Here is a 57,671-nt window from a genome sequence, read left to right as displayed (position 1 = left end):
CTGTGGATCGGGGAGCGGACGCGCGAGATCGACGGGGCGCACGTGGACTTCCTGTCGCGTGTCAGGAACCCGATCGGCGTAAAGCTCGGTCCGTCCACATCGGCCGACGACGCCCTCGCGCTGATCGACAAGCTCGATCCGAACCGCGAACCGGGACGCCTGACCTTCATCACCCGCATGGGGGCCACGAACATCCGCGAGAAACTGCCGAAGCTCGTCGAGCGCGTGACGGCCTCCGGCGCTCAGGTCCTGTGGGTCACCGATCCCATGCACGGGAATACGGTGACGTCTCCCAACGGGTACAAGACCCGTAACTTCGACGACGTCATCGACGAGGTACGCGGATTCTTCGAAGTCCACAATGCGCTGGGTACCTTCCCGGGCGGCATGCATGTGGAGATGACGGGCGACGACGTCGCCGAGTGCCTCGGCGGAGCCGACCCCATCGACCAGGACGCGTTCCTGGAGCGCTATGAGTCGGTGTGCGACCCACGCCTGAACCACATGCAGTCACTCGAGATGGCGTTCCTCGTCGCGGGCGCTCTCTCCAAGAGCTGACCGGAGCACCTACGTGACGGTGATGCGTACCGTCGTCCCTTCGGGCTGATCACCCGTCGGGCTCTGTCTGGCCACGAGGCCGAGGACGGCGCTGCCGAAGGTGTAGTCGACCTGCACCACGAAACCGGCCGCCTCCAGGGCAGCGACGGCCCGGTCCTCGGGCAGTGAGAAGACGTTGGGCACCTTCACCGAGCGCGGTCCCCGGGACAGTGTCAGCGTGACTGGTGTACCCCGCTGCACCTCGACGGCCGTCGGAGCCTGGCTGATGACAGAGCCCGCCGGAACGGTCCTGCTGTACTCCTTGACCTCGACGACCACGGCCTCCAGCCCCGCCTGCTCGAGAGCGGACACCGCTTCCTGCTCGGTGAGCCCGGCGACGTCGGGAACGGCGATCGGTGCCGGCCCGAGTGACACGACGACGTCCACCGTGGAATCGCGGCGCCGTTCGGCGCCCTTCTCTGGTGTCTGCCGGAAGACGTCTCCTGCAGTCACCTCCTCGTTGTATTCCTCCTCCACGCCTCCGAGAGCGAGCCCGGCCGAACCGAGTTCGACGGCGGCCTCGACCGCCGTCCTGCCGAGGAGGTCAGGGACGTCGAAGAGTTCGGGTCCCTTGGACACGATGAGTTCGACCGGCTCGAACCGACGGACCTCGGACGACGCGACCGGATCGGTCGCAATCACGAGTCCCGCAAGGACCTGCTCGTTGAAGACCTCCTCCGTGGTGAGGGACGCGAGGCCCTGCTCGTCAAGCGCTGCGCGCGCTTGCTCGAGCGGCACGTCGGCGACATCGGGAAGGGACACGACTCCCGCAGGTCCCGCGCCGAAGAACCAGCTCGCAATGGCGACGAGCGCTGCCAGCATGATCAGCAGGGCGACGAGTACGCGCACCCAGCGGCGGGCCGCTCGGCCGTGGAGGGACTTCTGCGGGCGCTGCGCCTGACGGGACTGCTGCCGTTTGGACAGGGGGCGTGCCGTGCTACCCGCGGTGCGCGCGCCGCCCGGCCGCTCGCCGCCATCGCGTCCGGTGTTGTCACGCCCGGCCTCGGGTGCGTCCTGTTCGGTGTGCCCGTCGTACCAGCCGACGTCGCCGTCGGTCCAGGAGGCGCTTTCGTGGCTCCCGGGGCGTCCGATTCTGGTGGTGTCGGTCGGCGAGGAGACAGCCTGGCTGGAGGCTGCTGCCGCAGGCGTACCGTGCGGCCGGCCGAAGGACGGCGGAGCCGCGGGCATGGTTCCGATCACGCGAGTCGCGTTGTGGTCCCTTCCGATCACGCTGGTGGAGTTGTCGTCCTGCATCGTCCGTGGGAAGGCCTCCGTGGCTCCGCCCGGCGCCGGGGCTTCCACGCGTGCGTCGTCGGCGAACCCTGTGCGCGGCAGTGCCTCCGTGCGGTAGCCGTCGTCGTCGGGTTCATCGACGGAAATGCGCGGGACGACGGCGGAGGTGAGGGTGTTCTGGACCGGGCGGGGTCCGGGCGCATCCGCGGGAGCGAAATCCAGTTCCTCATCGGTCAGGACGGCACTGATGTGCCGGAGTTCGCCGAGCAGCGCCGCTCCGTTGACGGGCCGATCCTCAGGATCCCGGGATGTGCACCACTGGACGAGTTCATCGATGTCCTCGGGTAATCCCGGCAGGAGGACGGAGGGTGCGGGTACATCGGACTGGGCGTGCTGGATAGCGACCTGGATGGGCGTCTCGCCGGTGAAGGGCTGCTTGCCGGTCAGGAGTTCGAAGAGCATGATGCCCGTCGAGTAGATATCGCTCTGTGCCTCGGCGGGTTTGCCGAGGACGAGCTCGGGGGAGAGGTAGGCGACCGTGCCGACGAGGGTGGCCGTACCGGTGGTTGCCGAGACTGCCCGCGCAAGGCCGAAATCGGCGATCTTCACCTGCCCGGTATCCGACAGGAGCACATTCTCGGGCTTCACGTCACGGTGGACGAGGCCGGCGTCATGTGCGGCCGCGAGCCCTTCGACGACGGCGTCGAGGAGCACCAGGGCATGGCGCGGAGTGAGCCGGCCGTGTTCGCGAAGCAGGTCCCGAAGGGTACGGCCCTGCACGAATTCCATGACGAGGTAGGCCACGGCCTGCCCGTTGATCTCGTCGACCCCCTGATCGAGGACACCCACGACGTGGGGATGGGACAGGCGGGCCGCCGACTTCGCTTCCTGCTCGAAGCGGTCGATGAAGCCGGGTTGGTCGGCGAGGTGCGGGTAGAGGACCTTGAGCGCAACCCGACGATCCAGCCGACGGTCGGTGGCGAGGTACACCGTGGACATGCCCCCGCGGGCCAACCGCGACTGGACGACGTAGCGTCCGTCGACAGTAGCGCCCTCGAGGGGGTCCTTCCGTTGCTGGTGCACCATCCGATACTAAACGGGCGCAGCAGGAGGGGGCGGGACCACCACGCGAGCCCGCCCCCTCCTCGGCCTTGCTCCGGGAGTTCTGCGCGAACTCCGGTCCGGACCTACCGGAAGTTCTTCTGGTGGGACTTGATCGCGGCGACGTACTGCTTGGTGTCCTCGTACATGCCCCGGGACTGCACCGAGTACTGCCCCTGGTAGTAGGAGGCGATTGCAATATCCAGCGACGGGCTCGTGCGAACGAGCGAGCGGATGATCGCGACACCGGCCGTAGCGTTGTCGTGGGGATCCATGAGGTTGAGCTTGCGACCTACGAGGTCGCTTGCCCACTGGCCGGACGAGGGGATGACCTGCATGGTGCCGATGGCGTTCGCAGGAGACACCGACCGCTGGTTGAAGCCGGACTCCTGGTAGGCGAAGGCGAGTGCGAGGCTGGGATCGACGCCCATGGAGCGCGCCGTGTCGGCAACGATCTGCTTCATCTCAGCCTGCGACGGCGCAGGCAGGGAGTTCAGCAGCGCCTTGTTGGCGTTGGCGTCCGCCACCACCCTGTCCGGATATGTGTAGCCGAGGAACGTCGACGGGACGAGGTCGGTGGCAGTGGGGGCCGGAGCAGGTGCCGGGGTGCCGCTCTTGCCGGGGATCGTGAGCTTCTGCCCGGGGTAGATGACAGTGGACGTCGTCATCTTGTTCGCGCTCAGCAGTGCCGGCAGCGCCACCCCGTTCCGGGAGGCGATGGCACCGAGGGTGTCTCCGCCCTTCACGGTGTAGGAGCCGGACTGGGGGGCCGGCGCCGGGGCGGGCTGGTTCGCCTTCGGCGGGGTGGACTGGGTAGTGACCGACCCTGTCAGCTTCAGCTTCTGGCCCGGGTAGATGATCGACGTCATGGAGAGGCCGTTCTCCTTCAGCAGCGAGTCGAGGCCCACTCCGTTCCGGGAGGCGATGGCACCGAGGGTGTCTCCGCCCTTCACGGTGTAGGAGCCGCCGTCGACCGGTGCGGGTGCGGGCTTGCCCGGAGCCGGGGCGGGAGCAGCCGAGGGAGCCTTGCCTCCGAGGCCGAGCTTCTGGCCCGGGTAGATGATCGAGTTCATCGACAGGTTGTTGCCTGAGAGGAGGCTCTGGAGGCTCACGCCGTTACGGGTAGCGATGGCACCGAGGGTGTCACCAGGCTTCACGACGTAGGTGGATCCGGGCTTCTCGCCGGCTGGAGCCGCGGGTGCGGGCGATGGCTTCCCACCGGGCGCGGTGCCGGTCAGCTTGATCTTCCGGCCCGGGTAGATGATCGTCCGTGCGTCCATGCTGTTGAGGGTGAGGACGGCGTTCGTGGCCAGCCCGTACCTCTTGGCGATCGCACCGATGGTGTCCCCGGGCTTGATGGTGTACTCGCTCGGAATCGTCTGCGTCACAACTGCGATCTTCTGCGCGGGTACCTGTACGGCGACCAGAGCGGCCGGCACGATCGCCCTCGAGGGAAGAGTGATTGCCGTTCCGCCGAGGTGGTGGGCGGTCGAAGCGACCTGAGCGGGCGCTGCCGCTGCCGGTTGGGCGAGGGCCACGGAAGAGAGGATCACCGCGGGCAGCGCGGCAGTGGTGACGGCGATGTTCAAGCGGCGCGGGCTCGCGCCGACGGCCTTCTTGCGGGCGCCGTGCAGCGGTGCGTTCGATCGCTGGGCAGTCATGTTTCGTTCCTCGTCTGTTGGCGGCTGAGTCCGCGCGGACGCATGAGCCCGGTGGAGAACTTCCTGTCCGGGCACATGCACGTGCTGATGCTGTTGTGTCACGTGTTGTTAGTGTTGCTTGTGTGACTCCTGTGAACTTACACGATAAAGGCATTAGCACAAGTGGTCCCGAAAGCGCGGAAGGCTCCGCTGCGGCGTGTCGTCCCCTGTCGGCCTGCGTGTCGCCTGGACGTCGAGCGGTACAGGATGTATGCCCGGTGGGTATGGGTCGGTGATGACGTCGACCCGAGTGGAGATGGGGAGTGCGGGCGTGGCACCCTTGAACGGTGAATGAACTAGAACTCCTCGTCCCGTCCTGGCTGAACCTTCCCGATGTGGCCAGGGCACTCGACCTCCCGATCACGAGAGTGCACTCGCTCATCAGCGAGAAGTCTCTCGTCAGCGTGCGGATCGGTGATCGGAACATCCGCAGCGTCCCCGCCGAGTTCCTGGTGGAAGGTGCCGTCCTCGACAGCCTGAAGGGCACCATCGTCGTCCTGGCCGATTCGGGCTACGGGGACGAGGACATCATCCGATGGCTCTACACAGAGGATGAGTCGCTGCCGGGTCGTCCGATCGACGCCCTGCGCGAGGGCCGGAAGACCGAGATCCGGCGTCGTGCCCAGGCAGCCGCCTGGTAGCAGTTCCCGGGTTGCCCTGCCCTTGGCGGGTGTTCGTCCTGATCGCCGACCGAAAGTCGCCGACGTGATCGCCGATTGAGGATCGCCGACGTGATCGCCGACCGAGGCTCGCCGACGGCCGGGATCCATCAGGCGCTCCTGGTCACCGCCGCTTCGGCGAGGAGGCGGAGGGCCTCCATCGGCACCGCGTCGATGTCGAGCTCTTCGAGCGCACTGAAGGCCTGTTCCGACTTCGAAGCGATGAGTTGCTCGGTATGGGCCAGCGCTCCGCTCGCGATGATGAGTTCGCGCAGGGTGTGGACGGAAGCCGCGTCGAGGGAGGTATCTCCCAGCATCCCGTTGATCCTTGCCCGGGCATCGCTCCCGCTGGATCCAAGGGCCCGTGCAATGAGGAAGGTGCGCTTGCCCTCCCGCAGATCGTCGCCTGCAGGCTTCCCGGTCACGTCCGGGTCCCCGAAGACGCCGAGCACGTCATCGCGAAGCTGGAATGCCTCGCCCAGGGGGAGCGCGAACGCGGAATAGGCCGACAGCAGTGCCTCGTCGGCGCCGGCGAGCGCGCCCCCGAGCATCAGTGGACGTTCCATCGAGTACTTGGCGGACTTGAACCGCAGGATGTTCAGCGCCCTTTCCTCGGCTACCTCCGGCGTCTGGTCCGGCCCGACCGCCTCCTCCAGGAGATCGAGGTACTGTCCCGCCATCACCTCGGTGCGCATCCGGTTGAAGATGATCCGGGCAGCACCGCCCGCTTCGGAGGAGCACGACGACGTGAAGAGCTCCTCGCTGAAGGCAAGGCAGAGGTCTCCCGCAAGGATTGCGGCCGACACACCGAAACGCTCGGGATCCAGATGCCAACCCGCATCCGTATGACTGGCCGTGAACTGCCGGTGCACGCTCGGACGCCCGCGCCTGGTGTCCGAGCGGTCGATGATGTCGTCGTGGATCAGGGCGGCGGCCTGGAAGAACTCGAGTGCCGTCCCGGCCGTAACGGGTGCGGACGCCCCTGCTGATCCTCCCGCGGCCCGCCACCCCCAGTAGCACAGGAGCGCACGCATCCTCTTGCCGCCTCCGGTCAGCGTTGCGATGCTCGAGATGAGGGGCAACGATTCCTCGGAGATGGCGGCCAACACGTCCCGCTGCTCGGCCAGGAAGCCGTCGATGGTGCGCGTCAGGGAACCGCGGAAAAGATCCTGCTCAGCGGTGACATCGTGAGCGGGGCTGCCCTGGTAGGGGGTGGCAGGTGCGGACAGCATGGATCTCCCGGGCAGGTCGGCTGGTCTGGAGCTTCCACTCTATCTGTCGGTCCCGTCGCTCCCGAAGGCCTTGAGGGCGTTCGCCGTACGGGACGGTGGCTTGTCAGTAGTACTGCGTACGATGTGTGCGTGGTGAAGGACGAGGGGCAGAAGCCGGCCGAGTACGCGGAGTGTCACATCCTCCATATCGACATGGATGCTTTCTTCGTCGCCGTCGAGCTGCTCGACCATCCGCACCTGCACGGGGTACCCGTCGTCGTCGGCTCGCCCTCCGGGCGATCAGTCGTCCTGTCGGCCTCCTACGAGGCCCGGGCTTTCGGCGTCCGCTCGGCCATGCCCATGTCGGTTGCGATGCGCCAATGCCCTACAGCCGTGATCCTGCCGCCACATCACCAGAGGTACTCGGAGGTATCCAGCCAGGTGATGCGCATCTTCCGCTCCGTCACTCCACATGTGGAGCAACTGAGCGTCGACGAGGCCTTCCTCGACGTTGCCGGTTCCATGCGTCGGCTGGGCGGCCCGCGCGAGATCGGCGAGCAGGTGCGGGCGGAGATCCGGTCCACTCTCGGCATCACCGCGAGCGTCGGCGCTGCGACGACGAAGTTCGTCGCCAAGATCGCCTCGACAAGGGCCAAACCGGACGGGCTCCTGCTCATCCCTGGTGATCAGACCGTCGCCTACCTGCATACCCTTCCCGTGTCCGCCCTGTGGGGCGTGGGAGCGAAAACCCAGGAGGTCCTCGCCCGAATAGGCATCCGCACCGTGGAGGACGTCGCGCACACACCGGTGTCCGCGCTGAGGCAGTTGCTCGGCAGCTCCGGGGAGCACGTCCACCAGCTGGCGTGGGGCAGGGATCCGCGACGTGTCGTGGTCTCGCGGGCGGAGAAGAGCATCGGCGCGGAGGAGACGTTCTCGAGGGACGTCGAGGATTCCGACGTCCTGCGGCGGGAGCTGTTGAGACTCGCGCATCGAACGGCGACAAGGCTCCGCGCCTCCGGTAACCGCGCCGGGGGAGTCGCGCTGAAACTCCGGTACGCGGACTTCTCGACCCTGACGCGGTCGAAGAAGCTCGATGAGCCGGTAGACAGCGCCAACGCACTGTACGCGGCTGCGACTGCCCTGCTTGCTGCCCTGGGCGATAGACCTATGGCAGTTCGACTGATCGGCCTGCGTGCGGAAGCCCTCGAGAGCGGCGGGGACGGATCCACCCAACTGACGATCGATCGTCGGGACGACAACTGGAGGCTTGCCGAGCGCGTCCTCGATGATGTGAACAGGAAGTTCGGTGGTGCAGGCGTCATGCCTGCGGGCCTCCTCACCCCGAAGCGGAACGACGACCCGCGCAGCGGACACTCCGGAGGATCATCCTCGTCCCCTGGTGGCGTGTAGCCGGACAGCTACGAAGGAGGCGCTCGACCCGGGCCATCCGGAGTGCCCGGAACGGGCTCCGGAGGACCACCGCGGGGCGCCCGGGATCCGCGCCCTTGAGCGGTATAAGGGTCGCAGGGCCTCCAACGGAAGCCCCCGTGGAATCCGCATTGTGACTTTGCGCCCACCCCGTAGCAAACTAGTCTTTAACGAGGCAGCCCAGCTGTCGTCAAGTACACATTTCCGTCGTCCGGAGCCCGCAGTTCCAGGCCCCTCCGCCGGGAACCTGGTCAGCGTCCGGGACGTTGGTTGGTTGGTTGAGGAACGTTGGTACCCACATCAAGGAGGCGGTCATGGCACTCTCGGAACACGAGCAGAGGTTGCTTGATCAGCTTGAACAGCAGTTGCACGCCGACGATCCCAAGTTTGCGCATTCGATGGCTTCTGACACGCGGAAGTCGATGTCGACCAGGCGTCTTGTCATCGGTTCGCTCATCACGATCGCCGGCATCCTCGTCCTGCTTGCAGGCATCGTCTATCAGAACATCTTCATCGGAGTGGCAGGCTTCCTGATCATGGGTGGAGGAGTGTACTTCGCCACCACCAAGTCGAAGCAGGTCGATGGGGGTGAGACGGCCGGTAGGCCGTCGAAGACACCGACCGGCGGTAAGGGTGGTTTCATGACCAGCCTCGAGGACAAGTGGGACGAGCGGAAGCGCGACCAGAGCTGATTCCCGTAACCACCGCCCACATCAACAGGAAAGACCCGCTACGGCGGGTCTTTCCTGTTTAACCGTGATCTTCAGTGGAATGAGCGGACGCGAACTCCTCCTTCTACTCGTTCTCCCCGCCGTTCGTCCTCCCTCCCCGCAACTCCCCTCCACTTAGCTCCCCGCACGTCCGGATCCGCTTGTCTTGGCGCTTTCAGCGGCTATCGATCCCGATCAGGGGAGCGGGTAGGAGGGCGCGCCGCGCCCCGGTTGCGTTGACCGGGGAGAGTTGTGGAGTAAAGTGGGGAACATAGGAGCAAGGCAGCAACAAGCTGGGCTTGGCGGACTCAGAACAGGCGGTCAGGGATGTTCCTCGGAACTCATACTCCCCGCCTCGACGAGAAGGGCAGGCTCATCCTTCCAGCGAAGTTCCGGGAGGAACTGAGCGAGGGGCTGGTCCTCACAAGGGGCCAGGAACGTTGCATCTACGTCTTCAGCGCGAGTGAGTTCGAAAGGGTTCACGAGCAGATGCGGGCCGCACCGATCTCGTCACGCCAGGCGAGGGACTACAACCGTATCTTCCTGTCCGGAGCCTCCGACGAGGTCCCGGACAAGCAGGGCAGGATCACCATTCCACCGGCGCTGAGGACATACGCAGGGTTGGACCGTGATCTCGCGGTCATCGGAGCGGGTAGTCGTGCGGAGATCTGGGCGGCTGACGCATGGGACTCCTACCTGACAGAGAAGGAGACAGCTTTCTCCGAGACGGACGAGGATGGCTTCCCGGGCATCATCTGATCCGACTCGATCCAAGCAGTACCAGCACTACCAGCAGCGGACGGAAGACATCTCTTGGATGAGATCTCCAGCCGCCGGATACGGTCCGCACCTGGCTTCACTTCCCCGAAGCCAGGCGAGGACCGTCCGGCCGGATGGGGGTCTGATCCCAGAGAGCGCACCTCCTCCGCCAGCCTGCGAAGTTACAGAGACGATGAACAACGGACTGCAGGAGGGAGGGGACGGATGCGCGATGACCGGCCGACGGGTGAGCGACACGTCCCCGTCCTCCGGGATCGCTGCGTCTCCCTCCTCGCACCATCCGTCCAAGCCGCCGAAGCGGCGGGGCGCCGTGCCGTCGTCGTCGATGCGACGCTGGGCATGGGCGGTCACTCCGAGAGCATGCTGGAGCGTTTTCCCGATGCCCATCTCGTCGGTATAGATCGCGACACCGAGGCGTTGGCGCTGGCAGGGGAGCGCCTCGCCCCCTTCGCCGGGCGCACGGATCTGGTCCACGCCGTGTACGACGAGCTACCTGAGGTCCTGGAGGATCTGGGGATCGACGGCGTGGACGGCATCCTCTTCGACCTGGGTGTGTCCTCCCTGCAACTCGACGAGCGCGACCGAGGCTTCGCATACTCCTACGACGCACCCCTCGACATGCGCATGGACACCACTCAGGGCATCACGGCCGCCGAGGTCGTCAACACATACGCCGAGGCGGACCTCCTCCGCATCATCCGGACCTGGGGCGAGGAGAAGTTCGCCGGCCGGATCGCGACGGCAATCGTCCGGGCCAGGACCGAACGATCTCTCCGAACCACATCCGAGCTCGTCGAGGTCATCCGCGGCGTGGTGCCGGCCGCTGCGGCGCGGACCGGAGGACACCCCGCCAAGAGGACATTCCAGGCCCTGCGGATTGAGGTCAACGAGGAGCTGTCCGTTCTCGAGCGTGCGATCCCGGCCGCCGTCGATTCGATCAGGATCGGCGGTCGCGTGGTCGCAATGTCCTACCACTCCCTCGAGGATCGCATCGTGAAGAGTGCCTTCACGGCCGGCACGAAGTCCTCGGCACCCGTCGGGTTCCCGGTGGAACTCGAAGAGCACAAGGCCTACCTCCGCTCCCTCACGCGCGGCACGGAAGCGCCCACGCCGGCGGAGGTCGAAGAGAACCCCAGGGCGGCCTCGGCCAGACTGCGCGCCGTAGAACGAATCAAAGCAGGACCCATCGACAGGAAGACAACATGAGCCAGACACTGACTGTTGAGAAGCGGCATAGCGCACAGGCGTTCTCCGGGAACGGCGCCCTCGCCGTCGCTCCCAGGCGGCTGAGCGCTCCCTCCCACAACACGCCGGCGGGTACGCTCGCGGGAGTTGCGCAGAAGCCTCGGACGCCGTTGTCCGTCGTGCCCGCGCGGCCCGCACGGCGACGGCTCCCCTTCGCCGTCCTCAGTCTCCTCGTGCTCGGCGCTGCTCTGGCTGCAGTTCTCATGCTCAACATCTCCGTGTCAGGGACGCAGTACGAACTGGTCCAGCTCCGTAACCAGCAGGTGGCACTCAGCCAGCAGAACGAAGCCCTCGTCCTCGAGATCGAGGGCAGGGAAGCACCGCAGAACCTCGCCACGGCCGCGACAAAACTCGGCATGGTGTCCTCCCCGACCTTCGGAACCATTGAGCTAGATTCGAAGAAGGTAACCGGCACGCCCGAACCTGCGAAGGAGGGTCCCAAGCCCGAGGTCCTGATCGCCGCACCGAACCTCGTCACGGAGCAACCGGCACCGGTAGCTGTCGAGGCCCCGCCGGTGGAGGTCGTCGAGGACGCAGCTTCCACGGATGCCGGTTCGCCGGACTATGCAGGGTCGAGCAGTGACACGGGCAGCATGGCGTCGGGCACCATCCCCGGCCCCGAGCAGGCTGGGTCCGACCGCTAGCAGGCGTCACGCCCGCGTTGCCTCCACCCGCTCCTCCCGTACCGCATGTACTGATCGACAAGGATCCCTCCGTGACCCCTGCACGCACCGGCAGCCCTGACAGCCTCCGCCTGGTTCTCGGGTCGACACGGCTCCGCGTAGGGCTCGCCTTCGTCCTCGTCCTCCTCATGGTCCTCGGAGTGCGGCTCTTCCAGTTGCAGGCACTGGACCTCAACGGCATGGCGCAGGTGGGCCTGTCCAAGCGATTGACCAACACCACGGTGGCGCCCGTCAGGGGCTCGATCGTCGATATGAACGGCAAATATTTCGCGCGGAGCGTCGAGCGCTATGACGTGGTGGTGGACCAGAGACTGAGCGCCGTCGAGGAGTTCGACCGCACGGTGGATGATCCCGAGGAGGAGGGCGGCGTCAGGCGGGAGACCGGCATCCCGATCGACCAGGGCCTCACCGAGCTCTCCACGGTCCTGGACATCGACGTCGAGACGCTGAGGGCCGCGGTCCTGGGGGAAAAATCGTTCAACTACGTTGCCACCTCCGTGACCCCCGAGATCAAGAATCGTGCCCTGGCCGTCGGTATTCCGGGCGTGTACGCCGACGAGACGAGCGTGCGTACCTACCCGGCCGGGCCCGTTGCGGGATCGATCATCGGCCACGTCTCGAAGGACGGGAAGCCCCAGGAGGGTTTGGAGTACTCACTGAACGACGCATTGCAGGGGGAAGCGGGCAGCCGGACCTTCGAGATCGGCGGAGACGGAATCCGCATCCCCTACGCCACCAACGAGGACATTCCCGCGGTGAACGGCCAGAGCGTCCGCCTCACCATCGACCAGGACCTGCAGTGGTTCGCCCAGCAGACCATCGCCTCGCAGGTGAAGGACTACAACGCGGAGTGGGGCAACATCGTCGTCGTCGAGGCCGAGACGGGTGCCATCCGCGCGATGGCCGAATCGACGACGCCGGATCCGAATGATCCCGGCGCCACCCCGGCCGACAAGCGCACCCCCAACTCGGTCAGCGCGTCCTTCGAACCCGGCTCGACGACGAAGGTGATCACGCTCGCAGGGGCACTCGAGGAGGGACTGATCGAGCCCACGTCAAAATTCACGCTCGACAACCGCTACACGGTCGGAGACCAGACGTTCAAGGATGCCTGGGAGCACGGTAAGGAAAAGCGGACGGCCGCCGGGGTCCTCGCGAAATCGATGAACACAGGGACCGTGCAGATCGGCGAGAAGCTGACGAAGCAGGAGCGCTACGACTGGCTCAAGAAGTTCGGGATCGGCGAGCCCCTGGGTACCGGGCTGAACGAGGAGAACCAGGGGCTCCTGACGACGCCGGACAAATGGGACGACCGCCAGCAGTACACGGTGCTCTTCGGGCAGGGCCTGACGCAGACCGCCCTCCATACCGCAATGGTGTATCAGACCATCGCGAACGACGGCGTGCGCCTCACGCCCCGTCTGGTGGAGGCCTACATCGATCCGGATGGAACGGAGCACAAGGTGCCGGAGGCGGAGGGCACGAAAGTAGTCTCCGAGGAGACCGCGGCGGAGATGCGGAAGATGCTCGAGACGGTGACGGAGAAGGGGTCGGGCAAGTCCGGCGAGCTCGAGCAGTACCGCGTGGGATCGAAGACCGGTACGGCGGAAGCGCCCAGCGCCAGTGGCGGATACGACGGCTACACTCTGTCCTATGCCGGGATCGCCCCCATCGAGGATCCCAAGTACGTCGTCGTCATCACGCTTCAGCGGCCCCAGGGGGACCTGTACTACCTCATTCCCGGTGAGTCCTTCCAGAAGGTCATGAAGCAGGTCCTCAACTCCAACAACGTCCCTGCCTCGACGAAGAAGCCGGACATCTACCCGGTCGAATACTGACCCGGAGGCCAGAGCACCGTGCAACCGAATAACCCGCGGGGGAGCAGCGCTTCCCTGATGCGTCCTCGCATGCCCCACCCGATCGACCTGTTCGCCGCCCTCGCCGACATCGGCCCGCTGGCCGGTCCGGCGCCGCACGGGAACCATCCCACGGTCACGGTCACCGTCACCGGCATCACGCTGGACTCACGATCCGTCCTCCCGGGCGACGTCTACGCCGCCCTGCCCGGGGCGGCGCGCCACGGAGCCGAATTCGCACCGCAGGCAGCCCGCTCCGGCGCAGTCGCCATCCTCACGGACGAGGCCGGAGCGGCCATCCTTCGGGAGCGCGTCCACCCCGGTGACTCCGTGGTCCCGCCGGTCGTCGTCGTGCCCGATCCGAGGCGCGCGGTAGGACCGTTGGCCCGCGTGATCTACGGCAACCGGCAGGACGACGGCGAGGCGGGGCCGACCCTCTTCGGCATCACGGGGACGAACGGGAAGACGACGTCGACCTACTTCCTGAACGCCCTCCTGGAGGCTCTCGGCCGTTCCACCGGCCTTATCGGCACCATCGAGATCCGCGCGGGGGAGGACGCCATCCCGAGCGCGCTCACGACGCCCGAGTCACCGCAGGTGCATTCGCTCCTCGCCCTGATGCGTGAGCGCGGTCTCGACGCCGCATCGATGGAGGTCTCGTCCCACGCCCTCGAGTTCGGACGCGTCGACGGGGTACGTTTCGACGTCGCCGGTTTCACGAACCTCACGCAGGACCACCTCGACCTGCACGGCACCATGGAGGACTACTTCGCGGTCAAGGCGTCGCTGTTCACGCCCGAGCGGAGCCGAAGCGCCGTCGTGCTCGTGGACGACCCCTGGGGAAGCAGGCTGGCCGCGACCGCGGACGTGCCCGTCCTGACGGTGCGCACCGAAGCAGGACAGGACGCAGGGCAGGACGCAGCGCCGCCGGCGGACTGGACCGTCACTTCGGTGGAACGCAGCGGGCTGGGCCACTCCTTCGTGCTGCAGGGAAGGACGGGGCATCGGCTTCGCGTGCGCTGCGGCCTCCCGGGTACCTTCAACATCTCCAACGCGGCCCTGGCGACGATCATGGTCCTGGCCTCCGGGGTGCCGGCAGAGGACCTGCAGCGCGCGCTCGACGCCCACGATCCCTTCACGACCGAGGTCCCCGGTCGCATGCAACTCATCGGCGAGGAGCCGGCGGCCATCGTGGACTTCGCCCACAACCCGGACGCGCTCCAGCGCACCCTTGCGTCGGTGCGCCGCCCTGGCGGCCGCGTAATCTCGGTGTTCGGTGCAACCGGCCAGCGAGACGAATCGAAGCGCCCGATCATGGGAGCGGTCGGTGCCCGCCTGTCGGACATCCTGATCGTCACCGACGACGACCCGCACGACGAGGACGAAGCCGTCATCCGCCGCGCCGTGCGCGCGGGCGCCGACGACGCCGTCAGGAACGAAGGGCTCGGGTGCGAGGTGCTGGAGGTCTTCCCCCGGGCAGAGGCGATCGATCGCGCCGTAGCTCTGGCCGGCGCCTCGGACACCATCATCATCGCCGGTCGCGGCCACGAGGTGTGGCAGGAAGTGAAGGGTATCAACCTGTCCCTGGATGATCGCGTCGAACTGCGGTCCGCGTTGACAAGGCACGGATTCTCTGTGCTTTCCGCGGCCGGGATAGAGTCCTGAACCGTCATGATTGAATTCAGCGCAGCCGAGATCGCGGCACTCACGGGCGGAGTCCTGGTCGGCACGGATCCCGCCGGCCCCACCATCACCGTCACCTCCGCGGCCACCGATTCGCGCGAGAGTACGCCCGGGTCCCTCTTCGTGGCCAAGCCCGGCGAGGAGTCGGACGGGCACCTGTTCATCGGCTCCGCGTTCGAGCGCGGAGCGGTGCTCGCTCTCGCCGAACGCGATGTCACTGCACCCGACGGCGTGTCCTTCCCCTCTGTCGTCGTGGCGGATGCGGTGCTCGCGATGGGCGTCCTGGCCGCGGAGATCGTACGGCGCCTGCGTGCCGCCGGCGACCTCACCGTCGTCGGGATCACCGGCTCCGCAGGCAAGACGACCACCAAGGACCTGCTTGCGGGAATACTCGCAACCCACGGACCGACGGTCGCCCCCCGCGGCTCCTACAACGGGGAGGTCGGCGTGCCGCTGACCGTCTTCGAGGCGGACTGGGACACGCGGTACCTCGTGATCGAGATGGGAGCCACAAAACCCGGCCACATCGCGTACCTCGCGTCCCTCGTGCAGCCCGACATCGGCGTCGTCCTCGGCGTTGGTTCCGCGCACGCCGGCGAGTTCGGCGGCGTCGAGAACATCGCCCAGGCGAAGGGCGAGCTTTTCGAGGCGCTTCCGGCCACCGGCACCGCGGTCATCAATGCCGACGACGAGCGCGTCCTGGCCATGCAGTCCCGCACCCGGGCACGGCGGACCTTCTTCACATCCTCGGCCGACTTCGCAGCCGACGGCGGCGATCCGGTGGTGCGGGCGCGCAACAGCACGACGACGGCGGAGGGTAATCCCTCCTTCACGCTCCTTTTTCCCGACGGCAGCGAGCACGAGGTCGTGTCCCCGCTCCTCGGACTGCACCACACCACCAATCTGCTGGCCGCGGCGACGGTCGCGTACACGATCGGCTGTGCACCGGACGACATCGTGGCAAGTCTTCGCACCCAGGCTGCGGCGAGCCGCTGGCGCATGGAGCGCACCGAGCGGGTCGACGGCGTGACGGTCATCAATGATGCCTACAACGCGAACCCTGAGTCGATGCGCGCAGCCCTCCGCACCCTCGCCGAGTTGGGTAGTGGGCGCCGCCGTACCTGGGCGGTGCTCGGTGAGATGCTCGAACTGGGTGACCGCTCCATCGAGGAGCACGACCTCCTCGGACGCGTCGTCGTCCGCCTCAACATCTCCAAGCTCATCTGCGTCGGTCCGAACACGCGGGCGCTGTTCAACGGGGCCGTCCTCGAGGGCTCCTGGGGGAGCGAGGCGGTCCACGTCGACGACCCCGAGGCAGCGGAACGCATCCTCGCCGCGGAGCTCGAACCACGCGATATCGTTCTCTTCAAATCCTCCAACGGGGCCGGACTGCGTTTCCTCGGCGATCGCGTCGCGCACGCCGTGCCGAACGCCTCGGTCTCCGCCGGTCAGGCGGACACGGCTGACCGCCTGGCCGCAGACTCCGAAGCGGACAGTGGACCTGACGGATCCGGAAAGGCCCACCAGCCGTGATAGCACTTCTCATCAGCTCGGCCTCCGCCCTGTTCTTCGCCCTCGTGGGCACGCCGCTGTTCATCCGGCTCCTCGTCAACAAGGGTTACGGCCAGTTCATTCGCGACGACGGTCCGACGTCGCACCACACCAAGCGCGGCACGCCCACCATGGGCGGCGCGGTGATCGTCGGGTCCGTCCTGCTGGCCTACTTCCTGACCCACCTGATCATGATGGCGGCCGATTCCCCGGTCGGCGGGCCCAGTGCTTCCGGCCTGCTGCTGCTGTTCCTCGCCGCAGGAATGGGACTGGTGGGCTTCGCCGACGACTACATCAAGATCTCGAAGCAGCGCAGCCTCGGCCTGAGCGCGCCGGCCAAGATCATCGGGCAGACCGCGGTGGGCATCATCTTCGGTGTCCTGGCGCTCATGTTCCCCAACGAGCAGGGCCGTACCCCGGCGTCGACGGCGATCTCGTTCATCCGTGACCTCCCCATCGACCTCGCGTTCGCCGGCACGGTCGTCGGGGCCATCCTCTTCGTCATCTGGTCCAACCTCATCATCACGGGTGCCAGCAACGGCGTGAACCTCGCCGACGGCCTGGACGGCCTGGCTGCCGGCGCCTCCATTCTCGTCTTCGGTGCCTACATGCTGATCGGCATCTGGCAGAGCAACCAGAGCTGTGGTTCGCCCGGTGCAGGCAGCGTCTGCTACGAGGTACGTGATCCGCTCGACCTGGCGCTGATCGCCGGCTCGATGTGCGGTGCGCTCGTCGGCTTCCTCTGGTGGAACACCTCGCCCGCGAAGATCTTCATGGGTGACACCGGTTCACTGGCCATCGGCGGAGCCATCGCCGGCTTCGCGATCCTCTCGCGCACCGAACTGCTCCTGGTGATCCTGGCAGGACTGTTCGTGATGATCACGCTGTCCGTCATCATCCAGGTCGGCTACTTCAAGATGTCGGGCGGGAAGCGGGTGTTCAAGATGGCGCCCCTCCAGCACCACTTCGAGCTCCAGGGCTGGGCGGAGGTCACCGTGGTGGTCCGCTTCTGGATCCTCGCCGGACTGTTCGTCGCCGTGGCGCTCGGTATCTTCTATGCGGAATGGGTCGTCGGATGAGCGGGGCCGAGGAAACCGGGCTGCCCCGTTGGGAGACCCCACGGTTGAAGAACCTGACCAGCTGGGACTCGGACTGGGCGGGCCTGCGGGTCGTCGTCGCTGGTATCGGTGCGTCCGGCTTTTCGGCAGCCGACACCCTGATCGAACTCGGAGCCATCGTCGTCGTCGTCGACGCCGGCGCGACCGAGGAGAACGAGGCCAAGGCCGACACGCTCCGGATCGTCGGCGCCCGGCAGGTCCTGCTCGGGGCGGACCATGCCGAAAGCCTCCCGCTCGTCGACGGTGAGCAGGCCGACCTCGTCGTCACGTCGCCCGGCTGGCGCCCGAGCCAACCGCTCCTCGCACAGGCTGCGGCCGCGGGCGTACCGATCTGGGGTGATGTCGAGCTGGCCTGGCGCGTTCGGGTGCGCGAAGGACGCCCGACGGCGGAATGGCTGACGATCACCGGGACGAACGGCAAGACCACCACCGTCGGCCTCACCGAAGCCATGCTCATCGCGGGCGGCAAGCGCGCCGTCGCAGCGGGCAACGTCGGCACACCGATCCTCGACGTCATCCGGGACCCCCAGGGCTACGATTTCCTCGCCGTGGAGCTTTCCAGTTTCCAGCTGCACTGGGCGCACTCCATCTCGCCGCTGGCGAGCGTCTGCCTCAACGTCGCCGAAGACCACGTGGACTGGCACGGCAGCTACGAGGCCTATGTCGCAGCCAAGGCATCGATCTACGAGCGGACCCGCATCGCCTGCATCTACAACGTCGAGCAGCGCGACACCGAGACCATGGTCGAGGAGGCCGACGTCATCGAGGGCTGCAGGGCCGTCGGTTTCACCACGGGGATGCCGTCCATCAGCATGCTGGGAGTCGTGGAGGACCTGCTCGTCGACCGAGCCTTCATCCAGCAGCGCAAGGACTCGGCCGCCGAGTTGGCGTCCATCAGCGAGCTCGGTGACGTGGTTCCCCGGCACCTGGTCGCGAATGCCCTGGCGGCGGCAGCCCTGGTCCGTGCTGCGGGACTCCCGGTGGCCGCCGTGCGGGACGGCATCCGCGCCTTCCAGCCCGGTGATCACCGCATACAGGTGGTGGCGAACGAGGACGGAGTGCTCTGGATCAACGACTCCAAGGCCACGAATCCGCACGCCGCGTCCGCCTCCCTCTCCTCCTTCCCATCCGTCGTGTGGGTGGCCGGCGGCCTGTCGAAGGGCGTCTCCTACGACGACCTCGTGAAGGACAATGCGAAGCGACTCCGCGCCGTCGTCCTGATCGGGCAGGATCCGACGCCGCTCCAGGGCGCCCTCGCCCGACACGCTCCCGATGTTCCGGTGTCCTCCTATCCAAGCCTTCACACTGGATTCGGGCACGACGGCAGCGGGTCACCCGACCCCGTGTCCGGCGACGCCCTGATGCAGTGGGTGGTCGCCGAAGCAGCCCGTGTCGCCCGGGATGGTGACACCGTGCTCATGGCACCGGCCGCCGCATCGATGGACCAGTTCTCCTCCTACGCGCACCGGGGGGCCGCCTTCATGGCGGCCGTCCGTGCGCGTGGTGGCCAGGGGACAATCGCGAAGGAGTTCTAGATGGCGACCACGCCGACCCGCCCAGGAGGACGTAAGCCCTCCGTCCGGCCAGCCCGGACCAAGGAGACGGGCAGGCCGGTCACCGGCGCCGGTACGAGGACGCCCGGCGGATCCGGAGCGGCCGCGAGCACGACGTCTCAGCCACGGACCCGAGCCACGACAGCAGCCCCGGCGGTGCAGGCAGCCGACGTCCAGGACCGGGGCATCAGGGCACGGGCCCGGCGCGGCTGGCAACTCCTCGAGGGTGCTGACCGTGCGCCCTCCCGTTCCAGCTACTACCTGATCCTCGGCTCCGCCCTGGCATTGACCGCCATCGGCCTCCTCATGGTTCTTTCCGCGTCGTCGGTCGAGGCGATCTCCGAGGGGAAGGACACCTTCGACCTCTTCCTCAAGCAGGCCGTCTGGGCCAGCGCCGGGCTCATGCTGATGCTGGTTCTCTCGCGCCTGGGCCCCCGCGCCTACAAGGCCCTCGCCTGGCCGAGCCTGGCCATCGCCATCGTGCTGCTGATCCTCGTGCTCGTCATCGGCGTCGAGATCAACGGCAACAAGAACTGGATCCAGATCGGCAGCCAGACCTTCCAGCCATCCGAACCCACCAAGCTCGCACTGGCCCTCTGGTTTGCTGCCGTGCTCGAGCGCAAGAAAGCGCTGATCCGGGACTGGAAGCACGCGATGATCCCGGCGTTGCCGTTCGGCGGCCTGCCGATCGGTCTCGTACTGATCGGTGGTGACCTCGGCACCGGCCTCGTGCTGATGATGATCGCCGGAGCCGCGCTGTTCTTCGCCGGGGCACCCCTCAAGCTCTTCACGCTGGCGGGAGCCGCAGCCCTGGCGGGCTCCCTCCTAATGGTGGCGACGAGCTCGAACCGCGGTGGCCGCATCAGCGCCTGGCTGAGGCTGAACTGCGACGACGGCGCGGACCTCTGCCTGCAGGCCGACAACGGGCTGTTCGCCATGGCCTCGGGCGGCTGGTTCGGCGTCGGCATCGGCCAGAGCCGGCAGAAGTGGAACTGGATCCCCGAAGCGCACAACGACTTCATCTTCGCCATCATCGGCGAGGAGTTCGGGCTCCTCGGAACCCTCGTCGTCATCCTGCTGTTCGGGATCCTCGCCGTGGCGACCATCCGGGTGGCGCTGCGCTACACCGATCCGTTCGTGCGGATCCTGATGGGATCTATCCTCGTCTGGCTCATCGGGCAGGCCTTCGTCAACATCGGCATGGTGACCGGGCTGCTGCCCGTGATCGGCGTGCCGCTGCCCTTCATCTCCTACGGTGGGTCCGCGCTCACGTTCACGCTCGCCGCCGTCGGCGTGCTGCTCTCGTTCGCGCGGAAGACCCCTCACCCTCCGACTCCTGCGGCCGCCGACCGGAGGCCCGCCGTGCCCACCTCCGGAAGAGGCCACTCACTTTCATGACACACCCCTCCATGCCCGACCGCGCGCTCTCCGTCGTCCTCGCGGGCGGCGGGACGGCCGGACACATCAGCCCCCTGCTGGCGATCGCCGGGTCGATCGTCGATCAGCGACCGGGCACGCGCATCACCGCCGTCGGTACCGAGGCGGGCATGGAGACGCGCCTCGTCCCCGCGGCCGGGTTCGAACTCCGCACCATCGACCGCGTACCCATGCCGCGCAGGCCCTCCATCGACCTCGTCAAACTGCCGGTCCGTCTCGTGCGAGCCGTTCGCCAGGCCCGCGCCATCGTGGCCGAGGCCGGGGCTGACGTCGTTGTCGGCGTGGGTGGCTACGTGTCCACTCCTGTCTACCTCGCAGCCTGGACCCGACGCGTGCCCGTCGTCATCCACGAGGCGAACGCGCGACCCGGGATGGCCAACCGTGTAGGCGCGCGGATCGCGGCGCGCGTCGCGGTCGCCTTCGACGGCACAGGCCTCCCCGGCGCGGTCCTCGTGGGCATGCCCATGCGCAGGACCATCGCCGACCTCGACCGTGCAGCGGAACGGAGCAGCGCCCGCGCTGCCCTCGGACTGGACGCCGACCGCCCGACCCTCATCGTGACGGGCGGGTCGTCAGGAGCCGCGAGCCTCAACCGCGCGGTCGCCGCTGCAGTCCCGCTCCTCACCGCCGCCGGGGTCCAGATCCTCCACATCACCGGACGGGGCAAGCAGGTACTCGGGACCGACCGGGATCCCCTGGCCGCCCACGGGTACCACCAGGTCGAGTTCGTCGATCGCATGGAACAGGTGTACGCGGCGGCCGATCTGCTCGTCGCACGCGCCGGTGCCGCCACTGTCAGCGAGGTCAGCGCCGTGGGACTCCCCGCCGTGCTGGTTCCGCTGCCCCACGGCAATGGCGAGCAGCGGTTCAACGCCGCGGCGCTCGTCGACGCCGGAGGAGCCGTCCTGGTCGACGATGCCGCCTTCACCCCGGAATGGATCGGCACGACCGTGCTGCCGCTCCTCACCGATCCCCGACGACTGTCCGCGATGTCCACTGCGTCCTACGCCCAGGGCGTGCGCGACGCGGACCGGCGGATGGCCGACCTCGTCCTCGCCGCAGCGGCAGGCGGACAGTGATCGCCATGCCCGCTGACAGAGGAACGACGGCGTCGCCCACCGACGACGGCCGCACGCAGCCCGCACAGGGCGCATCGGAAGGACCCAGCATCACGACGGACGGCATGACCCCGGACAGCACAACCCCGGCCACCGCTGGAACGGCTGTTCCAGCAACGGCCGACCCCGGCCCCTCCCTTCCAGCGCCCGGCGGGCGCAGCGGTCTGCAGGAGCCCGTGCACTTCATCGGGTTGGGAGGTGCGGGAATGTCCGCCGTCGCGCGGGTGCTGCTCGGCCAGGGGATGCGCGTGTCCGGATCGGATGCAGCCGAATCGAAGGGACTTCGCGCCCTGGCTGCTCTGGGCGCCGTCGTCCACGTGGGCCATGAATCCGCAGCAGTCCCTGACACCGGGACGGTGGTCGTGTCATCGGCGATCCGCGAGACGAACCCCGAGCTCGCCGAGGCTCGCCGTCGGGGGCTGCCCGTCCTCCACCGGTCCGAGGCACTCGCGGCCGCGATGTCCGGCCAGCGGGCCATTGCGGTTGCCGGGACGCACGGCAAGACGACGACGACGGCGATGATCACGGTCCTCCTCCAGCAGGCAGGTCGCAATCCGTCGTTCGCCATCGGGGGAGAGGTGGCGGCCCTGGGGGTGAACGCGGAGTGGACCGGCGGGGACGTCTTCGTCGCCGAGGCCGACGAGTCGGACGGTTCCTTCCTCAACTACTCGCCGAGCATCGCCGTCGTCACCAATGCCGAGGCCGACCACCTCGACCATTACGGCACCGCCGACGCCGTCCACGCAGCGTTCCGGCAGTTCGCGGAGGGACTGCCCGATGACGGGCTCCTCGTGGCCTGCGCGGATGACCCGGGGTCGGCAGAGCTGGCCTCGGCAATCCCGTCGACGCGCCGCGTCCGGACCTATGGGTACGCAGAGACCGCAGACATCAGGATCAGCGGGACAAGGGCCCTCGGAAGCACCACGAACAGCGTGCTCTCGTTCAGCGTCGACGGACTCGACGCCCAGCAGGAGCTGCAGCTGAGTGTGCCCGGACGGCACAACATCCTGAACGCGGTAGCCGCCTTCGCCGTTGCACTCGAACTCGGCGTGGACCCGGCCATGGCGGCGACGGGACTGTCCCTCTTCTCAGGTGCCGCGCGCCGCTTCGAGGCACGCGGTGAAGGCGACGGCGTGCGCGTGTTCGACGACTACGCACATCATCCGACGGAGGTCCGGGCCGCGCTGACCGCGGCGCGCACGGTCGCGGGCGAGCACCGCGTGCATGTGCTCTTCCAGCCGCACCTCTTCTCCCGGACGCGCGAGTTCGCAAACGGTTTCGCCGATGCGCTGTCCCTGGCGGACACGGCGACGGTCCTGCCGGTCTTCGCAGCACGCGAGGACCCGGTCGACGACGTGGGTGGCTGGACCATCACCGACCTCATGCCCGCTGCGGAAGCGACCTTCATCGAGGACCCCTCCGAAGCCCTTCGCGCCGTTGTCGGTCACGCCGGGCGCGGCGACCTCGTCCTGACCATCGGAGCCGGGGACGTCACGCAGTACGGCGTCCGGCTCGTCGGACTGCTCCGGGACCGCGCAGCGGGCACATCGTCGGCAGGAGTGAGCGGATGACGCCGCGGAAGCCGCCCGTCATCCGGTCCGGGGGATCAGCGCCCGGGAAGGTCTCCCTGCTCGAGCGTTCGGATGGAGCCCTGCCGCCGGGAAAGGTGCTTGACTTCCCCGCGCCCCGGCGCTCCCACCGGCTCCGCAACCTCCTCCTCGCGATCACGGCCGTCGTGCTCGTCCTGGGAGGGGTTGTGGCGTACGTCATCTTCTCGCCCGCGCTCGCGCTTCGTGCCGTCGTCGTCGAGGGCAATGCGCTGGTGGCCACAGCCGAGATCGAGTCCGCCCTCGCCCCGCTGACCGGGACGCCGCTCACGCGCATCTCGACGGGCGAGGTCCGCGCACTGCTCGTTGACCAGGCGCCCATCGAGGACGTGGAGATCGCCGCCGAGCCTCCGTCGACGCTGGTCGTCACGGTGCATGAACGCGTGCCCGTCGCCGTCCTGCAGGAGGGTGGGGACTTCGTGCTCATCGACTCCGAGGGACGGCAGCTGACGAGCGTGGCCGAGCGGGACCAGGTCAAGCTACCCCTGATCGACGGCGGCACGAATGCTGTGAACTCCGAGGTCTTCTCCTCGATCACCGCGGTCCTTGCCGAACTGCCGGTCTCGATCCTCTCGAGGCTCAACAACGCGTCGGCGGTAAGTGTCGACTCGATCCGACTGTCCCTCACAGGGGACCAGAGAATATTCTGGGGTAGCTCGGAGCGCAGCGCGGAGAAGGCGAAGGTCCTCGAGGCGATGCTGGCGATACCGGAGTCCGATCCGCCGGTCAGGGAGTTCGATGTCAGCACCCCCGACCGGCCGGTCACGAGGTGATCGGGCGTCGTTCGTCCAACTGCCCGGGCGCCGTTCACGCAGCTGCCCGGACAGTGGGACACGTCGACACGCCCGACACACGGCGCTCGGTCATTGCAACGCGGAAGACATACACCTAGCGTCGAACATAGAAGTTACTTGACATAACGTTAACTCTCAACCTGAACGTTAACGTTTTCTCGAGTGAAGATCGAATGCCGGACCATCGGCAGACCCCGTACAGCACACAGATTCGAACAAGGGACACAGGACGTGGCAGCACCTCAGAATTACTTGGCCGTCATCAAGGTCGTCGGCATCGGCGGCGGCGGCGTCAACGCCGTCAACCGCATGATCGAGGTCGGGCTCCGTGGCGTGGAATTCATCGCCATCAACACGGACGCACAGGCGCTGCTGATGAGTGACGCGGACGTCAAGCTCGACGTCGGCCGCGAACTGACGCGCGGCCTCGGCGCGGGAGCGGATCCGGAAGTGGGTCGGCGGGCCGCGGAGGATCACTCCGAGGAGATCGAGGAAGTCATCCGCGGCGCCGACATGGTCTTCGTCACAGCAGGAGAGGGTGGAGGCACCGGTACCGGTGGTGCTCCCGTCGTGGCCCGCATCGCTCGATCGCTCGGCGCCCTCACCATCGGCGTGGTCACACGCCCCTTCACCTTCGAGGGCCGCCGGCGCTCCAACCAGGCCGAGAGCGGCATCGACACCCTCCGCGAGGAGGTCGACACCCTCATCGTCATCCCGAACGACCGGTTGCTGTCCATCAGCGACCGGAACGTCTCGATGCTCGATGCCTTCCGCTCCGCCGACCAGGTGCTGCTCTCGGGTGTCCAGGGCATCACCGACCTCATCACGACGCCGGGCCTGATCAACCTCGACTTCGCAGATGTGAAGTCGGTCATGCAGGGTGCCGGTTCGGCGCTCATGGGTATCGGCTCCGCTCGCGGTGAGGACCGCGCCGTCAAGGCCGCGGAGCTGGCCATCGCCTCGCCGTTGCTCGAAGCCTCCATCGATGGCGCCCACGGCGTCCTGCTGTCGATCCAGGGCGGCTCCGACCTCGGACTCTTCGAAATCAACGAGGCCGCCCGCCTCGTGCAGGAGGTCGCTCACCCGGAAGCGAACATCATCTTCGGTGCGGTCATCGACGACGCCCTCGGTGACGAGGCACGCGTGACGGTCATCGCGGCCGGTTTCGACCAGGTGGATGCCACGTCGCAGCCCGCGCCCACGTCGGCGCCTGCTTCGCGGCCGGTAGTCGCCCCGAGTGTCGGAGGCGAGCAGCAGCGCATGGCCGGTGCCGCTACCGCCGGACTCGGCGCATGGTCGCAGCAGCGCGCGCAGAACGTGCAGGCCGTCCCGGCCGACTCGGGCTTCGACGTCGACCTGCCCGCGATCGTGGAGCCCGACCTGTCCGCCGGCCGGTCGGACGACCTCGACGTCCCCGACTTCCTCAAGTAGTCGGTGGACGCAGCCGTCGGTCCCGGGAGTTCTTCCCCGTTCTACGCGAACGAGGAGGTCCGCCCGGGGCTGCGGGTAGCCTTCACGGCAGCATCGGCGGGGAACCTCGCCCTACACGTCGGGGACGAGCCGGAGGGCGTGCGGGACAACCGCCGTCGCCTCGAAAGGGCAATGGGCATCACGGCGTCATCACTCCGCTTCATGAGCCAGACCCACTCGGACCGGATAGCCGTGGTCGGATCGGGAGGCGTCACGGCCGCGCCGGACGCCGACGGCATGGTCTCACCAAGGGGAGCCGACCCACTCGCCGTCCTCGTCGCCGACTGCGTGCCGATCGTCCTGGCGGATGCCGGAATCGCCGAGGGCGGAACAGGAGCGACGGCGGTCGTCCACGCCGGTCGCGCCGGTGTCTCCAACGGTGTCGTCGCGAATGCGGTGCGTGTCCTGCAGAGCCAGGGTGCAACGGACCTCGCGGCGTGGATCGGTCCCTCGGTCTGCGGATCCTGCTACGAGGTGCCCGAGGCGATGATGCTCGGAATTGCGCGGGACATCCCCGCCGCGGCGTCCCGCACTCCTTCGGGAACGACGGCGCTCGATCTTCCCGCCGCAGTCCGCCGGCAGCTCGCCCTCTCCGGGGTGATGGCCGGTGAGGTACACGGTGCTGGCTCGCTCTGCACCCTGGAGAACCCCGCACTGTTCTCCCATCGGCGTGAACCAGGAGCCGGACGCATCGCCGGACTCGTATGGCGCACCTGATGCCGGATGGGGCTGGAAGCGCCCGCGAACAGGACCTCGAGGCACGCCTCCGCGCCGTGAGGTCGCGCATCTCCGCTGCAGCAACCGCAGCAGATCGCCCCGAGCCGCACCTGATCGTCGTCACCAAGTACTTCCCGGCGTCCGATGTGCGCATCCTCGCCGGCCTCGGCGTCACCGACGTCGGAGAGAACCGCGACCAGGAAGCGGCCCTCAAGGCAGGGGAGCTCGAGGCGCTTCCGCTGTCGTGGCACTTCATCGGTCAGTTGCAGACCAACAAGGCCAAGTCGGTGGTCCGCTACGCACACAGCGTTCACTCCGTCGATCGCTCATCCCTCGTCGCCGCCCTGGGAAAGGCGGTCGGAGCGGAGAACGGACGCCGGGCGGAGGCGGGTATGGAGCTACGCGGTGAACTGGACTGCTATCTCCAGTTCACCCTCGAAACCGCCCCGGGTAGCAGGGGAGGGGCGCAACCCGTGGATGCCGAGTCGCTTGCTGAGGCGGTCCTCGCGACCGAGGGCCTTCGTCTGGCCGGGGTCATGGCCGTGGCCCCGCTCGGTGCGTCTCCTGCTGAAGCCTTCGAACGTCTGCTGGAGATATCCGCGTCGGTGCGGGCCGTCGAGCCGTCCGCGACCGCCGTTTCGGCCGGTATGAGCGGGGACCTCGAGGAGGCGATCGCCGCAGGAGCGACACACCTGAGGATTGGTTCTGATGTCCTCGGTCCGCGTCCGGCCGTGGGGTAGCGTTCCAGCTAGAACGGCGGCACACCAAGGCCTCCGAGTCGGATCCTGAAAGCCCAGGCGCCGACCCCTCATCCACTCTCTTATGACAGGAGCTACCATGGCTGGCGCACTGCGCAAGACAATGATCTACCTTGGGCTCGCCGATGGTGACGAGCACTACGAGCCCGAATCGAAAAGCGCGCAGAGCAGGAACGAGGACTACACAGTGGACTACGACCGTGACGAACGACGCCTGGAGCCGGCTCCTACCGTCAGCCGGGTAGCTCCCGCCGAGGAATACCGAGCCCCCGTGACCCCGATCAAGCGCGCACCGTCGTCCCGCGAGGACTCCGCCGCGCTCCGCCAGATCACCACGATCCACCCGCGCTCCTACAATGACGCCAAGCTCATCGGTGAGAGCTTCCGCGACGGCATTCCCGTGATCATGAACGTCACAGATATGGGCGAGTCGGACGCCAAGCGCCTGGTCGACTTCTCCGCAGGACTCGTCTTCGGGCTGCACGGCAGCATCGAGCGGGTCACCAATAAGGTGTTCCTCCTGTCGCCGTCGTATATTGAAGTCCTCGGCGAGGACCTCAAGGCAAGCGAAGCTCAGACCAGCTTCTTCAACCAGAGCTGAGCCCGGCGGCCTCGACGGTCGCGTTAGACCACCTAAGGCCCGAAGGACTGGAACAGCTCTGTGAGTTTGGTATTCGCCCTGATCTACCTGGTACTGATGCTGTTCCAGCTCGCGCTGATCCTTCGCATCATCTTCGACGCCGTGCAGGGCTTTGCCCGTGACTGGCGCCCACAGAAGCTGGCACTCGTGCTCGCCTCAGGGGTGTACTCCATCACGGACCCGCCCATCAAGGCACTGCGCCGCCTCATCCCTCCGCTTCGACTGGGCGGGGTGCAACTAGACCTCGCATTCCTGGTTCTCTTCATCGTCGTGCTGATCCTGATGTCGGTCTCGAGCAGCCTCGCGAGGTAGCGTACAGGCCCGTTTCGTGATGAGTTCCCGACCATATACGCTGATCCACAGTTCGATGTGAGTCCAGCGGCTCGTGTCCATAATTCGGTACCGCAGCCTCACCCGCCGTCCGGCGGGTGGGCTCCTATCAGTATGAGGTGACCACATGGCTCTAACGCCAGAAGACGTTGTCAACAAGAGGTTCCAGCCGACGAAGTTCCGCGAGGGCTACGACCAGGACGAGGTGGATGATTTCCTTGACGAGATCGTCGTCGAACTCCGCCGCCTGAACCAGGAGAACGAGGACCTGCGCCGCAAGGTGACGGGCAGCTCGTCGGACACCTCACAGGCCACCGCAGTCCCCGCCCCTGTCGCGGCGAGGTCGCATACCGAGGAGGTCGGCTCCGAGGACGAGTCCGCTCCCGCCGTAGCGGTGGCCGAGGTCGAAGAGCCGACGCCCGCACCGGCACCCGCCGCGCCGGCAGCAACCGGTGGGACCGCCGAGTCCGCTGCAGGTGTCCTCGCAATGGCGCAGCGCCTGCACGACGAATACGTCAACGCCGGCGTCGAGCAGCGTGACAAGATCATCGCCGAAGCGCAGATCGAAGCAAGCGGCCTCGTCAATGACGCCGAGGAGAAGAGCCGCAAGACCCTCGGGGACCTCGAGCAGCAGAAGTCCGTCCTGGAGCGCAAGGTGGAGCAGCTCCGAGGCTTCGAGCGTGACTACCGTGCGCGCCTCAAGGCGTACATCGAGGGCCAGCTCCGCGACCTCGACTCGCGTGGATCGCTCGCCTCCGACGCGCCGGCCGCCTAGCAGGCATCCGGCCCGATCCTTGTCGGGCCAGCAGTGGAAGGGCCGGTTGCCGGGGGCACAACCCCGGAAGCCGGCCCTTCGCCGTTCAGGCCACGGTCGACCGTGGCCGCATCAGCACCTACACCCTGGATGGACAGTGGACGAGCACCAGCCGACAGACCCGACACCCGAGGCATCGCCATCGGCGGCGGAGGGACCCCCAGGAAGCGCTGCATCCCGTGACCGGCAGCGCATCCCCAGGCATTACGGCGTCGTCATGCTCCTGTGCACCCTCGTGGCCTATGTCCTCGATCAGCTCACGAAATGGTGGGTCGTCTCGACGATGAGCGAGGGCCAGGTCACCCCGGTGTTCCCGCCGCTCCTCGACTGGCGGTTCATCCGTAATCCGGGAGCCGCGTTCTCGATCGGCACGGACTACACCTGGGTCTTCACGATCATCATGGTGGTCGTCGCGACGGCCATCGTGCTGCAGGTCCGGAAGGTCGCATCGTGGGGGTGGTCGGTGGCACTGGGGCTGGTCCTCGGTGGTGCGCTCGGCAACCTCACCGATCGGCTGTTCAGGGAACCCTCCTTCGGACAGGGCCATGTCGTGGACTTCATCGCCCTGCCCAACTTCGCAATCTTCAACATCGCCGATTCGGCCGTTGTCAGCGGCGTCGTACTGATCTGCATCCTGACCCTGCGAGGCATCGGGATGGACGGACGCCGCAGCGCTGACGAGGCTCCAGCAGGATCGATGGCGGAAGGCTCGGCAGGCTCGGCAGGCGCGGCAGACGCGGAGGGTGCAGACGTCGCTCACCGATCGACGGACACGACATCCGGTGAAGCACCGGACGCGGCCGCGGACGGCGCGACGCAATCGGACGGCGCGACGCAATCGACGACCGAGGACGGGGACGACGACCGTGGCCGCTGAGCACCGCGACGTCATCGTCCCCGAATCCGAAACCGGCACCAGGGCGGACGCCGCCGTGGCCCGCCTGCTGGAGGTCTCCCGTTCCGCCGTCGCACAGTGGTGCGCGGACGGTCGGGTCATCCGTGACGGCGCGCGCCTGGCCAAGTCGGACCGGGTTCATGAGGGAGAGCGGATCGGCATCGACATGCCCGATCCCGAGGACCGGAACCGAATCATCCCCGAGGCCGTCGACGGCATGGGGATACTGCTCGATGACGATGATTTCGTCGTCGTCGACAAGCCCGTCGGTGTCGCCGCCCATCCCTCTCCGGGCTGGGTCGGTCCCACCGTCGTCGGAGCCCTCGCAGCAGCCGGCTACCGCATCTCGACCTCGGGTGCACCTGAGCGCGTCGGTATCGTCCATCGGCTCGACGTCGGGACGTCGGGCGCGATGGTGGTTGCCAAGACCGAGCCCGCCTATACGGCCCTGAAGCGCGCCTTCAAGGAACGCGAGGTCGAAAAGGTCTACCACGCAGTCGTCCAGGGCCTGCCAGACCCGCTGAAGGGCACCATCGATGCGCCGATCGGGCGGCACCCGCACCATGAGTGGCGCTTCGCCGTGATGGAGGACGGCCGGGACTCGGTCACCCACTACGAGGTGCTCGAGGCCTTCGGGCGCGCGAGCCTCGTCGAAGTCCACCTCGAGACAGGGCGGACGCACCAGATCCGCGTCCACTTCTCCGCGCTCCGCCACCCCTGCGCGGGTGATCTGACCTACGGTGCCGACCCGCGTCTCGCCGCCGACCTGGGTCTCACGCGGCAGTGGCTCCATGCGCACCGCCTGGGCTTCGCACACCCCCGCACAGGGGAGCCGGTGCTCGTCACCAGCCCCTACCCCGTGGACCTGGCGTATGCGCTGACGGCGCTGTCCAACGGCCTGGTGTGACCCGAGGGGCGGACCAGTGCGACACGCCGCGAGGACCTCGTAGGACGGCCTCGACGATCCTCGGTGGGGAGTCGGCGCACTAGACTCAGGGGGTGGCTACTCCTGCATCAACAGACTCGTTCGTCCATCTCCACAACCACACCGAGTACTCGATGCTCGACGGCGCCGCCCGGCTGACGGACCTTTTCAGCCACACCGAGGAACTGGGGATGAAGGCCCTCGCGACCACGGACCACGGGTTCGTGTTCGGCGCTTTCGACTTCTGGAGCAAGGCGACCAGCGCGGGCATCAAGCCCATCATCGGTGTCGAGGCCTACCTCACGCCGGGAACCGCGCGGAACGACCGCACCCGTGTGAAGTGGGGTGGCGGCGGGCGCGACGACGTCTCGGGCGCGGGTGCCTACACCCATATGACCCTGTGGTCCGAGACCACCGGTGGCATGCACAACCTGTTCCGGATGTCGTCCCTGGCTTCCCTCGAGGGCTACCTCTACAAGCCCCGTATGGACCGCGACCTGCTGCAGACCTACGGGAAGGGCCTGATCGCGACCACCGGTTGCCCGTCGGGTGAAGTGCAGACGAAGCTGCGCCTGGGGCTGTACAGGGAAGCGGTGCAGGCGGCGTCGGACTTCCGGGACATCTTCGGGGCCGACAACTACTTCTGCGAACTGATGGACCACGGGCTCGATATCGAGCGGAACGTCAAGGCGGACCTGATCAAGCTCGCGCGCGAACTCAACCTCCCCCTCGTCGCCACGAACGACCTGCACTACACCCACGCCGAGGACTCCAAGGCCCACGCCGCCCTGCTCTGTGTCCAGTCCGGGTCGACGCTCGCGGACCCGAAACGCTTCAAGTTCGACGCCGACGAGTTCTACCTCAAGTCGCCGGCAGAAATGCGTGCGATCTTCCGCGACTACCCCGAGGCCTGCGACAACACGCTGCTCATCGCAGAGCGCTGCGACGTCGAGTTCAACACCAAGGCGAACTACATGCCGCGGTTCCCCGTCCCCGAGGGGGAGAACGAGCAGTCCTGGTTCGTGAAGGAGGTCGAAACGGGACTGCAGTTCCGTTACCCGGCCGGCGTGCCCGACGATGTGCGGAAGCAGGCCGAGTTCGAGGTCGGCGTCATCACCCAGATGGGCTTCCCGGGCTACTTCCTCGTGGTCGCCGACTTCATCAACTGGGCGAAGAACAACGGTATCCGGGTGGGCCCCGGACGTGGCTCCGGTGCGGGCTCCATGGTGGCTTACGCCATGCGCATCACCGATCTCGATCCCCTGAAGCACGGACTCATCTTCGAGCGCTTCCTGAATCCTGAGCGTGTCTCGATGCCCGACTTCGACGTCGACTTCGATGATCGGCGCCGCTCCGAGGTCATCCGGTACGTGACGGAGAAGTACGGCGACGAGCGCGTGGCGATGATCGTGACCTACGGCACCATCAAGGCCAAGCAGGCGCTCAAGGACTCCTCCCGCGTCATGGGCTACCCGTTCTCCACGGGTGAGCGCCTCACGAAGGCCATGCCACCCGACGTCATGGGTAAGGGCCTTGCCCTGGCGGACGTCCACAACAAGGGTGCCAAGCGCTACTCCGAAGCGGAGGAACTGCGTGAGCTGCTGAGGACGGACGCCGACTCCGAAAAGGTCTTCGAGACGGCTCTCGGCCTCGAGGGGCTGAAGCGCCAGTGGGGCGTGCACGCAGCCGGCGTCATCATGTCCTCGGACCCGCTGATCGACATCATCCCGATCATGCGCCGCGAGCAGGACGGCCAGATCATCACGCAGTTCGACTACCCGACGTGCGAGGGCCTCGGACTGATCAAGATGGACTTCCTCGGCCTGAGGAACCTGACGATCATCACGGACGCCGTCGAGAACATCAAGGCGAACAAGGACACCGACCTGGTCCTCGAGGATCTTGAGCTCGACGACAAGGAGTCCTACGAGCTCCTGGCGCGCGGCGACACACTGGGGGTCTTCCAGCTCGACGGCGGGCCCATGCGGTCCCTGCTGAAGCTCATGCGCCCCGACAACTTCGAGGACATCTCGGCCGTTCTTGCCCTCTACAGGCCCGGTCCCATGGGCGTGAACTCGCACACGAACTACGCCCTGCGCAAGAACGGGCTGCAGGATATCGAGCCGATCCACCCTGAGCTCGAGGGGCCGCTCGAGGAGATCCTCGGGGGGACCTATGGCCTGATCGTCTACCAGGAGCAGGTGATGTCCGCGGCGCAGAAGCTCGCGAACTTCACGCTCGGCCAGGCGGACATGCTCCGCCGCGCGATGGGCAAGAAGAAGAAGTCGGAGCTGGACAAGCAGCAGGCCGACTTCTTCGCGGGAATGAAGGCCAACGGCTACTCGCAGGCCGCGATGGACAAGCTGTGGACCGTGCTCGAGTCCTTCTCGGACTACGCGTTCAACAAGGCCCACACGGCTGCGTACGGACTGGTGTCCTACTGGACCGCCTACCTGAAGGCGCATTACCCCGCCGAGTACATGGCCGCGCTTCTCACGAGCGTCGGCGATGACAAGGACAAGCTGGCGATCTACCTCAACGAGTGCCGCCGCATGGGGATCACCGTACTGCCTCCGGATGTCAACGAATCGAGCGTCAACTTCACCCCCGTGGGGAAGGACGTCCGCTTCGGCATGGGCGCCATCCGGAACGTCGGCGCGAGCGTCGTCGGCGCCATGGTGGCCGCGCGCGAGGAGAAGGGCGCGTTCACCTCGTTCAGCGACTTCCTGCAGAAGGTTCCCGCCGTCGTCTGCAACAAGCGCACCATCGAGTCGCTCATCAAGGCCGGAGCGTTCGATTCGCTGCGGCATCCGCGCAGGGCCCTCGCGATGATTCACGAGGAAGCCGTCGACTCCGTGATCGTCCTCAAGCGCAACGAGGCGGCGAACCAGTTCGACCTCTTCAGCGCATTCGACGACGGCCCTGGCGGCGTGGGCGGACTGTCGGTCGAGGTGCCGGACCTGCCGGAATGGGACAAGAAGGACAAGCTGTCCTTTGAGCGCGACATGCTCGGGCTCTACGTGTCGGATCATCCGCTGCAGGGCCTGGAGGGCATCCTCGGTCAGCACGCCGACTCGTCGATCCCCTCGATCATCAGTGACGAAGGTCCGGCCGACGGCGCCATCGTGACCATCGCGGGCATGATCACCTCGCTGCAGCGCAGGATCGCGAAGAACAGCGGCAACGCCTACGCACGGGCCGAGGTCGAGGATCTCGCGGGCTCCATGGAGGTCATGTTCTTCGGTCAGGTGTACGGACCCATCTCGGGTGTCCTCGCGGAGGACCTGATCGTCGTCGTGCGCGGTCGCCTGCAGCGCAGGGACGACGGCGCCGTGATGCTCAACGCGCAGGAACTCTCCGTGCCGGACCTCAGCGAGGGGCACTCAGGGCCCGTGGTGATCTCGATGCTGCAGCACAAGGCGACGGAGACCGCCGTCACGGCCCTCGGCGACGTCCTGCGGACCCATCCCGGAACCAGCGAGGTGCTGATCCGGCTCAACGGGTCCAGGAAGGTGGAGGTCCTGAAGCTGGGTGTCGACCTGCGGGTCAGTCCGACGCCGGGACTGTTCGGCGACCTGAAGGTCCTGCTCGGGCCTGCGTGCCTCGACGCCTGAGGGCGGCGACGGGCGGCTCGAGGGCGGCGCGGCACGGCCCGAGGGCGGCCAGGCGAGTCAGATCACGTAGTCGGTCGTCGTCGGCGTTCCGTAGCTGCCGCCGTGGTAGAGCAGGGGGGCGCCGTCAGGCCCGATATTCCCCGCGACCACCTCGGCGACGACCACGGCGTTGTTCTCGAAGGACAGGCGCATGCTGATGCGTCCCACGAGCCAGCCGGCAACGTCCTTCAGGATGGGCACGCCCTCGGGGCCGGACTCCCAGTGGTCACCGGTGAAACGGTCCTTGGTCCGCGCGAAGCGATTGGCGAGACCCTCGTTCTCGGTGCTGAGCATGTGCACCCCCACGAAATTCGTATTGGCCACCGCCGGCCACGAGGATGACGTCCGCGCCATGTTGAACGAGAACCGCGGTGGCTCGGCGGACAGCGAGGCCACCGAGGTGGCCGTGAACCCGAAGGGGATGTCGTTGTACGTGGCCGTGATGATGGCGACGCCGGCGGCATGGCGGCGGAAGATCTCGCGGAAGGACTCGCCGTGCGACTCGGAAAGGGGCTGCAGCTCCGGCGCGGTGCTCGAATTGTTCACGTGGTTCCTCCGGGGGATCGACGGCGGTGGACAGCGCTGTGTGGAGGGCCCGTCCGATGAGGATGACCCTTCGCGTTGCCACAACAACACTAGGCGCGGTCCCCGGACACGGGGTGGTTTGTTAATGTAGAAGTCATGCGTGCCAGCCAGGAACCGGATGCCGGTTCGAGCAACTATCCACCTGCTGTCTACGCTGTCGCCGAGAACCGCCGATCCGTGCCACCGGCCGGAGTCTTCTGGTGGCTCGGTTCGACCATCCTGCTGGGGGCCGTCATCGGGGTGGCGTGGTGGCTGCTCGCTCCGACCGGGCGCGTTTTCGGCGATCCGGTCAGTGCAGACCAGTGGGTGCTTCGTGACCTCACCCTGGCCGGCCTCGAACTGGTCGCGGGCGTCGCAGTGGGTACCGTCGTCGCGGTCAGGCTCAGGGGCCCCGGGGTCGTAGCCCGTATCCTCGCCGCAATCGGGGGCTCGGTGCTCGGCTCCTTGCTAGCACTGGGCGTGGGCGAGGGCCTCGCCTATCTGTTCGGCCCGCACGGGCGCGACGAGCTTCCCGGGTCCGACTTCCTGCTCCAGTCGTACGGTGCTCTCGCGATCTGGCCCGCCGTCGCCGCCGTGATCATCTTCGTCACGGCCCTCATCGGCCTTGCACGCCGGAGGTCCTGACCGCTTCCGGTCCGCGAGGACCGGCCGCGGCTCCCGATAGACTTCGGAGGTGACCCAAGCGCCCAGCACCTCATCCATTGCCTTCAGGACGATCGATCTTCGGGGCCGGGCACTGTCGCCGGGTGAGTTGAAGCGCGCCATGCCGAGGGCAGCCGCGAGTGCCCGGTCCTCGGAGAGCGCAGTGCAGGAGATCATCGATGACGTCCGGAGCCGTGGCTTCGCTGCACTCCGGGATTTCGCCCTCCGCTTCGACGGCGTCGAGCAGGAGCACCCCCGCGTGCCGGCCGAGGTGATCGCAGCCGCGGTGGAGGGGCTCGACGACGATGTGAGGTCGGCCCTCGACGAGGCCATCCGCCGCGCACGCATCTTCGCCCAGGCCCAGGTGCCCCGGGACGTGGAGGTCGACATCGCTCCTGGAGCCACCCTCACCCACAAGTGGATCGCCGTCGACCGCGTGGGCCTGTACGTGCCCGGGGGCCTGGCGGTCTACCCCTCATCCGTTGTCATGAACGTCGTTCCCGCCCAGGCGGCCGGGGTCGGATCCATCGCACTCGCCTCCCCTCCGCAGAAGGAGTTCGGCGGTTGGCCGCATCCCGTCATCCTCGCGGCCGCGTCGATGCTCGGCATCTCCGAGGTGTACGCCATGGGCGGTGCGCAGGCCGTGGCTGCCCTCGCCTACGGAATCGCCGATGCCGGGGTGCAGGACCCGGCGGTGGTCGGTGCTGCGATCCACCCTGTTGATGTCATCACCGGACCCGGCAACGTCTTCGTAGCCACAGCCAAGCGACTGGTGCGCGGTGAGGTCGGCATCGATTCCGAAGCAGGGACCACCGAGATAGCCGTCCTTGCCGATGCGACTGCCAACGCGGACCTGGTGGCCGCGGACCTGGTCAGCCAGGCGGAGCACGATCCACAGGCGGCATCGGTGCTCGTGACGGATTCCGGGGGCCTTGCCGGAGCCGTCGTCGAAGCACTTCAGGTGCGGGCCGCACGGACGCGCCACGCCGAGCGCGTGCGGACGGCCCTGTCCGGCTCGCAATCGGGAGTGATCCTGGTCGACGACATCGAGCAGGGCATCGCCGTGTGCAACGCCTACGCGGCGGAGCACCTCGAGATCCAGACGGCAGACGCGGCAGGAGTAGCGGCGCGTATCCGGAACGCGGGGGCCATCTTCATCGGCGCCAGCAGCCCGGTCAGCCTCGGAGATTACTGTGCCGGATCCAATCACGTCCTGCCGACGGGCGGCACCGCTGCCTTTGCGAGCGGCCTGAACGTCACGACCTTCCTGAAGGCGGTGCAGCTCGTGAACTACGATCGGGACGCCCTGCGCGAAGTGTCGTCGTCGATCGTGGCCCTTGCGGCTGCTGAGAATCTCCCTGCGCACGGTGAAGCAGTTCTGGCACGCTTCGAGAAGATGTCGGAATCTGCCTCCTGAAGGCTTCCGGCCACTACATCTGGTAATTACAGTGTTGTTGTTTCACCACATGTAGTCCTAAACTGGGCATAATGACCGCCGAGGAACTGAAGGGGGAGCTGTGTACTGTCCGTACTGCCGCAATCCCGACTCGCGTGTCGTCGACAGCCGGCTCGCAGATGACGGATCAGCAATCCGCCGTCGTCGTCTGTGTCCCCAGTGCGGGCGGCGTTTCAGTACCGTCGAGACGACGAGCCTCAGCGTAGTCAAGCGTTCAGGTGCCGGGGAGCCCTTCAGTCGGTCGAAGATCATCAACGGCGTCCGCAAGGCGTGCCAAGGCAGGCCCGTCACGGAGGACGACCTCGCGTTGCTGGCGCAGGAGGTCGAGGAGACGGTCCGTGCAAGCGGTGTCGCCGAGATCGATGCGCATGAAGTCGGGCTCGCGATCCTGGAGCCACTGCGCAAGCTCGACCAGATCGCCTACCTGCGTTTCGCCAGCGTGTACCAGGGCTTCGAATCCCTCGAGGACTTCGAAGAGGCCATCAGCACCCTTCGCCGGCAGACGAGTGACAACGAGCGCGTGCCCGCCGGGGCGCAGAGGCCGTTGACGGCGCGGTAGCGCCCATGAGACCCCGGTGGTGGCTGCGGAGGGGAAGCCGACGCCACCACCGGTTCCACGTCCGCCTCGTGGGAGGCAGGACCGGGACAGAAGTGAAGCCCGGTACGGATCCGATCCGTACCGGGCTTCACCGCTATACGGGGCTTGTCCGGGAATTCGGGCCCTCGGACTAGCTCAGGCCCTTGGACTGAAGGAGTGCTGCCTGCAGGGCGCCGCCGACGATTCCCGCATGGTTCTTCAACTGTGCCGGGATGATGGGGGTACGCAGTTGAAGGGAGGGCAGGTACTCGCTGCTGCGCTTCGAGATGCCGCCGCCGACGATGAACAGCTCGGGGGAGAAGAGGAACTCCACGTGGGCGAAGTAGCGCTGGAGGCGCACGGCGTACTCGTCCCAGTCGATGCCGTCCCGTTCACGAGCGACGGCGGAAGCCTTGGTCTCGGCGTCGTGGCCGTCCACCTCGAGGTGCCCGAGTTCCACGTTCGGAACGAGCCTTCCGTCGAAGATGAAGGCTGAGCCGATACCGGTTCCGAGGGTGATCACCAGGACCGTGCCCATCTTTCCCTTGCCGGCTCCGTAGCGGACTTCGGCGAGCCCGGCCGCGTCGGCGTCGTTGATCACATGGACATCGCGACCGAGGACCTTCGTGAACAGGGCGTCGACATCCGTGTTGACCCAGCTCTTGTCCACGTTGGCCGCGGAGCGGGCGACACCGTGCTGGATGATCGCTGGGAACGTGACTCCCACCGGGACGTCGGCTCCGGGACCCTCGGGTCGAGCCGACAGTTCAGCGACGATCTGAGCTACGACCTCCGCCACAGCCTCAGGAGTCGAGGGTTTCGGCGTGGGTATGCGGTACCGCTCGCCGACGATCACGCCCTTCTCGAGGTCTACGATGCCGCCCTTGATGCCCGTGCCGCCGATATCGACGCCGATGACTGTTGCGGGGAGTTTCTTCGACTTCTTCTTCTCGATGTCCTTGGCCATGATTCTCCGTTGAGGTGGGTCGGCGTTGAGGTGGGTCGGCGCGAGCCGGAATGGCGTGGTGCAGTGTGCGGGCAGGAAGTGCGGGGAGGCTGCGCTAGGGCAGGGTCAGGATCTCCGCGCCGCGGTCGGTGACAACGAGCGTGTGCTCGAACTGCGCTGTCCTCTTGCGGTCCTTCGTGACGACGGTCCAGTCATCCGCCCACATGGTCCAGTCGATGCTCCCCAGGGTGAGCATCGGTTCGATGGTGAAGACCATTCCCGGCTCGATGACACGGTTGTAGGCGGGGGCGGCGTCGTAGTGGGGGATGATCAGGCCCGTGTGGAACGCTTCTCCGACGCCGTGCCCGGTGAAGTCACGGACAACACCATAACCGAAGCGCTTCGCGTAGGACTCGATGGATCGTCCGATGACGTTGATCTCGCGACCGGGGGCCACGGCTTTGATGGCCCGATTGAGGGACTCCTGCGTGCGCTCGACCAGAAGGCGTGACTCTTCGTCGACATCCCCGATACAGAAGGTGTAGTTCGTGTCCCCATGCACCCCGTCCTTGTAGGCCGTGATGTCGATGTTGAGGATGTCGCCGTCCTTGAGCACCGTCGAATCCGGGATGCCGTGGCAGATGACCTCGTTGAGCGATGAGCAGAGCGACTTGGGGAAGCCACGGTAGCCGAGCGTCGAGGGGTAGGCGCCGTGGTCGAGGATGTACTCGTGGCCTATCCGGTCGAGGTGGTCCGTGGTGACGCCGGGCTTCGCGTGGTGTCCGACCTCGACGATGGCCTGTGCGGCGATCCTGCCCGCGACGCGGATCTTCTCGATGGTCTCCGGTGTCTTGACCTCGGATCCGGTGAACGGTGCAGGCGCCGTGCGCCCCACGTACTCGGGACGGGCGATGCCCGGTGGGACGGGACGCTGCGGCGAGATGGTGCCGGGTGTCAGGGTCCCGAGAGGGGCGGTGGCGGATGGCTGGGGCATACCCTTGATCCTATAGCGGGGTCGGTACGACAGCTGTCAGAGCTGGCGCTCCGACGCCCGGATGACACGGCGCGGGTCCCGCATCCACGGGGCCGGATCCACAAGCCCCGGACAGAAGAAGGTCGACATGACGGAGTACTGGTTCAACGTTCGCACGCACGAGATCGAGGAGGACCGGCTGTCGGACTGGTCGCAGCTTCTCGGGCCCTACGCTACCCGCGCCGAGGCGGAGAAGGCGCTCGAAAAAGTCCAGCAGCGCAATGACGACTGGGACAGGGACGACGACTAGGGCCCACGCTGCAGGGTCCGACTGTCAGAAGGTGTGCTCCGGTCCTGGGAAGGTTCCTCCCCGGACATCGTCCGCGTAGGCCCTGGCTGCGTCCGAGAGGGTTGTCCGGAGGTCCGCGTACTGCTTGACGAACCTCGCCTGTCGGCCGCCGCGCAGCCCGGCCATGTCCTGCCAGACGAGTACCTGGCCGGTCGTGCCGGGACCCGCTCCGATGCCGATCGTCGGTACGCGCACCGCGGCCTCCACGGCACCTGCCGTCTCGGCGGGCACCATCTCCATCAGCACACAGAACGCCCCTGCCTCGGCGAGGGCGACGGCGTCGTCCACGATCCGCTGGGACGCCTCACCCCGGCCCTGGACACGATAGCCGCCGAGAGCGTGCTCGCTCTGCGGGGTGAAACCGACGTGCGCCATGACCGGGATGCCGGCGCGAACCACGGCGCGCACCGTGTCGGCGTAGTCGGCGCCGCCCTCCATCTTCACGGCGTGCACAAGTCCTTCCTTGAGCAGCCGGACCGAGGACTCCACTGCCTGCTGGGGTGACACCTCATAGCTGCCGAACGGCAGGTCGGCCACGACGAGGGCCCGGTGCGAGGCTCGACTCACCGAACGGCTGAACAGGATCATCTCGTCAAGGGTGATGGGCAATGTCGTGGCGTGTCCGAGGACATTGTTGGCTGCCGAATCGCCGACGAGGAGGACCTCGATGCCGGCCTCGTCGAACACCGCCGCGGCGTACTGGTCGTAGGCAGTGAGCATCGCGAAGTGCGTGCCCGTGTCCTTGGCCTGCTGCAGGTGGTGGATCCGGATCCTGCCAGGGATCCTCGGTCCCGATGATGTGCCCGACGGTCCGGCGGAGTTCGGGGCCACACCGTCTCCGTAGGGGGCGGGCAATTCAGCGGACGTCATGCCACGAGACTATCGGACCCCGCAGTGCGGCCGCCTGCCGTCGTCATTCGTCGACCGGATCATGCTCGGCGCCAGGTCGCGTACGCAGTGCCGAAGCGGCATGCCGGCAAGGGCGCGCCACGATGAGCGGACCGGCCGCACCCGAACTGCGCGTGCGGGTCAGTAGAGTGTTGACGGCAGGCGTTTGAATGCCCGCAGGGCACGAGTGTGCCGCGGGAGTGCTGGGCTGGACGCGCACGACGTCGGGCATGGACAGTCCGCTGCCCCGATGGGGCGGCCCGGGCGACGAATCAAGGAATGAGGGTGGTCATGGACCGGCAGCAGGAGTTCGTACTGCGAACCATCGAGGAGCGCGACGTGCGGTACGTGCGCCTGTGGTTCACCGACGTCGTCGGCTCGCTGAAGTCGGTCGCCCTCGCTCCGGCGGAAGTGGAGGGCGCCTTCGAGGAGGGGCTCGGCTTCGACGGCTCATCGATCGAGGGCCTCGCCCGTGTCTACGAATCGGACATGCTCGCGCAACCCGATCCGACCACATTCCAGATCCTGCCATGGCGCGGTGACAAGGAGCAGACGTCGCGCATGTTCTGCGACATCCTGACCCCGGACGGCCAGCCGTCCACCGCAGACCCCCGCGGTGTCCTCAAGAAGACCCTGGCGAAGGCCGCGGACATGGGCTTCACCTGCTACACGCATCCCGAGATCGAGTTCTACCTGCTGAAGTCGGCCGACGTCGGACCGGACGGGCAGCCCGTCCCCGTCGACCATGCCGGCTACTTCGACCATGTACCGGGCGGTGTGGCGCAGGACTTCCGCAGGACCGCCGTCGCGATGCTCGAATCCGTGGGTATCTCCGTGGAGTTCAGCCACCACGAGGCCGGTCCCGGCCAGAACGAGATCGACCTGCGCTACGCCGACGCGCTGCAGACCGCGGACAACATCATGACGTTCCGCACCATCATCAAGGAAGTCGCGCTGACGTCCGGCAGCTACGCGACCTTCATGCCGAAGCCGTTCTCCGAGCACCCGGGCTCGGGCATGCACACGCACTTCTCCCTGTTCGAGGGCGACACCAATGCCTTCTACGAAGCCGGCGCCGAGTTCCAGCTGTCGCAGACCGCGCGGCACTTCATCGCGGGCATCCTCCGGCACGCTCCCGAGTTCACGGCCGTGACCAACCAGTTCGTGAACTCCTTCAAGCGGCTCTGGGGTGGGGGAGAGGCACCCAGCTACCTGTCCTGGGGTCACAACAACCGCTCCGCGCTGGTCCGCGTGCCGCTGTACAAGCCGAACAAGGGCCAATCCGCACGCATCGAGTACCGGGGCATCGACTCCGCGAGCAACCCCTACCTCGCCTATTCCGTCCTGCTCGGCGCCGGTCTCAAGGGCATCGAGGAGGGCTACGAACTCCCTCCGGCCGCCGAGGACGACGTCTGGAGCCTCACCGCTGCCGAACGCCGCGCAATGGGACACGATCCGCTGCCGGCAAGCCTCCACGATGCAATCCGCGTCATGGAGGACTCCGAGCTCGTGGCGGACATCCTCGGTGAGCAGGTCTTCGAGAATTTCCTGCGGAACAAGCGCGCCGAGTGGCACGACTACCGCATCCAGGTGACGCCATACGAACTGCGCCGGAACCTCAACATCCTGTGAGCCCTGTCCGCCGCTCGCTGCTTGGCTAATGTTGGCTCATGAGCCTTAACCGAAAGCTGATCAGTTACGGCTTCACGGACCTCGAGAAGAGTCGGCGCTTCCTGGACGCACCGGAGCTGCAGGGACTGAACGACGACGCCCTGTTCGCCGGGCTCGCGGTCGCCGCAAACCCGGACCTCGCGCTGCAGTCCTTCGTGCGCCTGCTGGCCGTCCATCGCAGGGCAGTCGATGCCGCCTTCTCGGACGAAGGCAGGCGTGCATCTTTGTTCCGGCTGCTCGGTGCCTCCGAAGCTCTCGGAGAGTTCCTCATGCGCCACCCGGAGCACCTCGACGTCGTCGCGCCGGGGCCTGCCATGCCGCGAGTCGTCGAACCCGGAGACCTCAGGTCCCTCCTGCTCAGATCCGTCGTCGCCGACCCGGCGGACGACAACCCGGTGGCCGGTGCCGTAGGAGTGGACGCCTACCGCGCACTGCGGGTGACCTACCGACGGCACCTGACCGATCTCGCGGTCCGGGACCTCTCCCACTGCGCGCCGGTCGACTACCTACCCGTCGTCGCGCGTGAGCTTGCCGATCTCGCCGCGGCTGCGCTGGAGGCATCGCTCGCCGTCGCACGTGCGGAGCTCGGCGAGGTCTACGGGCCCGACGTCGTCGCCCGGGTCCGGCTGGCAGTGATCGCGATGGGTAAGTGCGGGGCCCGCGAATTGAACTACATCTCCGACGTCGACGTCGTCTACGTCGTGGAGGCCGACGACCTCGATGACACGACGCTCACCAGGATCGGCACCGGCCTGGCCTCCGGAATGTCCCGCGGTGTCTACTCACCCGGCCCGGAACCGGCGCTTTGGGAAGTGGATGCGAACCTCCGGCCAGAGGGCAAGGACGGGCAACTCGTGCGGACCCTGGAATCCCACGTGTCCTACTATCAGCGGTGGGCGAAGACGTGGGAGTTCCAGGCTCTCCTCAAAGCGCGCGCCGTCGCGGGTGACCCGGGGCTCGGCCGCCGGTACGAGGAGGCCATCGCCCCCTTCGTGTGGGCGTCGTCGCAGCGTGAGGGCTTCGTCGAAGCCGTCCGCGCCATGCGCCGCCGCGTCACGGACAACATCCCGCGCGAGGAGGAGGCGCGCCAGCTCAAGCTCGGACCCGGGGGCCTGCGCGACGTCGAATTCACGGTCCAGTTGCTGCAGCTGGTGCACGGGCGGCTGGACGAGTCGCTGCGCGTCAGGGACACCGTGTCCGCGATAGCCGCCCTCAGTTCGGCGGGCTACATCGGCCGGTCGGACGCACTGGACCTCGACGACTCCTACCGCTACCTGCGCGTCCTGGAGCACAGGATCCAGCTGACCCAGATGCGTCGTACGCATCTCATGCCCGAGGACGAGACGTCCCTGCGGTCCCTCGCACGTTCATCCGAGGGGCGCATGGTCACGATCAGGCCCAGTGCGCAGAGCCTCAACGAGAAGTGGCAGCGCACGCGACGCCTCGTGAAGCGGCTTCACGAGGCGATCTTCTATCGACCGCTGCTCAACAACGCGGCAACACTCCAACCTGAGGACGTCCAGCTGACGGCCGAAGCGGCGCAAGCCCGCCTGGCGGCCCTCGGCTATCAGGATCCACGCGGGGCCATGCGCCACATCGAGGCCCTGACCGGCGGACTGCGCCGACGCGCGATGCTGCAGAAGCAGCTACTGCCCATCCTGCTTGCATGGTTCGCCGACGGCGTCGATCCCGATGCCGGCCTCCTCGGCTTCCGCCGCCTGAGCGAATCACTCGGCGAGAGTCACTGGTATCTCGGGATGCTCCGCGACTCGAACGCGGCGGCGGAACGCCTCTGCGCCGTGCTCTCGAGTAGCCGGTTCATCACCGATCTGCTGGAGGTCTCCCCGGAATCGACGCAGTGGCTCGGATCCGATGCCGCGCTCGTGCCCGATACCTTCGAGGCGCAATGGCAGGAGATCCAATCCAAGATGTCCCGGCATCCGGAGCCGGGCGAGGCCATCCGCCTGATCCGCCTGATCCGACGCCGCGAGTTGCTGCGGATCGCCATCGCCGACAGCTCGAACCTCCTGACGCAGGCGGAGGTGGGAGAGGCCCTTGCGGATGCCGACCGCGCCGCGATCCTTGGAGCACTCCACGTCGCGGAGAAGGAGATCCTCGGGCGGGGGGAGGAGCGGTTGACCGACATCGTCGTCATGGCCATGGGCCGGCAGGGCGGACGTGAGATCACGTACGGCTCAGACGCTGACGTGATTTACGTGCACCGCCCGTTCGAGGGTGCGGACGAGGCTGCTGCGCAGAAGCAGGCCGAGGCGATCGTGGCCCGCCTTGCCGCCCTCCTGACCCAGCCGTGCAAGCCTCCGGTCCGTGCAGAACGGGTCCTGGAGATCGATGCGGCGTTGCGGCCCGAGGGCAAGCAGGGCGCTATGGTTCGTTCCATCGACTCCTACCGGGAGTACTACCGCCGCTGGTCGCTCGTCTGGGAAGCGCAGGCGCTCCTCCGGGCGAGGCCGCTTGCCGGCGACGACGGGCTCGCCGCCGAGTTCCTCGCACTGATCGATCCCGTCCGTTACCCGCAGGAGCTCGGCGACTCCGACGTCCGGGAGATCCGGCGGGTCAAGGCCCGGGTCGAGTCGGAGCGGCTTCCCCGCGGCGCTGACCCGTCACGGCACCTCAAGCTCGGACGGGGGGCACTGAGTGATGTCGAATGGCTCGTACAGCTTCTCCAGCTGCAGCACGCCCATGCGATTCCGGCCCTGCGGGTGCAGTCCACGCTCTCGGGGCTGGACGTCATCGCGGACGAGGGGCTGCTTCCTGTCGAGGACGTCGCCACGCTGCGGGCCGGTTGGAGCCTCGCCACGCGTATCCGAGCGGCAAACGTGATCTGGAGTGGTCGCAACTCCGACCTCCTGCCTTCACCCCGCCGTGACCTCGAGGCGGTGGCACGGTGGTGCGGGTACGGACCGGGCAGCGGCGCAGACCTCGAGGAGGACTACCTCCGCATGACGCGCAGGAGCCGGGCCATCTTCGAACGGCACTTCTACGGCTACTGAGGCCGCACCGGTGAACGGCTCCTGGGAGGCAGCCTCCGCGTCTGGCGCGGCGGATCCTCCTATTCGTTGCTGGCCGCGAACCGATCGGCTAGCACGGGGGTGAGTGATCGCATGAAGGTGCTTGCACAGCGGAGGTAAGGCGCGACCGTGGACTGGCGAGACAGGAAAAACCTTGCTGAAGGGTTGCCCTCGGCAAGAACGTTTCGCTGACGGTCTAGTTACACACTGGCTTTGCCTCGGCGTCGTGTGGGGGAGAGGACGAGGGCGGCCTCGTCCGGAGCCCGCGGACCAGGCCAGGGAGAGCACCTGACGAGTCCTGCCAGCTAGCAGGTATGCGCTCATGGGTCAGTCCGACATTGTGATTCGAGTCGTCGAGGAGCCCTCGACTACCCTTGATACTGACCAATTCGACCTCGGAGGAATGATTGGCGTCATTGCCCGCACCGACACCGGACGCCGACACCACGACCCGCTCCGGAGCCATCGACGCCCTCCGCATCGTCGCGGTCGTCGGGATCGTCACCGGGCACGTCTGGGCGGGCCCGTTCATCGACGCCGGCCTCTACACGTGGCACGTCCCTGCGTTCTTCCTGCTGTCCGGGTACCTCTGGAAGATCCGGAGACCGGATGCCCGAGGGGCCGTCGCGGGCGAAGCGAAAAAGCGGTTCCGGACCATCATGACGCCCTACTTCGCATGGTTGGTAGCGACCCTCCTGGTCCACGTCACCATCCTCAATCACCGTGGCACGTTCACGCCCGAGGCCGTGACCCTGCCCCTCATCGGCGGCTCCCTCAACGCGGGGCCGTTCGGCGCTTACTGGTTCATGCCTGCGCTCTTCTTCTCCGCGATCATGTTCCGGGCACTCGAGCGTTTTTCCCTTGTCCTTCGGGTCGCGATCATCGCTGCGATCACCGTCACTACCCATCTCTTCGGGGACGTCCTCGCACCGCTGCCGCTGTCGATCGGAGTCGCGGGCTCCGCGCTCATCTTCATGCTTGCAGGCCAGGGGCTGCGGCACTTCCGTAGCCGGGTGAAGAAGCCTGTCCGGTTCGGTGCAGGGTGCCTCGCTGCGGGCGCCGCTCCTGTCCTCGCCGGAGTGTCAGCACCACTGGACATGAAATACGGCGAGCTCGGCACGCCGGTCCTCAGTATCGTCGCTGCGGTGCTGATCAGCTTCGGCCTCCTCTTGATCCTCGAGGGTGTGTTCTCCCGGCTGCCCGGATGGGTCCACACGGTTTCCACGAGACTCGCCGCGGGTTGCCTGATGGTCGTGCTGACCCATACGTACGTTCTCTGGTTGCTTGGGATCCCCGATACGGAGCGGCCCTTCTGGGTGCTGATCGCAGCGGTGGTCCTGCCATGGTCCGTAGCCATGATCCTCAACCGGACGCCGCTCTCTCAGATCTTTCTGGGCACGCCGCGCGCCACGTGATCGCTAGGGCTCCCTTGCCGCCCTCCGCGGACAGGAGTGGTGCCGACACAACCAAGAGGCCCCCCTCGTCGCAATGCCGGGAGGGGCCTTCGGTTCAGCCACAGCACTTCCTGTGGAGAGTCTGTCGAACAGACCGCTTCCGGCCCGTGCGGCAGCTAGAAGCCGTAGTACAGCTCAACCTCGCGCATGGTGTTTGTGAGAGGTCGAGGATCATTGGATTCCGCGCCAGTACGCAGAAGTAGCCGTTGTATGACGTTGGTTGGAATAGCCCGCTTGCGGACTTTCTGCGGACTGAACAGCGCTACGTTCTATCCGACGAACGACCAACGACGGCCGTCCGGCTCAGTTACCGGTCACAGTCCGCTGAACGCGATGTCTAATTGAGGTCGTTGATCTGCTCGGCTATCCGAGCAATGTCCGTTCCAAGCTTCAGACTGTCCTCACGGCTCAGAGTGCCGTCTATCTCGGCATGGAGTTGGGCGCCCTCATTGGCATTCCAAACGAGGGCCAGAAAGTAGTTTTCATACCTCTCGTTCTGAACCACATCGGAACCCTGGGTGTTGCTGGTGACACAGTTCCTTCTAGCCTTCACATGACAAGAGCCCATCTAGAGCCGCAGTGTCCGCCGTGCTGACCTCGCGCGCTTCCGTCAGTCGACTAGAACCGTTGGCGAACTGCAAGCTCACGGACCGCGGGCAGCCCAGGTTATCGCTACAGGGTCGACCGCGAAGGCGACGGAATCGCCTGTGAATGGTCACAATCCGATTGAGCAGTTTGGGAGCCAGTACAGCTGAATGTTGCAGTGGCCTTGAGTCGTTATGTAGCACTTGAGACCGCACACCCTTATAGGTTCGGGTGTAAACATAAGCGGTGGATGGAGCACTATGACCGTTTCGTGGATATTCATGGTGCGAGGGAACCCTGTTATGCCTAACGCCAGGCGTACTCGCGGAACTTCCGCTTAATGAGGCAGGTGACGGTCGAGGGTTGTCGGCGGCGGTATGCTCAGGCCATCATCTTTGAGCTGTGGCTACGGCTTCTTTTGGGGGACACCTTTGAACAATCGCTTAGGGCGGACTATGTCTGCGTTCGCGTGCCTTGCGATCACCGGATCAGCTTTTACCGGAGTAGTGGCACCCTCGCACGCCGACGCCGTAGAAGGCCAAGCCCTCAACGGCCTTGCGCTCCTCTCGGAACTCGTTCTGAGGGCCGAAGGAGGACCGGCCTATAGCCAGGATTACTTCGAGCACTGGTTGGACGACGACCGCGACTGCCTCGATACCCGGCAGGAAGTACTCATCGAAGAATCCGTGACACCGGTAGTCATGGCAGACGCATGCACCATTGCTTCAGGCGAGTGGTATTCGCCGTGGGACGGCCGAACATCGATCACGCCCGTCGAAATCGACGTCGTTCACTTCGTGCCGCTGCAGGAAGCCTGGTTCTCAGGAGCGTCTTCCTGGGACTCGAGTACACGGCAGCGGTTCGCCAACGATCTCGACCTTGATGCATCCTTGACCGGCATGATGGGCAGCTTGAATGCATCGAGGGGGGCTTCAGACCCGTATGAGTGGTTGCCATCACTGGCCGATACGCGCTGCCAGTATGTGTCGGAGTGGGTTCGCGTGAAGTACCGATGGGGTCTCACCGTCGACTCGAGGGAGCAGGCGCAACTTCGCTACTTCCTCTCCGGTGCATGCGAAAGCTACGTGATGGCAGTCCCCCCGTTGGCCGTCACCGCTTCTGAAGCGCCGCAGGAAACTCTGTGGCCGCTGTTCAAGAACAGTTATGACGGAACAATTTACGAATTCGTGACTTACAAGGACGGCAGCTCGGGTCCGGTGCCGCTCAATTTCGCGAAGTGGCGCGACGTCTACGGATTCCAGCGCCCTGCGCGCACTCCTACTGACTATGTCGGCTATGCCTGGTCCTCCTCGGTGTATGCAGTGACATTTTGGCCGGGGGGCGAAAATGCCTGGCAGTGGGACATGCTGAACTACAACCAGTTCCGGGCAGCAGGATCTCCGGGCAAGCGGAACATCGGATGGATCCCCGGCAGCTCCTTCTACAGGTGGGAAACTTCGTCCGAGATCTTCGTGCAAGCCCCTGATGCAACGAAGCACGCCCTGAACTACGCCGAGTGGCAGCGCTCCGGCTTCCAGCCCTTCCAGCCGATCTACGACCAGGGCTTCGTCAAGCTGAGCTGGTCAAGCGACATCGGACGCATGACCAGCTTGTCAGCCGGACAAGGGTCCGGCCTGAGCTACAACGAATGGCGAGGTGAAGGCCAACCGACGCCCCGATCGCAAGCCAGGGTCAACGGTGACGTGTTCTACCAGCTCTACGGGAACCCGACCATCTACTACTCGGGTCCCTTCCTGAATCGCGCAGTGAACTACAACCAGTGGGCCGCCGCCGGCTTTCCTAAGCCCGAGATTCGTGGCGCGCCGCCCGTCTACCCCTTCACTGATGTCAAAGCCACTGCCACATCGGTGGTGCTCTACGGTGATTCACAACTCGACGGTGACTCCTGGAGCGAGCAGGGTGCCCGTGCGATGGGTTTCACCGACCAGGCAGCACACCTCTCCTTCGGAGGCATCGGCTACTCGACCCCGACATCCTCGGCCGGTGGGACAGGCTGGACGGCAGTCCAGCAGGGACTCGTGCGTTTCCCGGGCGGAACTCCGGGCCTGGTCTTGGTGTCCATGGGCGGAAACGATGCATCGGCCGGCAGGTCCGACGCACAGGTCATAGCGGACAGCTCAGCCCTGTGGGCCAAGCTGAAGCTCATGTATCCGCAAAGCAAGATCGTCATCAACGGCGTCATGTCGCGCAACGATGCCTCCCACGTCCAGCGCCGTCACATAGACGGTGTTCTGGCAGCCAATGCGGCGAAGCAGGGCGTCACGTTCATCTCTGTTGCCGGCCTCGCCAGCACAGCCAACGCCCAGTACTTGGATAACGTCCACCTGTCGCAAGCCGGGCACGACGCCGTCGCCCCCCTGTACACCGCGAAGCTACGGGCGACATTGGGCAGGTGATCAGGCTGCCTATACATAGACGGTCGCTCTAGCCATCGTGGCGCCGTCAGGGATTCTTGGGAGGCCGGCGCGCATTACAGGTGCATTCATTCAGGTCCTCGACCCGGTGAGCGAGTACACCGCCCGGGAGATTGGTCGAGGTGCGATGACTCGTAGTAGGTTCTGGACGCGCGGAGCACCTTTGGTTGGAACTGGAGCCGCCTAGGTTCCTGTTCCGATCCGGCAGCCCAGGTGCATCACGCTGATGCCGCCCTTATCTGATTCAGCGGCTGCGAACAGGTGCTCGATCGTCGAGGAGATATCAGAGCGAAGAAGACATGGCCGCGGTCCAACTGGACAATCGAGTAACTTCATCGAACACGCGCTGCCGGATGGTCCTTCACCTGTAACCACGCCATGAGACCAGCCAGGCGGCCTACCCAGATGGCCTCATACATCCGGCCCGTTCAACCCCTAGGTAGCACAGCCAGACCTACTGCAGGCGAGCACTAGGCTGAGCCTATGCGTTCTTCGCACCATTGATCGGCTGGATCACATCGCGTGAATAGCTGAAGTCCGCTCGTGAAGGCTGCTTTATGTTGCTCGCGATTTCCTCTCGGCTGAGGCTGGAGCGCGCAACTTCGCCGAACCTTCGGGTCGTCACCGACAACCGACAGGTTGGCTTCCACCGTAGAGGGTAGTAGGCCGCAACAGCGTCCCCTTTGCAGGCCAATCAAAAACGCCGCCCGCGTCCAAATTGAGTCTGACCGTCCAAGTGGACGTTTCTCACCAGCCGCAAGGCGGGGCCGGGAGGTGTCTCCCTCCCGGCCCCGTAGGTCTTGCGGACTCTCTGCGGACTAACCCCGCTTCAGCCGCGTCATGTAGTTAGACGCCGTAGTACAGCTCGAACTCGTAGGGGTTCGGGCGGAGCGAGAGGGGCTTGATCTCCATCTCGCGCTTGTAGTCGATCCAGGTGTCGATCAGGTCCTGCGTGAAGACGTCGCCGGCCTGCAGGAACTCGTTGTCCGCTTCGAGGGCCAGCAATGCTTCCTCGAGGGAACCGGGAGCCTTCTGGATGTCCTTGGATTCCTCGGGAGGCAACTCATAGAGGTCCTTGTCGATGGGCTCCGCGGGCTCGATCCGATTCTTGATACCGTCGAGGCCTGCCATCAGTTGTGCGGCGAAGGCCAGGTAGGGGTTCGACGAGGGGTCCGGCGCGCGGAACTCGATGCGCTTGGCCTTCGGGTTCGAGCCCGTGATGGGGATACGGATACCGGCAGAGCGGTTGCCCTGCGAGTAGACCATGTTGACCGGTGCCTCGAAGCCCTTGACCAGGCGGCGGTAGGAGTTGACCGTCGGGTTGGTGAAAGCGAGGACGGCCGAGGCGTGCTTCAGCAGTCCGCCGATGTACCAGCGGGCCATGTCGGACAGCCCGGCGTAGCCGCGCTCGTCGTAGAAGAGGGGCTGTCCATCGGCCCACAGCGACTGGTGGCAGTGCATTCCCGAGCCGTTGTCGCCGAAGATGGGCTTCGGCATGAACGTAGCCGACTTGCCCCAGGCGTTGGACACGTTCTTGACGATGTACTTGAACTTCTGCAGGTCATCGGCAGCGTGCGTCATGGTCGTGAACTTGTAGTTGATCTCGGCCTGGCCGGCGCCGCCCACCTCATGGTGAGAGCGCTCCACCTCGAGGCCGGCCTTGTCCAACTCGACGCAGATGGCGTCGCGCAGGTCTGCCTGCTTGTCGACGGGGGACACGGGGAAGTATCCGCCCTTGAACGGAGTCTTGTTGCCGAGGTTGCCGCCCACTTCTTCGCGACCCGAGTTCCAGGGCGCCTCGATGGAATCGACCTTGTAGAAGCTGCCCTGCGGAGACGACTCGTACTGAACGTTGTCGAAGATGAAGAACTCGGCCTCGGGTGCGAAGAATGCCGTGTCCGCAATGCCCGTGGAGGACAGGTACGCCTCGGCGCGCTCGGCGACACTGCGAGGGTCGCGGTGGTACGGGTCACCGGTGCGTGGATTCACGATCGAGAAGTTGAGCGCAAGGGTCTTCTCCGTGCGGAACGGATCTACGAAAGCCGTCGTCACGTCCGGAATGAGCTGCATGTCCGATTCGGCGATGCCCTGGAACCCGCGGATGGACGATCCGTCGAAAAGCTGGCCGTGAATGAAGAAGTCCGCGTCGACCGACTTGGCAGGAACATTGAAGTGCTGCTGCACCCCCGGCAGATCGGTGAACCGGACATCGACAAACCTGATGTCTTCATCGGCGATGAACTTGAGGACCTCGTCCGCATTCTTAAACATCGATTCATGCTCCTAACGCATGGCTGGGGATAGAACGCGGCGCCAGCGCGTGTCCCTGCACCGCACGGGAAGTCACGAGCTCTGGCAGGATAACGCTGCCGCCGACTCGTTACAACTCTAGGAGCGGGCAGTTTCTCGCTGGTGTCGCGGTTGTTTCCGGGACGTTACATGATGTGAACTGCGCCTTTCACCCTAGCCCGTTCATAGACATGGGGGGCATAATGCCTGTCGCCCGCGAACGGTAGGCTGTGGACGTGGTGAACAGAAATGATCTCGGTTCGTGGATGGGTGGTCCGTCGCCCTCCGGCAACCAGCAATGGCCGGGCCAACGCCTGGGGCGGCCCGAATCCGGGCCCGGATCCATTGCCCGCTTCGGTCCACGGGCTGGAGCTCTCCTCATCGATTGGCTGATCTGCTCAGTGCTCTCTGCCGCTTTCTTCGAGTACGACAGCTTCGCGACGCTGTATATCTTCCTCATCGAACAGATCCTGTTCGTCGGATTCTTCGGGTACAGCATCGGGCACAGGATCTTCCGGATGCAGGTGCAGACTCTCGACGGGAAGCCTGCCGGATACCTGACCGCCCTGATCCGCAGCGTCCTCCTGTGCCTCGTAATCCCGGCGTTCGTCATCGACACCGATCAGCGCGGTCTCCACGACCGGGCCCGCGCCACCGGTCTGTTTCGAATCTGAGCAACAGGCCGTAGACGAGAAGAGCTCCTCCCTGGATCGGGAGGAGCTCTTCTCGTCTATGAGACTGTATTCGTCGAAACAGCCGGTATCTCAGCGTCCGCGCATCGCCTTGCGGTCGGGGCGCGCCTTGAAGGGGTCGACGCCCTTGGGGATCGGCAGCTTGGTGCCCAGCGCGGTCAGCCGCTTGTCGACGGCGTAGACCTCCTGCTTGGTCAGGGTCTTCTTCAGCTTCTGTACGGTCTTCGGCACCTTGGACAGGGGAACCTGGCGATCGTCCCGGCCGGTCTCGATCACATGGACAGGAACATTGGGGATGATCCGGGCCATCTTCCGCTTCTCGCCGTCCACCAACTGCTTCACCCGGGTGGACGGTCCCTCGGATACGAGGATGACGCCCGGTCGGCCGATGACGCGGAAGACGGCGTCCTGCGTGCGGGGGTTCACCGCGACGGGCTGCTCCTGCAGGATCCATCCACGGCGGAGGACGCTGAGCGCGGCACCGGCCGCTCCTGGCCGTCCTTCGATCTGGGAGAACGCTGCCCGTTCGGCCCTTCGCGACAGGATGAAGATCGCGGCGAGGAACGCAAGTGGGACGGCGATGATCATCAGGGTGATGACGTTGTTGATCAGGAGCCCGATCAGGAGACCGACGGCAATGATGCCGACGAAGGCCAGCAGCATGAACCAGACAGCACTAGGGTCATTGCGCCGCGTCATCGTGAAGACTTCGGCGATCTGCTTCATCCGTCCGGGCTTCTTCGGGCCCTTTCCTGGCTTCGGCTTCCGCGAGAAGAGACGGCGTTTGGGCGTAGGTGAACCTGAGGAATCGATCGCGTGTGACATAGTCCTTCGATTCTACGGGATGGCCTGTGCACTACGGCGGTCGTGTACGGAGCGGTCGGGGCCGGTCGTCCGTCAGCTTGCGAGGAGGGAGGAGGCTTCCTGCATCGCCGACCCGGATTCGTCCAGGTGGGCAAGTTCAGGGGGCAGCTCGAGCCCCTTCTTCCGCATGGCACGCGCCCATAGGCGGCCCGCACGGTAGGACGATCGCACCAGTGGGCCACTCATGACACCGAGGAAGCCGATTTCTTCTGCCTCCTCGCTCAGTTCGACGAATTCGCCGGGCTTCACCCATCGGTCCACCGGTAGGTGGCGCTCGCTCGGGCGGAGGTACTGGGTGATCGTGATGAGGTCGCAGCCGGCCTGGTGCAGATCGCGAAGCGCCTCCGAAATCTCCTCGCGTGTCTCGCCCATGCCGAGGATCAGGTTGGACTTGGTGACCATGCCCAGATCACGACCCTGGGTGATGACATCCAGGGAGCGCTCGTAGCGGAAAGCGGGGCGGATGCGCTTGAAGATGCGGGGGACGGTCTCGACATTGTGCGCGAAGACCTCGGGAGCAGCATCGCAGATCGCAGCGATGTGCTCGGAGCGGCCCGAGAAGTCCGGAATGAGGATCTCGACACCTGTGCCTGGGTTCATGCTGTGGATCTGCCGGATGGTCTCGGCATACAGCCAGACGCCCTCGTCGGCGAGGTCATCGCGCGCGACGCCGGTGACCGTCGCGTAGCGCAGATTCATCGACTTGACCGACTGGGCCACCTTGAAGGGCTCACTGCGGTCCAGCGGCTGCGGCTTGCCCGTGTCGATCTGGCAGAAATCGCACCGGCGCGTGCACTCCGAACCTCCGATGAGGAACGTCGCCTCGCGGTCCTCCCAGCACTCGAAGATGTTGGGGCAGCCCGCTTCTTCGCAGACGGTGTGCAGGCCTTCCTTCTTCACCAGATTCTTCATGGCGACGAACTCCGGGCCGATGTTGACTTTGGCCTTGATCCAGTCGGGCTTGCGCTCGACCGGCGTCTCGGCGTTGCGCGCCTCGATGCGCAGCATGCGGCGACCCTCGGGTGCAAGGCTCACAGTAAAGCTCCTTCTGACTGGGGGTCGCGGGCGGGGCCGGGGGAGTCGGCGGCGTCAGCAGTGTGTGGTCGGGGCGGCTCGGTGGCATCATCGCCTACCAGCACCGCCTCATTCTTGCGCAGTTCAGCCTCGATAAGCGAAACGATCTCCGCAGGATCGACGATCCGGCCGCACTCTTCGGAGATCGACGTGACTCCGGCATCGCTGATGCCACAGGGGACGATCTGTTGGAAGGGTGCCAGATCGTTGCTGCAGTTCACGGCGAACCCGTGCATCGTGACACGCTCCTTGACCCGGATCCCGATTGCCGCGATCTTGCGCGCCGGCGCGCTCCCCGATGCTGCGAGCCAGACGCCCGAGCGGCCCGCGATCCTGATGCCGTCGATATCGACGTGAGCGAGGGCGGCGATGATGACCTCTTCGAGGACGTCGACATACTCGGCCACCCGTGCCGGATTCCGGAGAGCGAGGATCGGGTACCCCACGAGTTGCCCTGGTCCGTGCCAGGTAAGCTTGCCACCCCGGTCGACCGGAATAACGGGAGTCCCGTCGAAGGGCCGCTCGTGGTCCTCCGTCCGCTTGCCGGCCGTATAGACAGCCGTGTGTTCGAGCAGGAGCACGGTGCTGGAGGCCGAGCCGGCTACCACCTGGTCATGCAGCGCCTTCTGCATCTCCCAGCCCTGCGTGTACTCGATGTAGTCAGGAGCGAGTCCGACACGCGACAGTACAAGAGTCATGGTGCAAGCGTAGTCGCGTCAGCGGACACATTGCTCCGGCGCCTCCCACCGGCGACGCGGCGTCCGGGGATCGGTTGGGAGCTCATCCGAGGTCCTACACTCGCCGCACGTTCCACCGTGGCACGGCGAAGGCGCCCCCAGCCTCACCAGCCGCCACTCGCGGTCCGCGCGTCTCACCTCGAAGCGCAGGACGGGTGACGCGGCGTCGGCCGTCGCCTGGAACCGCCAGAAGTCCGTCCGGAATCCGCGGACTGTCGGATTGCTCCTGGTATCGACGGAAAGGACGGGCAGGGCATGCCAGGTGAACCAGTGCCGGCTGCACCCGACGACGCACCACTCCGCCCCCCGCCATGAGAGACGCTGAGGCCGCACCTCGCCATCGACCTCCTTGAACGTCACCGAGACGGATTCATCGCAGGGCTGCCAGGAGCCGACCGCGTCGGTGGGGCTGGGGCGTGACTTCATCATGGATGAACCTGTCGCGAATCTATCCTAGACGTTAAAATTAGAACCTTTGTTCTATTAAAGCAATCGGAGATACGTCGAGAGTCGGACCAACCTGTGGACAACTGCTGTGAGGGTGGTTACGTGATCTAGAACTGACACATGAGCGACGTCACGCGGAAGGATCACTCCAGTACCTCCATCGAAGCGGCCGCAGCCGGCGCTCCGCCGAGCGGACCGTCAGATGGAGTGATGAACCGGAACCACGATGGCGAGCCTGAGCGCCCCCTGGTCGCCGGCCTGATCGTCGGGAGACTTCTCGGCCAGGGTGGGTCCTCCGTCGTATGGCACGTGACGGACGACGTCGGGCAGAGATTCGCGCTCAAGGTGTCACGGACGTCGAACGTGACCGGGCCGACGTCGGGATCAGCGGCTCTATCAGTCCCGGACCCGTCGGGCCGAAGCCCACTGGGACCGGTGGCAGACTCCGGAGCGCTCAACGCTGCGGTTCCCTCGGTGCTATCTCCCGGGCGCCGAGGCCGACGCGCCGCTGATCCTCGCGCAGGTACCGCGGCCGGTGAACGGCCCGCCCCGTCATCCAGCTGGTCGCGCCCCGCGTCAGCGCCCGCGGCATCCCCGGTCAACGGACACGGGCCGCCTGCCCCCGACCGCAGCGACGTGGCGGGCGGCGGTGCCGGACTCGACGAGCCGACGCGTGAACTGAGGCTCCTGCAGCGCTTCACCCACGAGCACCTCCTGCGGGTCCATCGCATCATTCCGACGAGCCAGGGTCCGGGGATGCTGGCGGATCTTGCGGCGGGCGGGTCCCTTCTCGGCCTCGTCACCAGCCGCGGGCCATTGCCCATCCCGGAGGTGGTGACAGCGCTGGTGCCGATAGCTCACGCGCTCCACTACCTTCACGGCGCGGGCGCGCTGCACGGCGATGTCACTCCAGGGAATATCCTCTTCACCCACGAGGGAAAGCCGTTGCTCAGTGATCTCGGCACGAGTCGGCTTCTTGGGGCTGACGACGGCGCTGCCGCCGGAACGCCCGGCTTCATCGACCCCGGGCGCAGCAGGGCCTTCGATGCCGGAACGGACGTGTTCGCCCTTGCAGCAGTGTCCTGGTTCGCGCTCACTGGAAGGGTGCCCGGGCCCACGGACCAGCGACCACCGCTCCTGCTGATCGTGCCCGACGTCCCCGCTCCGCTCATGCATCTCATCGAGGACGGGCTCAGTCCTGATCGCGATCGTCGTCCGACCGCGGAGCAGTTCGCGCGGACCCTGCTCGCGAGTTCCGCAGCCGGACCGGTGAACCTCGTGCCGGCGGTGCACTCGAGTGTGCTGCCTGAACTCCTCACGCGGCGTGCGGGTCCGCTCCCGACCGAACCCCGCTCCAGGTGGCAGCGGATGATCCGTACGCGGACGAAGGAGCGGCGGCGGGCAGTTCCGCCATCCCGGGGACGCCCCGACCGGGCTGGTGGCCTTCCTCGTGGGTTCCCTCGCTGCAACGGTGCGGCTGGTGACTCTCCTACCTCGGAGCGACGACGCGGCGATACCCGCGACGAGACCGCTCGCGGACGCCTCGCTGTCCTGGCAGGACTGCTCGCCGTCGTCCTGCTGGTGACGGGGCTGGCCCTGACCCTCGGCGGCCTACGGGAGCCGAGCGCCGCTTCGGACACATCGTCGGCCGACCCTGGCGGGTACGGGTCAGGAAGCTCGGACGAGCCGTCGGTTCCACGCGACGATGCCTT

At 66.4% G+C, this 57,671-nt stretch carries 45 protein-coding genes and 2 pseudogenes (2 of these 47 only partly in view); 36 read left to right on the top strand and 11 right to left on the bottom strand.

Annotation, left to right across the window (positions count from 1 at the left end; genetic code table 11):
- A protein-coding gene (locus D6T63_RS11825) for a class II 3-deoxy-7-phosphoheptulonate synthase (RefSeq protein ID WP_120149226.1) crosses the window boundary here: on the top strand, positions 1-558 show its 3' end. The gene continues 825 nt to the left of window position 1, outside the view; only the last 558 of its 1,383 coding nucleotides appear in the window; its start codon lies off the left edge, out of view; its stop codon occupies positions 556-558.
- 9 nt (positions 559-567) lie between these two features.
- Here D6T63_RS11825 and D6T63_RS11820 read toward each other — a convergent pair whose 3' ends face one another.
- On the bottom strand, positions 568-2,916 hold the full coding sequence (locus D6T63_RS11820) for a protein kinase domain-containing protein (RefSeq protein ID WP_120149225.1): 2,349 nt from the start codon (positions 2,914-2,916) through the stop codon (positions 568-570).
- Between the two features lie 101 nt (positions 2,917-3,017).
- On the bottom strand, positions 3,018-4,592 hold the full coding sequence (locus D6T63_RS11815; RefSeq protein WP_120149224.1) for a lytic transglycosylase domain-containing protein: 1,575 nt from the start codon (positions 4,590-4,592) through the stop codon (positions 3,018-3,020).
- A gap of 326 nt (positions 4,593-4,918) precedes the next feature.
- On the opposite strand from D6T63_RS11815, the gene D6T63_RS11810 reads away from it, so the two are divergent.
- Positions 4,919-5,272 carry an Rv2175c family DNA-binding protein gene (locus D6T63_RS11810; protein WP_120149223.1) on the top strand — a complete coding sequence of 118 codons (354 nt, stop codon included), beginning with the start codon at positions 4,919-4,921 and terminating at the stop codon, positions 5,270-5,272.
- Between the two features lie 128 nt (positions 5,273-5,400).
- Here the strand turns inward: D6T63_RS11810 and D6T63_RS11805 are convergent, their stop codons facing one another.
- Entirely contained in the window at positions 5,401-6,522 is a 1,122-nt protein-coding gene (locus tag D6T63_RS11805; RefSeq protein ID WP_120149222.1) for a polyprenyl synthetase family protein, read from the bottom strand.
- Positions 6,523-6,651: 129 nt separating this feature from the next.
- Here D6T63_RS11805 and dinB point away from each other — a divergent pair, with 129 nt between their 5' ends.
- The 23 genes and pseudogenes from dinB to dnaE all read left to right on the top strand — a co-directional run bounded on the left by dinB (position 6,652) and on the right by dnaE (position 34,227).
- The gene (gene dinB, locus D6T63_RS11800) at positions 6,652-7,911 is read left to right on the top strand and encodes a DNA polymerase IV (RefSeq protein WP_268878023.1); all 1,260 of its coding nucleotides are present in this window, start codon (positions 6,652-6,654) and stop codon (positions 7,909-7,911) included.
- 332 nt (positions 7,912-8,243) lie between these two features.
- Positions 8,244-8,621, top strand: a complete 378-nt coding sequence (locus D6T63_RS11795; protein WP_120149221.1) for a DUF3040 domain-containing protein — start codon at positions 8,244-8,246, stop codon at positions 8,619-8,621.
- A gap of 345 nt (positions 8,622-8,966) precedes the next feature.
- Positions 8,967-9,398, top strand: a complete 432-nt coding sequence (gene mraZ / locus D6T63_RS11790; protein WP_120149220.1) for a division/cell wall cluster transcriptional repressor MraZ — start codon at positions 8,967-8,969, stop codon at positions 9,396-9,398.
- Between the two features lie 225 nt (positions 9,399-9,623).
- Positions 9,624-10,625, top strand: a complete 1,002-nt coding sequence (gene rsmH / locus D6T63_RS11785; protein ID WP_182976971.1) for a 16S rRNA (cytosine(1402)-N(4))-methyltransferase RsmH — start codon at positions 9,624-9,626, stop codon at positions 10,623-10,625.
- A complete protein-coding gene (locus tag D6T63_RS11780) occupies positions 10,622-11,308 on the top strand; it encodes a hypothetical protein (RefSeq protein ID WP_120149218.1) in 687 nt (228 codons plus the stop codon). The genes rsmH and D6T63_RS11780 overlap by 4 nt, the downstream gene beginning before the upstream one ends.
- Before the next feature lie 71 nt (positions 11,309-11,379).
- Positions 11,380-13,185 carry a peptidoglycan D,D-transpeptidase FtsI family protein gene (locus D6T63_RS11775; protein ID WP_235830698.1) on the top strand — a complete coding sequence of 602 codons (1,806 nt, stop codon included), beginning with the start codon at positions 11,380-11,382 and terminating at the stop codon, positions 13,183-13,185.
- Between the two features lie 69 nt (positions 13,186-13,254).
- The gene (locus tag D6T63_RS11770) at positions 13,255-14,868 is read left to right on the top strand and encodes a UDP-N-acetylmuramoyl-L-alanyl-D-glutamate--2,6-diaminopimelate ligase (RefSeq protein ID WP_235830697.1); all 1,614 of its coding nucleotides are present in this window, start codon (positions 13,255-13,257) and stop codon (positions 14,866-14,868) included.
- Between the two features lie 6 nt (positions 14,869-14,874).
- A complete protein-coding gene (locus tag D6T63_RS11765; protein WP_120149216.1) occupies positions 14,875-16,419 on the top strand; it encodes a UDP-N-acetylmuramoyl-tripeptide--D-alanyl-D-alanine ligase in 1,545 nt (514 codons plus the stop codon).
- Entirely contained in the window at positions 16,416-17,516 is a 1,101-nt protein-coding gene (mraY, locus tag D6T63_RS11760) for a phospho-N-acetylmuramoyl-pentapeptide-transferase (protein WP_120149215.1), read from the top strand. Before D6T63_RS11765 ends, mraY begins: the two co-directional genes overlap by 4 nt.
- The gene (murD, locus tag D6T63_RS11755) at positions 17,513-19,090 is read left to right on the top strand and encodes a UDP-N-acetylmuramoyl-L-alanine--D-glutamate ligase (RefSeq protein WP_120149214.1); all 1,578 of its coding nucleotides are present in this window, start codon (positions 17,513-17,515) and stop codon (positions 19,088-19,090) included. The genes mraY and murD overlap by 4 nt, the downstream gene beginning before the upstream one ends.
- On the top strand, positions 19,091-20,506 hold the full coding sequence (gene ftsW, locus D6T63_RS11750) for a putative lipid II flippase FtsW (protein ID WP_120149213.1): 1,416 nt from the start codon (positions 19,091-19,093) through the stop codon (positions 20,504-20,506).
- 11 nt (positions 20,507-20,517) lie between these two features.
- The gene (gene murG, locus D6T63_RS11745; protein WP_120149212.1) at positions 20,518-21,624 is read left to right on the top strand and encodes an undecaprenyldiphospho-muramoylpentapeptide beta-N-acetylglucosaminyltransferase; all 1,107 of its coding nucleotides are present in this window, start codon (positions 20,518-20,520) and stop codon (positions 21,622-21,624) included.
- A gap of 5 nt (positions 21,625-21,629) precedes the next feature.
- The gene (gene murC, locus D6T63_RS11740) at positions 21,630-23,234 is read left to right on the top strand and encodes a UDP-N-acetylmuramate--L-alanine ligase (protein ID WP_268878022.1); all 1,605 of its coding nucleotides are present in this window, start codon (positions 21,630-21,632) and stop codon (positions 23,232-23,234) included.
- Positions 23,231-24,043 carry a cell division protein FtsQ/DivIB gene (locus tag D6T63_RS11735; RefSeq protein ID WP_120149211.1) on the top strand — a complete coding sequence of 271 codons (813 nt, stop codon included), beginning with the start codon at positions 23,231-23,233 and terminating at the stop codon, positions 24,041-24,043. The genes murC and D6T63_RS11735 overlap by 4 nt, the downstream gene beginning before the upstream one ends.
- A gap of 252 nt (positions 24,044-24,295) precedes the next feature.
- On the top strand, positions 24,296-25,495 hold the full coding sequence (gene ftsZ, locus D6T63_RS11730; protein ID WP_120149210.1) for a cell division protein FtsZ: 1,200 nt from the start codon (positions 24,296-24,298) through the stop codon (positions 25,493-25,495).
- Positions 25,496-25,498: 3 nt separating this feature from the next.
- Positions 25,499-26,251, top strand: coding sequence for a polyphenol oxidase family protein (locus tag D6T63_RS11725; RefSeq protein WP_120149209.1), 753 nt, complete (start codon positions 25,499-25,501; stop codon positions 26,249-26,251).
- Positions 26,251-26,991, top strand: a complete 741-nt coding sequence (locus D6T63_RS11720) for a YggS family pyridoxal phosphate-dependent enzyme (protein WP_120149295.1) — start codon at positions 26,251-26,253, stop codon at positions 26,989-26,991. The genes D6T63_RS11725 and D6T63_RS11720 overlap by 1 nt, the downstream gene beginning before the upstream one ends.
- A 97-nt stretch (positions 26,992-27,088) precedes the next feature.
- Positions 27,089-27,610, top strand: coding sequence for a cell division protein SepF (locus tag D6T63_RS11715; protein ID WP_120149208.1), 522 nt, complete (start codon positions 27,089-27,091; stop codon positions 27,608-27,610).
- Positions 27,611-27,670: 60 nt separating this feature from the next.
- Positions 27,671-27,961, top strand: a complete 291-nt coding sequence (locus tag D6T63_RS11710) for a YggT family protein (protein WP_120149207.1) — start codon at positions 27,671-27,673, stop codon at positions 27,959-27,961.
- 145 nt (positions 27,962-28,106) lie between these two features.
- Positions 28,107-28,754: a DivIVA domain-containing protein gene (locus tag D6T63_RS11705; protein ID WP_120149206.1), complete on the top strand. Its 648-nt coding sequence runs from the start codon at positions 28,107-28,109 to the stop codon at positions 28,752-28,754.
- A gap of 232 nt (positions 28,755-28,986) precedes the next feature.
- Positions 28,987-29,464: pseudogene (lspA, locus tag D6T63_RS11700) on the top strand (signal peptidase II); the annotation flags it as partial.
- A gap of 195 nt (positions 29,465-29,659) precedes the next feature.
- Positions 29,660-30,595 carry an RluA family pseudouridine synthase gene (locus D6T63_RS11695; RefSeq protein ID WP_120149205.1) on the top strand — a complete coding sequence of 312 codons (936 nt, stop codon included), beginning with the start codon at positions 29,660-29,662 and terminating at the stop codon, positions 30,593-30,595.
- A 92-nt stretch (positions 30,596-30,687) separates the two neighbouring features.
- The gene (gene dnaE / locus D6T63_RS11690) at positions 30,688-34,227 is read left to right on the top strand and encodes a DNA polymerase III subunit alpha (RefSeq protein ID WP_268878021.1); all 3,540 of its coding nucleotides are present in this window, start codon (positions 30,688-30,690) and stop codon (positions 34,225-34,227) included.
- Between the two features lie 57 nt (positions 34,228-34,284).
- Here dnaE and D6T63_RS11685 read toward each other — a convergent pair whose 3' ends face one another.
- Complete coding sequence (locus D6T63_RS11685) at positions 34,285-34,812, bottom strand: flavin reductase family protein (protein ID WP_235830696.1); 528 nt, start codon at positions 34,810-34,812, stop codon at positions 34,285-34,287.
- 135 nt (positions 34,813-34,947) lie between these two features.
- Between D6T63_RS11685 and D6T63_RS11680 the strand changes: the two genes are divergently transcribed.
- The 3 genes from D6T63_RS11680 (at position 34,948) to nrdR (ending at position 37,508) form a co-directional block, all read left to right on the top strand.
- Entirely contained in the window at positions 34,948-35,475 is a 528-nt protein-coding gene (locus D6T63_RS11680) for a hypothetical protein (RefSeq protein WP_120149203.1), read from the top strand.
- A gap of 49 nt (positions 35,476-35,524) precedes the next feature.
- Positions 35,525-36,910 carry a histidinol dehydrogenase gene (gene hisD / locus D6T63_RS11675; protein WP_235830695.1) on the top strand — a complete coding sequence of 462 codons (1,386 nt, stop codon included), beginning with the start codon at positions 35,525-35,527 and terminating at the stop codon, positions 36,908-36,910.
- A gap of 100 nt (positions 36,911-37,010) precedes the next feature.
- Entirely contained in the window at positions 37,011-37,508 is a 498-nt protein-coding gene (nrdR, locus tag D6T63_RS11670) for a transcriptional regulator NrdR (protein ID WP_120149201.1), read from the top strand.
- A gap of 169 nt (positions 37,509-37,677) precedes the next feature.
- Here the strand turns inward: nrdR and ppgK are convergent, their stop codons facing one another.
- Together ppgK and map are read right to left on the bottom strand one after the other, a co-directional pair.
- Positions 37,678-38,493 carry a polyphosphate--glucose phosphotransferase gene (ppgK, locus tag D6T63_RS11665; protein ID WP_120149200.1) on the bottom strand — a complete coding sequence of 272 codons (816 nt, stop codon included), beginning with the start codon at positions 38,491-38,493 and terminating at the stop codon, positions 37,678-37,680.
- A 94-nt stretch (positions 38,494-38,587) separates the two neighbouring features.
- Positions 38,588-39,466, bottom strand: coding sequence for a type I methionyl aminopeptidase (gene map / locus D6T63_RS11660; RefSeq protein WP_120149199.1), 879 nt, complete (start codon positions 39,464-39,466; stop codon positions 38,588-38,590).
- Between the two features lie 127 nt (positions 39,467-39,593).
- Here map and D6T63_RS11655 point away from each other — a divergent pair, with 127 nt between their 5' ends.
- Positions 39,594-39,755 carry an SPOR domain-containing protein gene (locus D6T63_RS11655; protein ID WP_120149198.1) on the top strand — a complete coding sequence of 54 codons (162 nt, stop codon included), beginning with the start codon at positions 39,594-39,596 and terminating at the stop codon, positions 39,753-39,755.
- A gap of 24 nt (positions 39,756-39,779) precedes the next feature.
- Here D6T63_RS11655 and panB read toward each other — a convergent pair whose 3' ends face one another.
- On the bottom strand, positions 39,780-40,664 hold the full coding sequence (panB, locus tag D6T63_RS11650) for a 3-methyl-2-oxobutanoate hydroxymethyltransferase (RefSeq protein WP_120149197.1): 885 nt from the start codon (positions 40,662-40,664) through the stop codon (positions 39,780-39,782).
- A 309-nt stretch (positions 40,665-40,973) separates the two neighbouring features.
- On the opposite strand from panB, the gene glnA (D6T63_RS11645) reads away from it, so the two are divergent.
- The 5 genes and pseudogenes from glnA (D6T63_RS11645) to D6T63_RS11625 all read left to right on the top strand — a co-directional run bounded on the left by glnA (D6T63_RS11645) (position 40,974) and on the right by D6T63_RS11625 (position 49,838).
- The gene (gene glnA / locus D6T63_RS11645; protein WP_120149293.1) at positions 40,974-42,314 is read left to right on the top strand and encodes a type I glutamate--ammonia ligase; all 1,341 of its coding nucleotides are present in this window, start codon (positions 40,974-40,976) and stop codon (positions 42,312-42,314) included.
- A 38-nt stretch (positions 42,315-42,352) separates the two neighbouring features.
- Complete coding sequence (locus D6T63_RS11640) at positions 42,353-45,364, top strand: bifunctional [glutamine synthetase] adenylyltransferase/[glutamine synthetase]-adenylyl-L-tyrosine phosphorylase (protein WP_120149196.1); 3,012 nt, start codon at positions 42,353-42,355, stop codon at positions 45,362-45,364.
- A gap of 434 nt (positions 45,365-45,798) precedes the next feature.
- Positions 45,799-46,797, top strand: a complete 999-nt coding sequence (locus tag D6T63_RS11635) for an acyltransferase family protein (RefSeq protein WP_182976970.1) — start codon at positions 45,799-45,801, stop codon at positions 46,795-46,797.
- A 691-nt stretch (positions 46,798-47,488) separates the two neighbouring features.
- Positions 47,489-47,566 (top strand): annotated as a pseudogene (locus tag D6T63_RS20235) (excalibur calcium-binding domain-containing protein); the annotation flags it as partial.
- 310 nt (positions 47,567-47,876) lie between these two features.
- Complete coding sequence (locus tag D6T63_RS11625; RefSeq protein ID WP_182976969.1) at positions 47,877-49,838, top strand: GDSL-type esterase/lipase family protein; 1,962 nt, start codon at positions 47,877-47,879, stop codon at positions 49,836-49,838.
- A gap of 864 nt (positions 49,839-50,702) precedes the next feature.
- On the opposite strand, the gene glnA (D6T63_RS11620) is transcribed toward D6T63_RS11625, so the two are convergent.
- Positions 50,703-52,127: a type I glutamate--ammonia ligase gene (gene glnA / locus D6T63_RS11620; protein WP_120149193.1), complete on the bottom strand. Its 1,425-nt coding sequence runs from the start codon at positions 52,125-52,127 to the stop codon at positions 50,703-50,705.
- Positions 52,128-52,381: 254 nt separating this feature from the next.
- On the opposite strand from glnA (D6T63_RS11620), the gene D6T63_RS11615 reads away from it, so the two are divergent.
- Positions 52,382-52,819: an RDD family protein gene (locus tag D6T63_RS11615; RefSeq protein WP_120149292.1), complete on the top strand. Its 438-nt coding sequence runs from the start codon at positions 52,382-52,384 to the stop codon at positions 52,817-52,819.
- 90 nt (positions 52,820-52,909) lie between these two features.
- On the opposite strand, the gene D6T63_RS11610 is transcribed toward D6T63_RS11615, so the two are convergent.
- The 3 genes from D6T63_RS11610 to lipB form a co-directional block, all read right to left on the bottom strand.
- Positions 52,910-53,662: a DUF4191 domain-containing protein gene (locus D6T63_RS11610; protein ID WP_120149192.1), complete on the bottom strand. Its 753-nt coding sequence runs from the start codon at positions 53,660-53,662 to the stop codon at positions 52,910-52,912.
- A 72-nt stretch (positions 53,663-53,734) separates the two neighbouring features.
- Positions 53,735-54,736, bottom strand: a complete 1,002-nt coding sequence (lipA, locus tag D6T63_RS11605) for a lipoyl synthase (protein WP_120149191.1) — start codon at positions 54,734-54,736, stop codon at positions 53,735-53,737.
- Positions 54,733-55,473 (bottom strand): lipoyl(octanoyl) transferase LipB, encoded by a 741-nt coding sequence (gene lipB, locus D6T63_RS11600; RefSeq protein ID WP_120149190.1) that lies wholly within the window; start codon positions 55,471-55,473, stop codon positions 54,733-54,735. Before lipB ends, lipA begins: the two co-directional genes overlap by 4 nt.
- A 606-nt stretch (positions 55,474-56,079) precedes the next feature.
- On the opposite strand from lipB, the gene D6T63_RS11590 reads away from it, so the two are divergent.
- A protein-coding gene (locus D6T63_RS11590) for a serine/threonine protein kinase (protein WP_120149188.1) crosses the window boundary here: on the top strand, positions 56,080-57,671 show its 5' portion. It continues 463 nt past the right edge of the window; only the first 1,592 of its 2,055 coding nucleotides appear in the window; its start codon is at positions 56,080-56,082; the stop codon falls past the right edge of the window.

Source organism: Arthrobacter cheniae (assembly GCF_003602275.1).
Lineage (GTDB): Bacteria > Actinomycetota > Actinomycetes > Actinomycetales > Micrococcaceae > Arthrobacter_D > Arthrobacter_D cheniae.
This window is presented reverse-complemented; position numbering and strand designations above follow the sequence as displayed.

Bases quoted from the DNA above. Each gene is read 5' to 3' on its own strand.
- D6T63_RS11820 (WP_120149225.1), bottom strand. From the start codon at position 2,916: ATGGTGCACCAGCAACGGAAGGACCCCCTCGAGGGCGCTACTGTCGAC.
- D6T63_RS11815 (WP_120149224.1), bottom strand. From the start codon at position 4,592: ATGACTGCCCAGCGATCGAACGCACCGCTGCACGGCGCCCGCAAGAAG.
- D6T63_RS11805 (WP_120149222.1), bottom strand. From the start codon at position 6,522: ATGCTGTCCGCACCTGCCACCCCCTACCAGGGCAGCCCCGCTCACGAT.
- D6T63_RS11795 (WP_120149221.1), top strand. From the start codon at position 8,244: ATGGCACTCTCGGAACACGAGCAGAGGTTGCTTGATCAGCTTGAACAG.
- mraZ (WP_120149220.1), top strand. From the start codon at position 8,967: ATGTTCCTCGGAACTCATACTCCCCGCCTCGACGAGAAGGGCAGGCTC.
- rsmH (WP_182976971.1), top strand. From the start codon at position 9,624: ATGCGCGATGACCGGCCGACGGGTGAGCGACACGTCCCCGTCCTCCGG.
- D6T63_RS11780 (WP_120149218.1), top strand. From the start codon at position 10,622: ATGAGCCAGACACTGACTGTTGAGAAGCGGCATAGCGCACAGGCGTTC.
- D6T63_RS11770 (WP_235830697.1), top strand. From the start codon at position 13,255: ATGCCCCACCCGATCGACCTGTTCGCCGCCCTCGCCGACATCGGCCCG.
- D6T63_RS11765 (WP_120149216.1), top strand. From the start codon at position 14,875: ATGATTGAATTCAGCGCAGCCGAGATCGCGGCACTCACGGGCGGAGTC.
- murD (WP_120149214.1), top strand. From the start codon at position 17,513: ATGAGCGGGGCCGAGGAAACCGGGCTGCCCCGTTGGGAGACCCCACGG.
- ftsW (WP_120149213.1), top strand. From the start codon at position 19,091: ATGGCGACCACGCCGACCCGCCCAGGAGGACGTAAGCCCTCCGTCCGG.
- murG (WP_120149212.1), top strand. From the start codon at position 20,518: ATGCCCGACCGCGCGCTCTCCGTCGTCCTCGCGGGCGGCGGGACGGCC.
- murC (WP_268878022.1), top strand. From the start codon at position 21,630: ATGCCCGCTGACAGAGGAACGACGGCGTCGCCCACCGACGACGGCCGC.
- D6T63_RS11735 (WP_120149211.1), top strand. From the start codon at position 23,231: ATGACGCCGCGGAAGCCGCCCGTCATCCGGTCCGGGGGATCAGCGCCC.
- D6T63_RS11720 (WP_120149295.1), top strand. From the start codon at position 26,251: ATGCCGGATGGGGCTGGAAGCGCCCGCGAACAGGACCTCGAGGCACGC.
- D6T63_RS11715 (WP_120149208.1), top strand. From the start codon at position 27,089: ATGGCTGGCGCACTGCGCAAGACAATGATCTACCTTGGGCTCGCCGAT.
- D6T63_RS11705 (WP_120149206.1), top strand. From the start codon at position 28,107: ATGGCTCTAACGCCAGAAGACGTTGTCAACAAGAGGTTCCAGCCGACG.
- D6T63_RS11680 (WP_120149203.1), top strand. From the start codon at position 34,948: ATGCGTGCCAGCCAGGAACCGGATGCCGGTTCGAGCAACTATCCACCT.
- ppgK (WP_120149200.1), bottom strand. From the start codon at position 38,493: ATGGCCAAGGACATCGAGAAGAAGAAGTCGAAGAAACTCCCCGCAACA.
- map (WP_120149199.1), bottom strand. From the start codon at position 39,466: ATGCCCCAGCCATCCGCCACCGCCCCTCTCGGGACCCTGACACCCGGC.
- D6T63_RS11655 (WP_120149198.1), top strand. From the start codon at position 39,594: ATGACGGAGTACTGGTTCAACGTTCGCACGCACGAGATCGAGGAGGAC.
- panB (WP_120149197.1), bottom strand. From the start codon at position 40,664: ATGACGTCCGCTGAATTGCCCGCCCCCTACGGAGACGGTGTGGCCCCG.
- glnA (WP_120149293.1), top strand. From the start codon at position 40,974: ATGGACCGGCAGCAGGAGTTCGTACTGCGAACCATCGAGGAGCGCGAC.
- D6T63_RS11640 (WP_120149196.1), top strand. From the start codon at position 42,353: ATGAGCCTTAACCGAAAGCTGATCAGTTACGGCTTCACGGACCTCGAG.
- D6T63_RS11625 (WP_182976969.1), top strand. From the start codon at position 47,877: ATGTCTGCGTTCGCGTGCCTTGCGATCACCGGATCAGCTTTTACCGGA.
- glnA (WP_120149193.1), bottom strand. From the start codon at position 52,127: ATGTTTAAGAATGCGGACGAGGTCCTCAAGTTCATCGCCGATGAAGAC.
- D6T63_RS11610 (WP_120149192.1), bottom strand. From the start codon at position 53,662: ATGTCACACGCGATCGATTCCTCAGGTTCACCTACGCCCAAACGCCGT.
- lipB (WP_120149190.1), bottom strand. From the start codon at position 55,473: ATGACTCTTGTACTGTCGCGTGTCGGACTCGCTCCTGACTACATCGAG.